The 57,671-nt window shown below is 69.2% G+C and carries 45 protein-coding genes, 1 tRNA gene and 1 riboswitch (1 of these 47 running past the window's edge); of the genes, 37 read left to right on the plus strand and 9 right to left on the minus strand.

Going from position 1 to position 57,671, the window contains the following annotated elements; all coding sequences use genetic code 11:
• From DPQ65_RS05030 to DPQ65_RS05130, 21 genes are all read left to right on the plus strand, one after another.
• Positions 1-634: periplasmic substrate-binding domain-containing protein (locus DPQ65_RS05030; protein ID WP_475120342.1), on the plus strand; the 634-nt coding region annotated here is incomplete at its 5' end.
• 205 nt (positions 635-839) lie between these two features.
• Positions 840-2,357, plus strand: coding sequence for an ABC transporter permease (locus DPQ65_RS05035; protein WP_114906295.1), 1,518 nt, complete (start codon positions 840-842; stop codon positions 2,355-2,357).
• Positions 2,358-2,411: 54 nt separating this feature from the next.
• The gene (locus DPQ65_RS05040; protein WP_114906296.1) at positions 2,412-3,458 is read left to right on the plus strand and encodes an ABC transporter permease; all 1,047 of its coding nucleotides are present in this window, start codon (positions 2,412-2,414) and stop codon (positions 3,456-3,458) included.
• A complete protein-coding gene (locus tag DPQ65_RS05045) occupies positions 3,458-5,206 on the plus strand; it encodes an ABC transporter ATP-binding protein (RefSeq protein ID WP_114906297.1) in 1,749 nt (582 codons plus the stop codon). The genes DPQ65_RS05040 and DPQ65_RS05045 overlap by 1 nt, the downstream gene beginning before the upstream one ends.
• A 19-nt stretch (positions 5,207-5,225) precedes the next feature.
• Positions 5,226-6,191, plus strand: a complete 966-nt coding sequence (fmt, locus tag DPQ65_RS05050) for a methionyl-tRNA formyltransferase (protein ID WP_114906298.1) — start codon at positions 5,226-5,228, stop codon at positions 6,189-6,191.
• Positions 6,184-7,704, plus strand: a complete 1,521-nt coding sequence (locus DPQ65_RS05055; protein WP_238146692.1) for an RsmB/NOP family class I SAM-dependent RNA methyltransferase — start codon at positions 6,184-6,186, stop codon at positions 7,702-7,704. Before fmt ends, DPQ65_RS05055 begins: the two co-directional genes overlap by 8 nt.
• A 9-nt stretch (positions 7,705-7,713) precedes the next feature.
• Positions 7,714-8,376 carry a ribulose-phosphate 3-epimerase gene (gene rpe, locus DPQ65_RS05060; protein ID WP_114906300.1) on the plus strand — a complete coding sequence of 221 codons (663 nt, stop codon included), beginning with the start codon at positions 7,714-7,716 and terminating at the stop codon, positions 8,374-8,376.
• Between the two features lie 92 nt (positions 8,377-8,468).
• A riboswitch (FMN riboswitch) is annotated at positions 8,469-8,599 on the plus strand.
• Between the two features lie 165 nt (positions 8,600-8,764).
• Positions 8,765-9,472 (plus strand): nicotinamide riboside transporter PnuC, encoded by a 708-nt coding sequence (gene pnuC / locus DPQ65_RS05065; RefSeq protein WP_114906301.1) that lies wholly within the window; start codon positions 8,765-8,767, stop codon positions 9,470-9,472.
• Between the two features lie 45 nt (positions 9,473-9,517).
• Positions 9,518-9,949 (plus strand): PH domain-containing protein, encoded by a 432-nt coding sequence (locus tag DPQ65_RS05070; protein WP_114906302.1) that lies wholly within the window; start codon positions 9,518-9,520, stop codon positions 9,947-9,949.
• Between the two features lie 136 nt (positions 9,950-10,085).
• On the plus strand, positions 10,086-11,987 hold the full coding sequence (locus DPQ65_RS05075) for an ABC transporter ATP-binding protein (protein WP_238146693.1): 1,902 nt from the start codon (positions 10,086-10,088) through the stop codon (positions 11,985-11,987).
• Positions 11,984-13,810: an ABC transporter ATP-binding protein gene (locus DPQ65_RS05080; RefSeq protein ID WP_114906303.1), complete on the plus strand. Its 1,827-nt coding sequence runs from the start codon at positions 11,984-11,986 to the stop codon at positions 13,808-13,810. The genes DPQ65_RS05075 and DPQ65_RS05080 overlap by 4 nt, the downstream gene beginning before the upstream one ends.
• Before the next feature lie 47 nt (positions 13,811-13,857).
• Entirely contained in the window at positions 13,858-14,469 is a 612-nt protein-coding gene (locus tag DPQ65_RS05085; RefSeq protein WP_114906304.1) for a Trp biosynthesis-associated membrane protein, read from the plus strand.
• A 99-nt stretch (positions 14,470-14,568) separates the two neighbouring features.
• Complete coding sequence (locus DPQ65_RS05090; protein ID WP_114906305.1) at positions 14,569-14,778, plus strand: DUF6704 family protein; 210 nt, start codon at positions 14,569-14,571, stop codon at positions 14,776-14,778.
• Positions 14,779-14,853: 75 nt separating this feature from the next.
• Positions 14,854-15,669, plus strand: a complete 816-nt coding sequence (gene trpC, locus DPQ65_RS05095; RefSeq protein WP_114906306.1) for an indole-3-glycerol phosphate synthase TrpC — start codon at positions 14,854-14,856, stop codon at positions 15,667-15,669.
• A complete protein-coding gene (gene trpB / locus DPQ65_RS05100; protein WP_114906307.1) occupies positions 15,666-16,955 on the plus strand; it encodes a tryptophan synthase subunit beta in 1,290 nt (429 codons plus the stop codon). Before trpC ends, trpB begins: the two co-directional genes overlap by 4 nt.
• Complete coding sequence (gene trpA / locus DPQ65_RS05105) at positions 16,952-17,749, plus strand: tryptophan synthase subunit alpha (RefSeq protein WP_114906308.1); 798 nt, start codon at positions 16,952-16,954, stop codon at positions 17,747-17,749. Before trpB ends, trpA begins: the two co-directional genes overlap by 4 nt.
• A 22-nt stretch (positions 17,750-17,771) precedes the next feature.
• A complete protein-coding gene (locus DPQ65_RS05110) occupies positions 17,772-18,275 on the plus strand; it encodes a MauE/DoxX family redox-associated membrane protein (protein ID WP_114906309.1) in 504 nt (167 codons plus the stop codon).
• Positions 18,275-19,027, plus strand: coding sequence for a DsbA family protein (locus tag DPQ65_RS05115; protein WP_114906310.1), 753 nt, complete (start codon positions 18,275-18,277; stop codon positions 19,025-19,027). Before DPQ65_RS05110 ends, DPQ65_RS05115 begins: the two co-directional genes overlap by 1 nt.
• Positions 19,028-19,113: 86 nt before the next feature.
• Positions 19,114-20,568, plus strand: a complete 1,455-nt coding sequence (gene pyk / locus DPQ65_RS05120) for a pyruvate kinase (RefSeq protein ID WP_114906311.1) — start codon at positions 19,114-19,116, stop codon at positions 20,566-20,568.
• A 75-nt stretch (positions 20,569-20,643) separates the two neighbouring features.
• A tRNA-Leu gene (locus DPQ65_RS05125) sits at positions 20,644-20,729 on the plus strand.
• Positions 20,730-20,830: 101 nt separating this feature from the next.
• Complete coding sequence (locus DPQ65_RS05130; protein ID WP_114906312.1) at positions 20,831-21,508, plus strand: ANTAR domain-containing response regulator; 678 nt, start codon at positions 20,831-20,833, stop codon at positions 21,506-21,508.
• A gap of 120 nt (positions 21,509-21,628) precedes the next feature.
• On the opposite strand, the gene DPQ65_RS05135 is transcribed toward DPQ65_RS05130, so the two are convergent.
• Together DPQ65_RS05135 and DPQ65_RS05140 are read right to left on the minus strand one after the other, a co-directional pair.
• On the minus strand, positions 21,629-22,432 hold the full coding sequence (locus DPQ65_RS05135; RefSeq protein WP_114906313.1) for a DUF554 domain-containing protein: 804 nt from the start codon (positions 22,430-22,432) through the stop codon (positions 21,629-21,631).
• A gap of 78 nt (positions 22,433-22,510) precedes the next feature.
• Positions 22,511-22,918: a PaaI family thioesterase gene (locus DPQ65_RS05140; protein ID WP_114906314.1), complete on the minus strand. Its 408-nt coding sequence runs from the start codon at positions 22,916-22,918 to the stop codon at positions 22,511-22,513.
• 19 nt (positions 22,919-22,937) lie between these two features.
• Here DPQ65_RS05140 and polA point away from each other — a divergent pair, with 19 nt between their 5' ends.
• From polA to DPQ65_RS05165, 5 genes are all read left to right on the plus strand, one after another.
• Positions 22,938-25,610 carry a DNA polymerase I gene (gene polA / locus DPQ65_RS05145; RefSeq protein ID WP_202863018.1) on the plus strand — a complete coding sequence of 891 codons (2,673 nt, stop codon included), beginning with the start codon at positions 22,938-22,940 and terminating at the stop codon, positions 25,608-25,610.
• Positions 25,611-25,762: 152 nt separating this feature from the next.
• On the plus strand, positions 25,763-27,178 hold the full coding sequence (locus DPQ65_RS05150; protein ID WP_238146694.1) for a branched-chain amino acid ABC transporter permease: 1,416 nt from the start codon (positions 25,763-25,765) through the stop codon (positions 27,176-27,178).
• Between the two features lie 13 nt (positions 27,179-27,191).
• On the plus strand, positions 27,192-28,172 hold the full coding sequence (locus DPQ65_RS05155) for a branched-chain amino acid ABC transporter permease (protein ID WP_114906316.1): 981 nt from the start codon (positions 27,192-27,194) through the stop codon (positions 28,170-28,172).
• Positions 28,162-29,109 carry an ABC transporter ATP-binding protein gene (locus DPQ65_RS05160; RefSeq protein ID WP_114906317.1) on the plus strand — a complete coding sequence of 316 codons (948 nt, stop codon included), beginning with the start codon at positions 28,162-28,164 and terminating at the stop codon, positions 29,107-29,109. Before DPQ65_RS05155 ends, DPQ65_RS05160 begins: the two co-directional genes overlap by 11 nt.
• 161 nt (positions 29,110-29,270) lie before the next feature.
• Positions 29,271-29,993: an ABC transporter ATP-binding protein gene (locus DPQ65_RS05165; RefSeq protein WP_114906458.1), complete on the plus strand. Its 723-nt coding sequence runs from the start codon at positions 29,271-29,273 to the stop codon at positions 29,991-29,993.
• Between the two features lie 85 nt (positions 29,994-30,078).
• Here DPQ65_RS05165 and DPQ65_RS05170 read toward each other — a convergent pair whose 3' ends face one another.
• Together DPQ65_RS05170 and DPQ65_RS05175 are read right to left on the minus strand one after the other, a co-directional pair.
• On the minus strand, positions 30,079-31,455 hold the full coding sequence (locus tag DPQ65_RS05170; RefSeq protein ID WP_114906318.1) for an ABC transporter substrate-binding protein: 1,377 nt from the start codon (positions 31,453-31,455) through the stop codon (positions 30,079-30,081).
• 138 nt (positions 31,456-31,593) lie between these two features.
• On the minus strand, positions 31,594-32,475 hold the full coding sequence (locus DPQ65_RS05175; protein ID WP_114906319.1) for a class I SAM-dependent methyltransferase: 882 nt from the start codon (positions 32,473-32,475) through the stop codon (positions 31,594-31,596).
• Positions 32,476-32,643: 168 nt separating this feature from the next.
• On the opposite strand from DPQ65_RS05175, the gene rpsA reads away from it, so the two are divergent.
• A complete protein-coding gene (gene rpsA, locus DPQ65_RS05180) occupies positions 32,644-34,158 on the plus strand; it encodes a 30S ribosomal protein S1 (protein ID WP_114906320.1) in 1,515 nt (504 codons plus the stop codon).
• 477 nt (positions 34,159-34,635) lie between these two features.
• The gene (locus DPQ65_RS05185; RefSeq protein ID WP_162802022.1) at positions 34,636-35,361 is read left to right on the plus strand and encodes a hypothetical protein; all 726 of its coding nucleotides are present in this window, start codon (positions 34,636-34,638) and stop codon (positions 35,359-35,361) included.
• 144 nt (positions 35,362-35,505) lie between these two features.
• Here the strand turns inward: DPQ65_RS05185 and DPQ65_RS05190 are convergent, their stop codons facing one another.
• Positions 35,506-36,261, minus strand: coding sequence for an SDR family NAD(P)-dependent oxidoreductase (locus DPQ65_RS05190; protein WP_114906459.1), 756 nt, complete (start codon positions 36,259-36,261; stop codon positions 35,506-35,508).
• 36 nt (positions 36,262-36,297) lie between these two features.
• Between DPQ65_RS05190 and coaE the strand changes: the two genes are divergently transcribed.
• The 3 genes from coaE (at position 36,298) to DPQ65_RS05205 (ending at position 40,704) form a co-directional block, all read left to right on the plus strand.
• The gene (gene coaE, locus DPQ65_RS05195; protein WP_114906322.1) at positions 36,298-37,236 is read left to right on the plus strand and encodes a dephospho-CoA kinase; all 939 of its coding nucleotides are present in this window, start codon (positions 36,298-36,300) and stop codon (positions 37,234-37,236) included.
• 9 nt (positions 37,237-37,245) lie between these two features.
• Entirely contained in the window at positions 37,246-39,354 is a 2,109-nt protein-coding gene (gene uvrB / locus DPQ65_RS05200) for an excinuclease ABC subunit UvrB (RefSeq protein WP_114906323.1), read from the plus strand.
• A gap of 279 nt (positions 39,355-39,633) precedes the next feature.
• Positions 39,634-40,704, plus strand: a complete 1,071-nt coding sequence (locus DPQ65_RS05205; RefSeq protein WP_114906324.1) for a TerC family protein — start codon at positions 39,634-39,636, stop codon at positions 40,702-40,704.
• Here DPQ65_RS05205 and DPQ65_RS05210 read toward each other — a convergent pair.
• From DPQ65_RS05210 to gltB, 4 genes are read right to left on the minus strand one after another with little or no spacing between them, the layout of a single operon-like run.
• Positions 40,701-41,585, minus strand: coding sequence for an EamA family transporter (locus DPQ65_RS05210; RefSeq protein ID WP_238146695.1), 885 nt, complete (start codon positions 41,583-41,585; stop codon positions 40,701-40,703). The genes DPQ65_RS05205 and DPQ65_RS05210 overlap by 4 nt on opposite strands.
• Positions 41,582-42,253: an MBL fold metallo-hydrolase gene (locus DPQ65_RS05215; RefSeq protein WP_114906326.1), complete on the minus strand. Its 672-nt coding sequence runs from the start codon at positions 42,251-42,253 to the stop codon at positions 41,582-41,584. Before DPQ65_RS05215 ends, DPQ65_RS05210 begins: the two co-directional genes overlap by 4 nt.
• Positions 42,254-42,275: 22 nt before the next feature.
• On the minus strand, positions 42,276-43,733 hold the full coding sequence (locus DPQ65_RS05220; RefSeq protein ID WP_114906327.1) for a glutamate synthase subunit beta: 1,458 nt from the start codon (positions 43,731-43,733) through the stop codon (positions 42,276-42,278).
• Positions 43,726-48,327, minus strand: a complete 4,602-nt coding sequence (gltB, locus tag DPQ65_RS05225) for a glutamate synthase large subunit (protein ID WP_114906328.1) — start codon at positions 48,325-48,327, stop codon at positions 43,726-43,728. The genes DPQ65_RS05220 and gltB overlap by 8 nt, the downstream gene beginning before the upstream one ends.
• Before the next feature lie 226 nt (positions 48,328-48,553).
• On the opposite strand from gltB, the gene uvrA reads away from it, so the two are divergent.
• The 6 genes from uvrA to gap form a co-directional block, all read left to right on the plus strand.
• Entirely contained in the window at positions 48,554-51,508 is a 2,955-nt protein-coding gene (gene uvrA / locus DPQ65_RS05230) for an excinuclease ABC subunit UvrA (protein ID WP_202863024.1), read from the plus strand.
• Between the two features lie 3 nt (positions 51,509-51,511).
• Complete coding sequence (gene uvrC / locus DPQ65_RS05235) at positions 51,512-53,509, plus strand: excinuclease ABC subunit UvrC (RefSeq protein WP_114906329.1); 1,998 nt, start codon at positions 51,512-51,514, stop codon at positions 53,507-53,509.
• A 12-nt stretch (positions 53,510-53,521) separates the two neighbouring features.
• A complete protein-coding gene (rapZ, locus tag DPQ65_RS05240; protein ID WP_114906330.1) occupies positions 53,522-54,550 on the plus strand; it encodes an RNase adapter RapZ in 1,029 nt (342 codons plus the stop codon).
• Positions 54,547-55,494, plus strand: coding sequence for a gluconeogenesis factor YvcK family protein (locus tag DPQ65_RS05245; RefSeq protein ID WP_114906331.1), 948 nt, complete (start codon positions 54,547-54,549; stop codon positions 55,492-55,494). Before rapZ ends, DPQ65_RS05245 begins: the two co-directional genes overlap by 4 nt.
• 40 nt (positions 55,495-55,534) lie before the next feature.
• The gene (gene whiA, locus DPQ65_RS05250; RefSeq protein WP_114906461.1) at positions 55,535-56,515 is read left to right on the plus strand and encodes a DNA-binding protein WhiA; all 981 of its coding nucleotides are present in this window, start codon (positions 55,535-55,537) and stop codon (positions 56,513-56,515) included.
• Positions 56,516-56,743: 228 nt separating this feature from the next.
• Positions 56,744-57,671, plus strand: the 5' portion of a protein-coding gene (gap, locus tag DPQ65_RS05255) for a type I glyceraldehyde-3-phosphate dehydrogenase (protein ID WP_114906332.1). It continues 77 nt past the right edge of the window; only the first 928 of its 1,005 coding nucleotides appear in the window; it begins with the start codon at positions 56,744-56,746; its stop codon lies off the right edge, out of view.

Genomic DNA, 57,671 nt, shown 5'->3' on the forward strand with positions numbered 1-57,671 from the left:
GCCGATCAGTGATGACGCGGTGGTCATGAACTCCCGTGAGGTCTTCCCGTTCCAGGAGGGCTATGAGGAGCACGTCGACGCGATCTATGACGGTCGTTACGACACGGTGGACCTGGAGCTGGCGCAGCAGAAGTTCGAGGAGTCCGGTCTGGAAGAGGGCACCGAGATCCGCATCGGCTACGGCGCGGGCAACCAGCGTCGGGTCAACGAGGTCGCGCTGATCAAGGCCTCCTGTGACCAGGTCGGCTTCAACATCGTGGATGCCTCGGCTCCGGGGCTGGGCGATGTGCTGTCCTCGGGTGACTGGGAGATCGCGCTGTTCGCCTGGGCCGGTTCCGGCACGGTGACTGGCTCGGCGTTCTGGTACGAGATCGACGGCCCCGGCAACTACGGCCAGTGGGTCAACGAGGCCGCGGACCAGGCGTGGCAGACCATCTCCACGAGCCTGGACGAGGACGTGCAGGCTGAGCAGCTGGCCATCATCGAGACCGAGGCCTGGAACGACCTGCACAGCATCCCGGTCTTCGCCCACCCGGGCATCGTCGCCCACGACGCGACGATCGACAATGTCATCCACAACGCGAGCCAGACCGGTGTGCCGTGGAACGCGGAGCAGTGGGTCCGCGGCGAGTGATCGCGGCTGACCCCCGACCGGCACGCGCCGGTCACCTCTGCTAACACACCGCTGTAGCGCACCGCCGGTGGGGCGGGACCCAGGTCCCGCCCCACCGGTCCGTCCGGACCCAGGTGGGGACGGCGTGACAGGCCGTGGTTGGAGCGTTACGCTCACACGACCCGAGGCCGCCGCGGCACACTCCAGTTCTTGAAGGGAAAACCCCGTGCTCCGATTTATCTTGCGCAGGTTAGGCGTCTCGGCGCTCATCCTCGTGCTGGGATCAGTCTTCCTGTTCTTCATCACCGTCTTCTCCGGTGATCCCTTGGAGGACCTCCGCGAGAGCCGCGACCGCAACCGGGAGCAGCTGATCGCGGCCCGCGAGCGGAACATGAACCTCAACGAGCCATGGTACGCCCGCTATTGGATCTGGGCGGTGGGCGTCGGCAAGTGCGTGACCCTCAACTGCGATCTGGGCACTGACTCCCGCGGGGCCGACATCGGCACGGCCCTGATGAACGCGGCCGGCAGCACGCTGCGGCTGGTCACCCTGGCCACCGCCCTGGCCATCATCATCGGCATCACGATGGGCATCCTCGCCGCGATCCGGCAGTACTCCGGCTTCGACTACATCGTCACCTTCGCCGCCTTCCTGTTCTTCTCCCTCCCGGTCTTCTGGGTCGCGGTGCTCCTGAAGGAGTACGGCGCGATCCGGTTCAACAACTGGATGGCTGATCCATCGATCTCATTAACAGCGGGCATCGTGATCGGGGTGCTGTTCGGTCTGGTGATCGCCTCTCTGCTCGGCGGTGACCTGCGTCGCAAACTGATCACCTTCGCCGTGTCGGCGCTGGTCGCCTTCGGTGCGGTCACCTACTTCGACTCGGTCGAGTGGTGGAGGCAACCCGCCCTGGGCCTGGGTCTGATCATCCTCATCGCCCTCGGTGCGGCTGTGTTGCTGACCTACCTGGCCGTCGGACGGTCGAACCTGAAGATCCTCTATGCCGGGCTGACCACGATCGCCGCGGGGGTCGTGGGAACCTTCGTCTTCGGTGGCTGGATCGAGTCGCCGACCTACCCGCTGCTGCTGCTGATGCTGGCCATCAGCGTCGTTGCCGCGATCGTCATCGGCTGGTTCTGGGGTGGTTGGGACAAGCGGATCGCCATCTGGGTCTCGGTCGGCACCGCCGTGGCCTTCGCCGGCGCCACCGCCCTGGACCAGTTGCTGCGCAACTGGGGTCCGTTCCTGGACCGCAAACCTCGGCCCATCTCCACCATCGGCAGTGGCTCACCGAACTTCGACGGGCCGTTCTGGACCGGTGTCTGGGACTGGGGGGTCCAGCTGATCCTGCCGACCATCGTGCTCACCGTCATCTCGCTGGCGAGCTACAGCCGCTACACCAGGGCCTCGATGCTGGAGACCATTCGCCAGGACTATGTCCGCACCGCCCGGTCCAAGGGACTCTCGGAGCGGGTGGTCATCACCAAGCACGCACTGCGCAACGCGCTGATCCCGATCACCACCATCGTGGCCTTCGACTTCGCCGGCCTGATCGGCGGTGCCGTCGTCACCGAGTCGGTCTTCGGCTGGAAGGGCATGGGCGCGATGTTCCAGGAGGGGTTGACCCGGGTCGATCCTGGGCCGGTGATGGCGTTCTATCTGGTCACCGGCACCGCGGCCGTGTTGATGAACATGATCGCCGATATCTCGTACGCCTTCCTCGACCCGCGGATCCGGACGTGAGCTGGTGGAGCACCGTGACCAACCAGCCCGCCCCAACTCCATCCGGAGGATGCCATGAGTGAAGACAACGACAAGCCCGAGGCCCCGGGCAGCGGTCGGGAACACATCTCCCCGATCCCCGAACAGAAGGACCCCGGCTCACTGCAGCACCGGGAGATCGTCGTCAGTGACGAGCTCTCGGTCGAGAAGCAGATCGACCTGACCCAGAAGTCCTACTCCCAGGGCGAGCTGATTCGCCGGCGGTTCTTCCGCCACAAGGGCGCGATGGCCTCCTTGGCCTTCCTGGTCTTCATCACCCTGATGGCCGTCAGCTCCATCGGCTACGGGATCATCCCCGGCTGGTGGGACAAGGACTACTACTCCGCCGCCTTCGTGGAGAATGGTGGACGCCCCACGCTGAGTCTCTTCCCCCCGGTCTGGGGCGAGTACCCGTTCGGCCAGGAGGACGCCGGCAAGGACTACTTCGCACTGACCATGCGCGGGACGCAACGATCGCTGATCATCGCCTTCACCGTCGGCATCATGTCCACGCTCGTCGGCACGCTGATCGGTGCCATCGCCGGCTACTTCCGGGGCTGGATCGAGGCCATCCTCATGCGGATCACCGACCTGTTCATCGTCATCCCGCTGCTGGTCATGGCCGCAGTCCTGGGGCAGGTCAGTGGCGGTGGCATCTGGCCGCTGGCGATCATGCTCAGCCTGGTGACCTGGACCGGCCTGGCCCGGCTGGTGCGAGGGGAGGTCCTCTCCCTCCGGGAGCGTGACTTCGTCATGGCAGCCGAGGCCGTCGGCACCTCCTCCAGGCGGATCATCTTCAAGCACATCCTGCCCAACACGATCGGCACGATCATCGTCAGCGCGACGCTGTCCATCGCCGCGGTGATCCTGCTGGAGAGCGCGTTGAGCTTCCTGGGCTTCGGTGTCAAGGCACCGGACACCTCCCTGGGCCAGCTGATCTCGATCTACCAGAACAGCTTCACGGTGCGTCCGTGGCTCTTCTGGTGGCCGGGCATGATCATCCTCGGCATCGCGCTGTCGGTGAACTTCCTCGGCGACGGCCTCCGTGACGCCTTCGACCCCCGCCAGAGCAGGAGCGACTGATGACGACGACCACTGACAACACCTCCGGTGCCGTCCTCGACTTCACCGACGTCGACGTCCGGTTCTCCACCGAGTTCGGCTCGGTCCACGCGGTCAAGGGCGTGTCGCTGCACGTGCAGCCCGGCGAGGTCGTCGCCCTGGTCGGGGAGTCCGGCTCCGGCAAGTCGGTCACCTCGATGACCGCCATGCGGCTGCTGCCCGGCAATGCCCGGATCGGTGGCGAGATCACCGTCAACGGCCAGGGCATCCGCACGTTGTCCGAAGGCGCCATGCGGCGCCTGCGCGGCAACGACATCGCGATGGTCTTCCAGGAGCCGATGACGGCTCTGAACCCCGTGCTGACGATCGGCACCCAGATGACCGAGGCCCTCGAGCTGCACGGCATCGCCTCTGGCAAGGCCGCGGTCCAGCGCGCCATCGAGCTGTTGGACATGGTGGGGATCCCGGACCCGGAGCGTCGGGTCAAGCAGTATCCCCACGAGCTCTCCGGCGGCCAGCGGCAACGCGTGGTGATCGCCATCGCGATCAGCTGTGACCCCAAGGTCATCATTGCCGACGAGCCCACGACGGCCCTGGACGTCACGGTGCAGGCCGACATCCTGGACCTGCTGCGGTCACTGAAGGACAAGCTCAACACCGGCATCCTCCTGATCACGCACAACATGGGCGTGGTCGCCGACATGGCCGACCGCGTCGCGGTGATGTTCAAGGGTGACCTGGTCGAGACCGGGACCGCTGATGAGGTGCTGCTCAACCCGCAGCACGACTACACCAAGATGCTCCTGTCGGCGGTGCCCAGGTTGGGAGCCGGCCGCGCGCAGATGGGCATCAATATCAGCGAGGACTCGGTCGATGAGTCCGCCGACCTGGCGATCGACCTGGAGAACCTGGTGATCGAGTACCAGCGGCTGGGCAAGGCGCCGTTCCGGGCGGTCGACGACGTCAGCTTCCAGGTGCGACAGGGTGAGATCGTCGGCCTGGTCGGTGAGTCGGGCTCGGGCAAGTCGACGATCGGTCGGTGCGCCCTCGGCCTGATCCCCGCCGCCGGCGGATCGTTCCGTCTGCTCGGTGAGGACATCACCGGCATGAACCGCAAGCAGCTCAAGTCGATCCGGCGGCGGATCGGCGTGATCTTCCAGGACCCGGCGGCCTCGCTCAACCCGCGACTGCCGATCGGCGAGTGCATCAGCGAGCCGCTGGTCGTGCACAAGGTCGGCAACCGCAAGAGCCAGGAGCAGAAGGTCTATGAGCTCCTGGATGCGGTCGAGCTGCCGCGGGAGGTCTTCAACCGCTATCCGCACGAGGTGTCCGGCGGGCAGCGCCAGCGCATCTCCATCGCGCGCGCGCTGACCCTGGACCCTGAGCTGCTCGTGGCGGACGAGCCGACGTCCGCCCTGGATGTGTCGGTGCAGGCGAAGGTGCTCAACATCTTCAGCGACCTGCAGGCCCGCTACAAGTTCGCCTGCCTGTTCATCAGCCACGATCTGGCGGTCATCGACCTGCTGGCCCACCAGGTCGTCGTGCTGCAGAGCGGGAAGGTCGTGGAGGCCGGACCGCGTGAGCAGGTGCTGATGGACCCCCAGGAGGAGTACACCCAGCGGCTGCTTGCTGCCGCGCCCGTCCCGCACCCGGGGGAGCAGCGGACGCGCCGCGAGGAGCGGCACGCACTTCTGCGACAGCTCGGGGACGAGATCGCGGAGATCAAGGGCGGCGGTCAGGAGTTCCACGACAAGGCCGGGGGAGTCTGAGGCAGAGGCACCCGCGCCCGTGAGAATTGTCTTTGCCGGCACGCCTGAGGCGGCGGTGCCCTCGTTGCACGCGCTGCTCGTCTCGCAGCACGATGTCAGCGCTGTGGTGACCCGTCCGGATGCTCGCTCAGGCCGGGGCCGCACGCTGGTGCAGTCGCCGGTTCGTCGTGTCGCACAGGAGGCCGGGGTCGAGGTGCTGACTCCGACCTCTGCCCGGGACCCGGAGTTCGCCTCCCGTCTCGCTGACCTGGCTCCGGACGCGTGCCCGGTCGTGGCCTACGGCGGGCTGATCCCGGCCACGCTCCTGACGGTCCCGCGGCACGGGTGGGTCAACCTGCACTTCTCGCTGCTGCCGGCCTGGAGGGGTGCGGCGCCGGTGCAGCATGCGCTCATGGCCGGCGACCAGATCACGGGTGCTTCGACGTTCCTGCTGGAGGAGGGGCTGGACACCGGCCCGGTGCTGGGGACGCTGACAGAACGCATCCGTGACACGGACACCTCGGGTGACCTGCTGGAACGGCTCGCCTCGGCCGGTGCAGAACTGCTCGTCGCCACGCTCGACGGCCTGGAGGAGGGCAGCCTGACCCCGCTTCCACAACCGCAGGACGGCATCTCGCACGCCCCCAAGCTCACCGTGGAGGACGCCCGGATCGACTGGAGCCGACCCGCGTATGCCGTGGACCGGCAGGTCCGCGGCTGCACCCCGGCTCCCGGTGCCTGGACCACCTTCCGGGGAGAGCGTCTGAAGGTGCAGCCCGTGCAGCGCCCCGCCCCCGGTGTGCCGTCCGGCACCGAGGAGCACGATGTCCGCGAGGCCCAGGTGGTCCCCGGCGAGCTGCTCGTGACGCGGCGCCAGATCCTCGTGGGGACCGCGGACCAGCCCGTGGTGCTGGGGCTGGTGCAACCCCACGGCAAGAAGGCCATGCCCGCCACCGACTGGGCCCGGGGAGCGCGGATCAGCGCTGGTGAGGTGCTCGGTGGCTGATCGACGAGGTCCGCGCCGTCGGAGCGCCCAGACGCCCGCCCAGCGTGCTCGCCGGGGTGACCCGGCGCGCGATGCCGCCTACGAGGTGATGCGGGCAGTGGCCGACGGCGGCTATGCGAACCTGGTCCTTCCCAAGGTTCTGCGGGCGGCCCGACTGCACGGACGGGACGCCGGGTTCGCCACCGAGCTCACCTACGGAACCCTGCGGATGCAGGGACTGTACGACGCCATCATCGACGCCTCCTTCGACCGCCCGGGACGGGCGATCGACCCGGCGGTGCGGGACATCGTGCGGCTCGGTGCCCATCAGCTCCTGGCCATGCGCGTCCCCGACCATGCGGCCGTCAGCGCCACGGTGGCACTGGCCCGCCAGCACGTGGGACAAGGGGCCGGAGGCTTCGTCAACGCCGTGCTGCGCAGGGTCTCCGAGCGCACCCGTCCGCAGTGGCTGGAGCAGGTGGCCGGCAGCATCGCCGATCCGGTGGAGCGACTCGCCGTGGAGCACTCGCACCCGGCGTGGGTCGTGCGGGCACTGCGAGCAGCGCTGCTCGGTCACGGTGCCAGCGACAGTGCGACCGTCGAGGCCGATCTGGCGACGCTGCTGGAGGCGCACAACACCCCGGCGCTCCCCACGCTGGTCGCTCGTCCCGGTCTGGGGGCGGAGGATGAGCTGACAGCCTCCGGAGGGGAGCCGAACGACACGGCGCCGACCGCCTGGACCATGCCGGGCGGGGACCCGGGGGAGCTGGCAGCGGTCCGCGAGGGTCGGGCCGCTGTCCAGGACGCCGGCTCCCAGCTGCTGGCGCTGGCCCTGGCCGCCGCCGACGTCCAGGGCAGTGGTGGGACGAGTGACCCGACCAACGGTGCGAGTGAACAGTGGCTGGACGTCTGTGCCGGCCCGGGCGGCAAGGCCGGCCTGCTCGCCGCGCTGGCAGCGCAACGCGGCGCCCGGCTGCGGGCCAACGAGGTGCAGCCGCACCGGGCCGACCTGGTGCGCAACACCTTGCGCGCCATCCGGCACATCCACCCCGAGAGCGTCCACGTGACCGTTGACGACGGTCGCGAGATCGGTGAGTCCGACCCCGGGCGCTACGACCGGGTGCTCGTCGATGCTCCCTGCACCGGCCTCGGGGCACTGCGCCGTCGTCCGGAAGCACGGTGGCGCCGCACGCCCAAGGACCTGGCCGAGCTGGGGCCGCTGCAGCGTGAGCTGTTGGCCTCGGCCATCGAGGCCACGCGGCCCGGGGGAGTCGTGCTCTACTCCACCTGCTCCCCGCACCTCGCCGAGACCGAGTTCGTGCTCAAGGACGTGCTCAAGGCGTTCCCGTCGGTGACCGCGCAGGACGTGCGGCCGTTGCTGGTCGATCGCGCGGGGCAGGTGCTGCCGGACACCGGACCAGGCCCCTTCGCCCAGCTGTGGCCGCACCGCCACGGCACGGACGGCATGTTCGTGGCGCTGCTGCAGGTGGCGCCCGACCGGCCACAGCATCCTGCCCCCACCGCAGCCCAGTAGGCTGGCCGCGTGCTCCAGATCAGCCCCAGCATCCTGTCTGCCGACTTCGCCAACCTTGAGTCCGAGCTGGCGAGGATCTCCACGGCCGACTGGGCCCACGTCGACGTGATGGACGGTCACTTCGTGCCGAACCTGACGCTCGGGCTGCCGGTCATCGAGGCGCTGAAGCGAGTCAGCCCCGTCCCGCTGGACTGCCACCTGATGATCGAGGACCCCGACCGGTGGGCACCGCAGTATGCCGAGGCCGGAGGTGCCTCGGTGACCTTCCACATCGAGGCAGCGAACGACCCGGTCGCGACGGCGCGTGCCATTCGGAGTGCGGGTGCCCGGGCCGCCTTCGCCGTCAAACCCGGCACGCCGTTCACTCCCTACGCCGACCTGTTGGCCGAGGTCGACATGGTGCTGGTCATGACCGTCGAGCCGGGGTTCGGTGGCCAGTCCTTCATGGCCGACCAGATGGCCAAGGTCGCCGAGGTCCGTGAGGCGGTGCGCAGACACGGAGGGGAGATCTGGGTGCAGGTCGACGGCGGCGTCTCCCAGGACACCATCGGGCAGTGTGTCGAGGCCGGTGCGGACGTCTTCGTGGCGGGGTCCGCGGTCTACGGCGCCGACGACGTCCCCGCGCGCGTCAGCGACCTACGCGCCCTGGCAGCCGAGCACGCCCCGCACTGACCCGGGCCGACCGGCCGCGAGGAGTTCGCCCGTGAGGGCCCCGGCGGGAGTCTGAGCGGATCGCGCCGTCAAGACGTTACGATAGGCGGGCAACACGTGCTCCGGGGTCGGTGAAATTCCGAGCCGGCGGTGAGAGTCCGCGACCCGGCCGCAGCCAGCGGCCGGCTGACCTGGTGAAACTCCGGGACCGACGGTGAAAGTCCGGATGGGAGGCAGCACGCACGTCGCCGCAGTGACGGGACTGCACGGAGAAGGTGCCGGCAACGGCATACCGGACAGGCTCAGCCGCACGACACGCAACGCTTTCATGCACACCCCCGGCGCCCACACCGTTCGTGGCCGGGGGTGATCTCGTTCCCGGCCACCCGATCCGCAAAGGACGCATGTCGTGGACGTCTGGAACGACCTGTTCACCGCCGAGCTCCAACTCGGCCAGCACGCCATCCTCTGGCGAGAGGTCATTGGCAACCTGTTCGGCATCGGCTCGGCGATCCTCGGCATGCGCCGCTTCGTCTGGGCCTGGCCGGTGGGGATCATCGGCAATGTCTTCCTCTTCACCGTGTTCATGGGGGTGTGGTTCGCCACACCCCAGGAGCACAGCCTGTTCGGGCAGGCCGCCCGCCAGGTCTTCTTCATCATCACCAGCGTCTACGGCTGGTGGGCCTGGAACGAGTCCCGCCGGACCCGCGGCAAGGGAGAGCCGGCGATCACGCCGCGGTGGGCCACGGCACGCGAGCGGGTGGCCTACCTGCTCGCCGCCGCCGGGCTCGTCGTGCTCTGCCAGTGGCTCTTCCAGGTGGTGGGCGTCGGCTGGCCGGCGCCGGGCTGGTACTACTGGACCGACGCCTGGATCTTCGTCGGCTCCATCCTGGCCACCTACGCCATGGCGCGCGGGTGGGTCGACTTCTGGCTCGTCTGGATCGCGGTGGACCTGATCGGAGTGCCTCTGCTGTGGCACTCGGGCTACTACCCCTCAGCCATCATGTATGCCGTGTACGGCGCCTTCGTCCTGTGGGGCTTCTTCGTGTGGCGTCGCGCCGCTCGGGACGAGAACCCGCAGCCGAGCCGGGCGCAGGCCGAGGCCCCTGTCGGCTGACCGCTGGCGGGTCACCCGGCTGGTCCGGTGAACTAGGCTGAGCGGGTGAGTAGCAAGGACCCGTATGCCGTGTTCCGGCCCCGGCGCGGATCTCTCGTGGCGTGGGGTTGTGCTCTCGCGGTCCTGGTGGTGTTCGGCGGGCTGGCAGCCCTCGCCCCGGGCGGGTGGACGCTTCCGGACCGGCTCCTGCTCGGGTTCTTCGCCGTGGTCGTGGCGGCCGGGCTGCTCCGGTTCGGGCTGGTGCGGGCCGTGCCCAGCCCGGAGGGCCTCACGGTGATCAACCTGGTGCACCGCCGAGAGGTGGAGTGGGCCCAGATCGTGCGAGTGGGGACCTTTGCCGCTGGCAGTCCCTGGCTGGTCCTCGAGCTCTCGGACACCGAGGAGCTGTCGGTGATGGGGATCCAGCGGGCGGACGGTGAGTTTGCCCGCGGCGAGGCGGCACGGCTGGCCGCGCTGGTGGAGCACCACAGCAGGTAGGTGACCGAACTCGGCAGTTCGGCCGCTGTCGAGTTATCCGGTTCGGAAACACCAACCACTCGTGCGAAGATGGCGGGTGCGCCAACCGGGTGGGTCCGGTCCGCGCCCACCCCTCGTGCTGAAGGAGCCGTCCGACGTGACCTCTGCGACCAGACCGGTCGACCGCCCCCGCCCCTCGCCCGCCATCCTGCGCCAGGGGCTGCGCGTCCTGTGGACGGGCATCCGACAGCAGAAGAAGGTCTTCTCCGTCGCGGTCGGCGGGGCCGCGCTCTGGGCCCTGGCGACCGTCGCGACCGCCTGGGCGATCGGCTACGTCACCGAGCACGCGGTGACGCCTGCCGTGGAGTCGGGCGAGGTCACCAGCGGCGGGCTGTGGATGATCTTCCTGGTGCTCTTCGGGGTGTTGCTGTTCAACATGGCGGGCGTGGTGCTGCGGCGGGTCGCGGCCTCCATCGCCGGGTTCAACCTGCAGGCGCTGTACCGCCGGCGCGTGACGCGGCAGTACCTGCGGCTCCCGCTGAGCTGGCACCACTCCCACCCCTCCGGTCAGCTGCTGTCCAACGCGCACGCCGACATCGAGGCCGCCTGGCAGATCTTCAACCCGCTGCCCATGGCCATCGGTGTGCTGGTGATGCTGGTCATCGCGGGCACCCAGATGGTGGTGGTGGATCCCTTCCTGGCCCTCATCGGTTTCCTGGTCTTCCCCGGCCTGTTCGCCGCCAACCTGGTCTTCCAGAGGGTCATGTCGCCGCGGATCACCCGGGCCCAGCAGTTGCGGGCCGAGGTGGCCGAGGTGGCCCACGAGTCCTTCGAGGCGGGCATGCTCGTCAAGGCCATGGGCCGCGAGCAGGAGGAGACCACCCGGTTCGGTGGTGTCACCAACGACCTGCGCAACTCGCTGATCAATGTCGGCCGCACCCGCGGCATGTTCGAGCCGGTCATCGAGGCGATCCCCGTGCTGGGCACCCTGGCGGTGCTGGCCGTCGGCACCGCGCGCGTCGCCTCCGGTGACCTGAGTGCCGCGGACGTCGTGGAGATCGCCTACCTGTTCTCCATCCTGGCCTTCCCGGTGCGCGCCCTGGGCTGGGTGCTCGCCGAGATCCCGCGCTCGGTGGTCGGCTTCAGACGGGTCGACTCGGTGCTGCAGGCCAAGGGATCCATGGAGTTCGGCGAGGGCGACCTGCCGCGTGAGGGTGCAGCGCACTCCCGCTCGGTCGGCGTCTCCTATGCCTTCGCCGAGCCCGCGGAGCGCGCCGTCCTGGGCGCCGAGGATCCGCTGGAGGACCCGGGGCCCAGCGTGCCGGTGGGCCCGCAGCGCGCGATGGCCATCCGGGACGTCACCCTCGATGTGCCCGCGGGCCGGACCGTCGCGCTGGTGGGGCCGACCGGCTCCGGGAAGTCCACGCTCACCAGCCTGGTCCTGCGACTGATCGACCCGGACAGCGGCACGGTGACGCTGGATGGCATCGACCTGCGCAGTGTGCGCAAGGGCGAGGTGCCAGAGGTCGGGACCCTGGTCGCGCAGCAGACCTTCATGTTCGATGACCCGGTGCGCGACAACGTCACGCTCGGTGCGGAGCTGCCCGACGACGTGGTCTGGGAGGCCCTGCGCACGGCGCGGGCCGACGGGTTCGTCAGCGGCATGCCGGGAGCCCTGGACGCGGTGATCGGTGAGCGCGGTGGCAACCTCTCCGGGGGGCAGCGCCAGCGGATCGCGCTGGCCCGGGCGATCGTGCGCAGGCCCCGGCTGCTCGTCCTCGACGACGCCACCAGCGCCGTGGACCCCTCGATCGAGCAGGCGATCCTGGGCGGGCTCCGAGAGACCGGCGACGGCATGACCGTGCTCGTGGTCGCTTACCGGATGGCCACCATCCAGCTCGCCGACCACATCGTCTATCTGGAGCAGGGCCAGGTGGTGGACCAGGGCACCCACGCCGAGCTCCTCGTGAGCTGTGAGGGCTACGGCGACCTGGTCAACGCCTATGCGCGAGAGGCCGCAGAACGAGCCGCGGTGGCGGCGGACGAGGAGACGGTGTGACGACCACGACACCCACTGCCCACGACGATGAGCACGAGGCAATCAACAGCGAGATCGGCGGCTCCCACGAGCTCAGCACCTGGGCCACGCTGAAGCGGGGCCTGGAGCTCTCGCCGGAGCTGGTCCGCGGCCTGTGGGTCACCGTGCTCCTGGCGCTCTTCGCCACTCTGGGCAAGGTCCTGATCCCCTTCGTCGTGCAGCAGGCGACGGACAACGGCATCCTCGCCGACGGCGGCCCCGACGTCGACTTCGTGCTGCGGGCGGTCCTGCTCGCGGCGGGGGCGATCATCTTCACCGGATTCGCGCAGTATGTCGTGAACGTCCGGTTGTTCAAGGCCGCCGAGTCCGGTCTGGCGACCCTGCGGATCAGGGCGTTCCGGCACATCCACGACCTGTCGGTGCTGACCCAGAGCACCGAGCGCCGGGGCGGACTGGTCGCCCGCGTCACCAACGACGTGGACACCATCTCGATGTTCGTCCAGTTCGGCGGCATCATGCTGCTGGTCTCGACCGCGCAGATGCTGGTCGCCACGGTGCTGATGGTGATCTACAGCCCGATCCTGGCTGGCGTCGTGTACCTGTGTGTGATCCCGCTGGTGGTCCTGGTCACCAAGTTCCAGCCGATGCTCGGGCGGGCCTACGGCGCCGTGCGGTTGCGGGTCGGTGATCTGCTGGGGGCGGTCTCGGAGTCGATCGTCGGGGCGGTGACCATCCGGGCCTACGGGGTCGAGGAACGCACCGAGGCCCGCATCGACGGGGCCATCGAGCGCCACCGCGCGGCGGCCATCAAGGCCCAGATCCGCTCGGTCATCGCGTTCACCTCGGGCCAGGCCTTCGGCGGCATCACGACCGCCATCGTGCTGGTGGTCGGCACCGTGCTGGCCGCGAACGACCAGATGACCCTTGGTCAGCTGCTGGCCTTCCTGTTCCTGGTCAACCTGTTCACCCAACCGGTGCAACAGGCCACGGAGATCTTCAACGAGCTGCAGAACGCCGTCGCCGGCTGGCGTCGGGTGATCGGCGTGATCGACACGCCCGCGGACGTCTCGGACCCGGGCACGGACGGCGTCCGCCTGCCCCGTGGGCCGATCACGGTCGAGTTCGAGGACATCGCCTTCTCCTACCCCGGGGGTGACCGGGTGCTGCAGGACGTCAACCTGACCTTCGAGCCGAGGACGCGGATCGCGGTGGTCGGCGAGACGGGCTCGGGCAAGACCACGCTGGCCAAACTGCTCACCCGACTGATGGACCCCAGCGAGGGCCGGGTGCTGATCGATGGCGTGGACCTGCGCGACATTGCCTTCGACAGCCTGCGCCGCCGCATCGTCATGGTGCCCCAGGAAGGCTTCCTGTTCGATGAGTCCCTGATGGAGAACATCCGGTTCGGACGCCCGGAGGCGGCCGATGAGGACATCGAGCTGGCGATGACCGAGCTGGGCCTCGACCCCTGGCTCTCCGGTCTGCCGTTGGGCCTGGCCACCCAGGTCGGGCAGCGTGGGGAGTCGCTGTCGGCGGGTGAGCGTCAGCTCGTTGCGATCGCCCGGGCCTACCTGGCCGACCCGGACCTGCTCGTGCTCGACGAGGCCACCAGCGCCGTCGACCCGGCCACGGAGGTGCGCATCCAGCGCGCCCTGGAGGGGCTGACCCGTGGACGCACGTCGGTGGCGATCGCGCACCGGCTGTCCACCGCCGAGGCCGCCGACGTGGTCGTCGTGGTCGACCGGGGCCACATCGTCGCGGTCGGACCGCACGAGGAGCTGGTCGACGCCGGTGGCGTCTACACCAGGATGCACGCCTCCTGGGCCGCCCAGCAGCAGGGCTGAGCCACCAGGGGCGATGATGGGCACATGAGGCAGATCGCGATGGGCACGTGAGGCGCTGGTGGCTCTGGGCGGCGCTCGGCACCGCCCTGTTGCTGGTGGCCTCCCAACAGACCTGGGCCTGCGGGTCGTGGCAGGACCCGGTCCTCGGCTCGACGCGGGTCGAGGCGAGCGGCACCCAGGTCGCCGGCACGCTCACCGCCGGTGCGCTCCTGGCCGGGGCGGCCCTGCTGGCAGGGCTGGTGGGCTCGCGACCGGTGCGTCTGGCGGCGGCTGTCTGTCTCGCCGCAGGGGCAGTCCTGGCCGGGATTCCGACGGTGCTGACCCTGCTGGGCCCCGGGAGCGCGGTCGAGGAGGTCGCCCGCCAGCGCCCTGGCGCCACGACCGTGAGCGTGCAGATCGAGGCCGCCACGACCTCGCTGTGGCCGTGGGTGGGCCTGGTGGCAGCGGCCCTGGTCCTCACCAGCGCCCTGCTGTGCCTGCTCCACTGGCTCCACCCGACCGGCCCGCGGAGCGCCGGTGTGCCCGGGGCGAGCTCAGGGGTGGGTCCGGAAGGGGCCGACGAGACCTCGCAGGGGGCGTCCACGGCGCGCCGGCGGAGCCGTCCGCGCGATCCGTGGGACGACCTGACCCAGGGCCACGACCCGACCGTCGAGGACTGAGCGCGCACTGGCGTGGCCCTGGCTGACGATAGAGTCCGACCTGGCACAATGGGCCTCCGAGCAGGCCCCCGACAGCACACCCGACACAGGAGTTTGACGATGCAAGATGAGCCCGGACACGGAAACAGCGTGGCGGCCTGGACCGGTGTGCTGCTCCTCCTGCTCGCCAGCCTGCTGCTCTCCCTCGGCGTATTCTTCGGCTGGGGATGGGCCAACTGGAGCGGCGTGGCCGTGGCCGTGATCGGGATCGGCGCCTGGTGGGGGCTCAACGCCGCCGGTTACAACGAGGAGCACTGGGAGAACCGCTGAGCGCGGTCCACGAGGTGACCGACGCCACCCTGCCCGGGGGACAGGTCCGCTGGTCAGCAGGACTACGCTGACAGGGTGCCCACCGTCCTCGATCAGATCATCAGCGGTGTCCGTGAGGACCTGACCGCCCGACGTGCCGTCACCCCGCTCGAGCAGCTCCGCGACCGGGTGGCCACGCAGCCCACGGCCCCCGATGCCCTGGCGGCGCTGAGCACGCCGGGCGGCGTGCACCTGATCGCCGAGGTGAAGCGGGCCAGCCCGTCCAAGGGGGCCCTGGCCGACATCCCGGACCCGGCAGTCCTGGCAGCGGAGTATGCCGAGGGCGGGGCGAGCGTGGTCAGCGTCCTGACCGAGCAGCGCCGTTTCGGGGGCAGCATCGCCGACCTGGACGCCGTCCGCGCCGCCGTGCCGGTCCCGGTGCTCCGCAAGGACTTCATCGTCGACCCCTACCAGGTCTGGGAGTCCCGGGCCCACGGCGCCAGCCTGGTCCTCCTCATGGCCTCGGCCCTGGAGCAGGAACAGCTCATCGACCTCCTCGGGCTGGTGGAGGAGCTCGGCATGCACGCCCTGCTCGAGGCCCACGACGAGGACGAGCTCGATCGCTGCCTGCAGGCGGGTGGCCGCATCGTGGGGGTCAACGCCCGCAACCTGAAGACCTTGGAGGTCGACCCGCTCACCGTGACCCGGCTGCTCCCGGGTCTGCCGCAGTCGGTGGTGGGTGTTGCGGAGTCGGGGGTCACCGGGCCGGACAGCGTCCGCACGTATGTTGCCGCCGGAGCCAGGGCGGTCCTGGTCGGTGAGGCCCTGGTCATCGGGTCCGATCCCCGGTCCGCGGTCCGGGAACTCCTGGCCGCGGGTGGACGTCGAGTGGATGTGGAGGAGGGGTCATGACGCAGACCGAACCGGGCGTGCAGCTCGGTCGCTTCGGTGACTTCGGCGGGCGGTTCGTCCCGGAGGCGCTGATCGCTGCCCTGGACGAGCTGGACGCGGCCCGCACGGCGGCCACGGCGGACCCCGAGTTCTCCCGGGAGCTCGCCCGGCTGCACCGGGACTACACCGGCCGCCCGACACCGCTGACCGAGGTGCCCCGCTTCGCCGAGCACGCAGGGGGTGCCCGGGTCTTCCTCAAGCGTGAGGACCTGACGCACACCGGCTCCCACAAGATCAACAACGTCCTCGGCCAGGCGCTGCTCACCGTGCGCATGGGCAAGAAGCGGGTGATCGCCGAGACCGGCGCCGGCCAGCACGGGGTCGCCACCGCCACCGCCGCCGCCCTGATGGGGTTGGACTGCACGGTCTACATGGGGGAGAAGGACACCCGCCGACAGTCGCTCAATGTGGCCCGCATGCGGCTGCTCGGCGCGGAGGTCGTGCCGGTCAGCCACGGCAGCTCCACGCTCAAGGACGCCATCAACGAGGCCTTGCGCGACTGGGTGACCAATGTCGAGGACACCCACTACCTCCTGGGCACCGTCACCGGGCCGCATCCCTTCCCCACCATGGTCCGCGACTTCCACCGCATCATCGGCGACGAGGCGCACGACCAGCTCAGGGAACTGACCGGCGGTCTGCCGGACATCGTCTGTGCCTGTGTGGGCGGCGGCTCCAACGCGATGGGCATCTTCCAGCGGTTCCGGGACGAACCCGGCGTGCGCCTGGTCGGCTTCGAGGCCGGCGGTGAAGGGGTGGCCACCGGGCGGCACGCCGCCCGCTTCAGCAGCGGCGAGCCGGGCGTGCTGCACGGCGCCGCCACCTACGTCCTGCAGGACGAGGACGGGCAGACCCTGGAGTCCCACTCGGTCTCGGCCGGGCTGGACTATCCGTCGGTCGGCCCGGAGCACGCCTATCTGCGCGCGAGTGGTCGGGCGGAGTATCAGCCGGTCAACGACGACGAGGCGATGGAGGCCTTCGCGCTGTTGTGCCGGACCGAGGGCATCCTCCCGGCGATCGAGTCGGCCCACGCGCTGGCGGGCGCCCTCAGGATGGGCAAGGAGGCCGAGCCCGGCACCGTCATCCTGGTCAACCTCTCCGGCCGGGGTGACAAGGACGTGGAGACCGCTGCGACCTGGTTCGGACTGACCGGGGAGGACGCTGTCCGGGCCGAGGCGCCTGGTGACGCCAGCGACGGCCCGCCGACGGACCCACCGCACGCGCCGAGTGAGGGGATCGAGTCGTGAGCGCACTGGACGCTGTCTTCGCCTCGTGCCGCGACCAGGGCCGGGCCGCTCTCGTGGCCTACCTGCCAGCCGGCTTCCCGGACGCTGCATCCTCCCGCGAGGCGATGGTCGCGCTGGTCGAGGCAGGAGCCGACATCGTCGAGGTCGGCGTGCCCTACACCGACCCGCTCATGGACGGGCCGGTGATCCAGGACGCGGCCGACCGGGCCCTCGCAGGGGGGTTCCGGGTGCGTGACCTGCTCGGCAACGTCGAGGCAGTCGCCGCGGCCGGCGGTTCGGCTGTTGTGATGAGCTACTGGAACCCGATCCTGCGCTATGGCCCCGACGACTTCGCCCGGGACCTGGCCGCCGCCGGCGGAGCCGGGCTGATCACCCCGGACCTCATCCCAGACGAGGCCGCCGACTGGCGCGCAGCGGCGCAGGCCCACGGGGTGGCCCCGATCTTCCTGGTCGCCCCGAGCTCGACCGATGCCCGACTCGCGATGACCACCAGTGCCTGCCGTGGCTTCGTCTATGCCGCGTCCACGATGGGGGTCACGGGCACCCGGGCCAGCGTCGGCGGTGGTGCGGCCGACCTCGTGGCACGCACCCGGGCGGTGACCGACCTGCCCATCAGCGTCGGGCTGGGAGTGTCCACCCGCGAGCAGGCCGCCGAGGTCGCCTCGTTCGCGGACGGCGTCATCGTCGGGTCCGCGCTGGTCCGGGCACTGGGTGAAGGCACCGCCTCCGGGGCGGGCCTCGACCCGTTGCGCACCCTGACCGCCGATCTGGCCGAGGGAGTCCGCCAGCGATGATCGGCCCACGCCGGGCCCGTCCATGACCAGGACCAGGTGGGCCGACCTGGTCGGGCTCCTCGCGCGCCTCGCCCTCGGCGGGGTGCTGGTGACCGCCGGGGGGCTCAAGGTCGATGATCCGACCGGGGCCATCCAGTCGGTGGTCGCCTACCGGCTGTTCGACTACCAGGTGGCCGAGATGATCGGCCTGATGCTGCCGGTCGTGGAACTCGCCCTGGGCATCCTGCTGGTCCTGGGCCTGCTCACCCGATGGAGCGCAGTGGCCGGCACGCTGCTGATGCTGGTGTTCATCGCCGGCATCGCCTCCGCATGGGCCCGCGGCCTGAGCATCGACTGCGGCTGCTTTGGCGCCGGCGGGCCGGTCGCACCCTCGGATACCAGTTACCTCACGGAGATCCTGCGCGACGTCGGCCTGGCCGTCGCCGGGCTCTGGCTCGTCGTGCGACCCCGGTCGCTGCTGGCCCTCGACGCGATCATCTTCGCTGCCCCTCGGCATACCATCCACCCCGTCACGAAAGGCTCCTGATGCCCCGTCCGCCCGCTCACGTCCCGCCACCCCCGCAGAGTGGCCCGCCCGTCGCCCTGGTCGCGGGCGTGCTGGCCGTCGCTGTGGCGATCGCCGCGGTCGTGGTCTATCTGGTGATGCGACCGGACCCGGTGGACCCGGGGGCGGGCGAGGACGGCGCGGCCATCACGGGGGTCGGCAGCTCACCCAACGCGCTGCCGAACGCCGGGGGCATTCGAGTGGGCGACGCCGGCGACGCGCCGCAGGTGCACATCTACCAGGACTACCAGTGCCCGTGGTGTGGGCTGCTGGAGGAGGTGTCCGGGCCGGCGTTCACCGAGGCGGCCCTCTCCGGTGACATCCAGCTGACCTACACCCTGATGACCTTCCTGGACGGCAACCTGGACACAGACCACTCGGTGCGCGCCGCCAACGCCGCCCTGTGCGCCGACGACCAGGGGGCCTTCGTGGAGTTCAACGCGGCCGTGTTCGCCGGCCAGCCCGACGAGGAGGGCCAGGGCTGGACCGACGAGCAGCTGGTCGGCTTCGCCGAGGACTCCGGCGTGGAGGACCTCGAGACGTTCACCGCGTGCCTCGCCGAGGGCACCCACACCGACTACGTCCGCGACATGCAGACCCGGTCCAACCAGGACGGCGTCTCCGGCAGCCCGCGCGTCTTCATCGACGGCACCGAGCTGGACAACGACCAGATGGCGACCTTGCTGGAGGACCCCAACTCCTTCCCCGCGATCCTCGAGGAGGTCGCGGGCTGAGCCCGGTTCCGCCCACCGATTCAGCCCACCGCGGACCGACGCCGGGTCCGAGAGCCGGCCCCTCGGCATACACATAGGCTGGGGCCATGCGCCGAGCCAAGATTGTCTGCACGCTGGGACCCGCCACCGAGAGCTACGAGGAGATCCGGGCCCTCGTCGGCGCCGGCATGGACGTGGCCCGGATGAATATGTCCCACGGCAACCACGAGGACCACGACCGCCGCTACCACCTGGTGCGCCAGGCCGGTGACGAGATGAAGCACGCCGTCGCGGTGCTGGCCGACCTGCAGGGGCCCAAGATCCGCACCGGCACCTTCGCCGGTGGCCCGGTCGAGCTGGCGCCGGGGGAGACCTTCACCATCACGGTGCGGGACGTCCCGGGTGACCAGCACGTCGTCGGCACCACCTATGAGGGGCTGGCCGGCGACGTGCAGGTCGGTGACGACCTGCTCATCGACGACGGCAAGATCCAGCTCAAGGTCACCGAGGTCACCGACACCGACGTGGTGACCACCGTGGTGATCGGGGGGCAGGTCTCCGACAACAAGGGCATCAACCTGCCGGGAACGGCGGTCTCGGTCCCGGCCATGAGCGAGAAGGACGTCGAGGATCTGCGGTGGGCCCTGCGCACCCGGGTCGATGTCATCGCACTGTCCTTCGTCCGCAGCGGGAAGGACATCGAGGATGTCCACCGGATCATGGACGAGGAGGGCGTGCGGCTGCCCGTCATCGCCAAGATCGAGAAGCCGCAGGCGGTCGAGAACCTCAGCGACATCATCGCGGCGTTCGACGGCATCATGGTGGCCCGGGGTGACCTGGGCGTCGAGCTGCCGCTGGAGGAGGTCCCGCTGGTCCAGAAGCGTGCCATCGAGGTGGCCCGCCGCAACGCCAAGCCGGTGATCGTGGCCACCCAGGTGCTGGAGTCGATGATCACCAACCCCCGACCGACGCGCGCCGAGGCCAGCGACTGTGCCAACGCGGTGCTGGACGGGGCCGACGCCATCATGCTGTCCGGTGAGACCAGCGTGGGGGCGTGGCCGATCAAGGCGGTGGAGACGATGGCCACGATCATCGAGAACACCGAGGAGCACGGCATGGAGCGGATCCGTCCGCTCGGCACGAAGCCCCGGACCACCGGTGGTGCCGTGACCAAGGCTGCGGCGGAGATCGCCGAGCTGCTCGACATCCGATTCATGGTCACCTTCACCCAGACCGGTGACTCTGCCCGGAGGATGGCCCGACTGCGCAACGCCACCCCCGTCCTGGCCTTCACGCCGGTGCCGGCCACCCGCTCCCAGCTCGCCCTGACCTGGGGCGTGGAGACCTTCCTCAGCGAGACGGTCGAGCACACCGACGAGATGGTGATGCAGGTCGATGAGCTGCTCCTGGAGCAGAACCGCTGCTCCGAGGGCGAGATGATCGTCATCGTCGCCGGCTCGCCACCCGGCACCCCCGGCTCCACCAACGCCCTGCGTCTGCACCGGGTCGGGGACGCTGTCCACGGTCGGGCACCGGCCTACGAACGGTTGCTCAACCGCTAACGGTGAGCCCTTGAGCGGGACGCCTGTGCCTGCTCACCCTGGGCCGCAGGACCGGTATGCTGTCCCGGTCACCTTGCCGGGGTGGTGGAATGGCAGACACGGAGCACTCAAAATGCTCTGCTCGAAAGGGCGTGCGGGTTCGAGTCCCGCTCCCGGCACCAGCACGGCGGCCCACCCATCGTGAGATAACTCTCGGTCCCCGGTGTGCTGCACTCGGTCCGGTCTCAGCAAACTCTCAAGGACCACAGGTTATTCTGCAAGGGTGACCACCTCAGAGCGCCCCGTCCCGCGCCCGCCGAAGCAGTCGGATCCGGACTCGACCTCACCTGCCGAGCAGGCTGAGACCACCGAGCCGGCCGAGGCGAGCGCCGTCCGCATCCTGGTGGCTGAGGACGAGGCGCTGATCCGCCTCGATCTGGCCGAGATGCTCGAGGAGGCTGGCTACGACGTCGTGGGACAGGCCGCCGACGGCGAGCAGGCGCTCGAGCAGGCACGCGAGCTCCGCCCGGATCTCGTGGTGATGGACGTCAAGATGCCTCGGATGGATGGCATCAGCGCGGCCGAGATCCTGGGCAAGGAGGGCATCGCCCCCGTCGTCATGCTGACGGCCTTCAGCGACCGTGCTCTCGTCGAGCGGGCTCGCGATGCTGGTGTGATGGCCTATGTTGTCAAGCCGTTCACGGCCAACGACGTGCTCCCGGCGATCGACATCGCCCGCTCCCGCTGGCAGGAGCGGCAGGCCCTAGAGGCCGAGGTGGCCGACCTGGCCGAGCGGTTCGAGACCCGCAAGCGGCTGGACCGGGCCAAGGGCCTGCTGCAGCAGCAGCTCAAGTTGTCCGAGGCCGAGTCCTTCCGCTGGATCCAGAAGGCTGCCATGGACCGCCGCCTGTCGATGCGCGAGGTCGCCGATGCGGTGATCTCCGGGATGCCGGCCAAGTAGCAGGACCCCATTCGCTCGGTCGCTCTGTGGGCCGGGCGCCCATGCGCTCGGTCGGTTCGTGGACCGGGCGCCCGCGCGCTCGGTCGGTCTGTGGGCCGGGCGCCCATGCGCTCGGTCGGTCTAGGTGAGGGCGCCGACCAGGTAGGTCAGGACGGGCGCCACCGCCAGGGCCGGCAGCAGGTCGCCCACCGGGATGTCCCGGATCCGCAGCAGTCGCAGCGCGATGCCGATCAGCAGCAGCCCACCGACCACGGTGAGGGCCGCGATGTGCGCATCTGGCACGAGGGAGCCCAGCAGCACCCCGACAATGGTCAGCGCGCCCTGCACCACGAGCACCGAGACCGCGGAGAAGGCGACCCCCAGGCCGAAGGATGAGGCGAACGCCAGCGCGGCGAAACCGTCCAGCACGGACTTCAGGGCCAGCTCCTCGATGCCGCGTCCGAGCCCGTCGTTGAGGGAGCCCAGGATCGTCAACGGACCCACGCAGAACAGCAGTGAGGCGGTCAACCAGCCCTCGATGAACCGCTCGCGCGCCGAGGCGTGCCCGGGGACGTCACCGGCCTCCTCGGTCGAGTCCAGGGCCGCCACGGACGGGCTGCGTCGGGCGACGAACGCCTGGATGGTGCCGGCCAGGGCCTCCACGCGTGCCTCGATGCGCAGCAGCGACCCGAGGATGCCACCGATCAGCATTGCTCCCAGGACGATCATCACGGGGGCGCCCGCGCCCACATGCTCCACGAGTGCGGGCGATGAGATCTCCAGCAGCGACACCACGGCCATCAGCACGACGACCAGACCCAGACAGTCGGTGACCACCGAGCGGGTGTGCTCGGAGAGCCGGTGACCGAACACCATACCGAGCACCGACCCGACCAGGATGGTCAGGACGTTGAGGGCCGTGCCGGCGCCGGGGAAGAGGTCCACGAGGGGGAGCGTATGCCGAGGCGAACCGACCCGGGGAGTCGGGGGCTCACCGGATGGTTGGGTGTGCTTCGGGGCGGCTCAGCCGCCCGGCGGCCGGTCGCGCAACTGGCAGGTCAGACGGGCAGAGGCACACCGTTGTCCCGAGTCGTCGGTGATCACGATCTCGTAGGCGGCGACCGAGCGTCCGCGGCTCAGGGGAGTGGCGACCCCGGTGACGAAGCCGCCGCGCACGGCGCGGTGGTGGGTGATGTTGAGGTCGACGCCGACGGCGATGCGGCCCGCTCCGGCGTGATGGGCCGCGCCGACCGAGCCCAGGGTCTCGGCGAGCACCGCTGAGGCCCCGCCATGCAGCAGACCGTAGGGCTGGGTGTTGCCAGCAACCGGCATCCGGCCGACGGTGCGCTCGGCACCGGCCTCGGTGATCTCGATCTCCATCCGGTCCAGCAGCGTGGCGGCCCCCACGTCGGGGCGAGTGGTGTCGGTCATGGCACCTAGAGTGTCATGCGTGAGTCGACTGCTGCTGCTTGATGGACATTCGCTGGCCTACCGTGCCTTCTTCGCGCTCCCGGTGGAGAACTTCTCCACCAGCACCGGGCAGAGCACCAACGGGGTCTTCGGGTTCACCTCGATGCTGATCAACGTGATGCGCGACGAGGCGCCGACGCACGTCGCCGTCGCCTTCGACGTCTCGCGGCAGACCTTCCGCAGTGAGGAGTATGCCGACTACAAGGCCGGCAGGTCGGTGACCCCTTCGGAGTTCAAGGGACAGATCCCGATCATCCGCGAGGTGCTGGACGCGCTGCGGATCCCGCACCTGGAGCTCGACGGATTCGAGGCAGACGACATCCTCGCCACCCTGACGACGCGGGCACGGGAGCAGGGGATGGAGGTCCTCATCTGCTCCGGTGACCGGGACACCTACCAGCTGGTGGGGGACCGGGTGACCGTGCTCTACCCACGCAAGGGTGTCTCGGACCTGGTGCGGATGACTCCGGTCGCCGTCGAGGAGAAGTACGGCGTCGGACCGGACCGCTACTCCGACCTGGCCGCCCTGGTGGGGGAGTCCTCGGACAACCTCCCCGGGATCCCGGGCGTGGGTCCCAAGACCGCAGCCAAGTGGATCAACCTCTACGGCGACCTCACCGGGGTCGTGACCAACGCCGACCTGATCAAGGGCAAGGCGGGGGAGGCACTGCGAGAGCACCTGGACGGTGTCCTGCGCAACCGGCGGCTCAACCAGCTCGTGGGTGATCTCGAACTCCCGCTGGGGCTGGAGGACCTGGAGCGGCGGGTGTGGGACCGCGAGGAGATCCACACCGTCTTCGACCGGCTGGAGTTCCGGGTCCTGCGGGACCGGCTCTTTGAGTATCTCGACCCGGTGGAGGACGAGGCCGACGAGGGCATCGAGGTGGAGGGTGGCCGCATCGAGCCCGCGGCGCTGCCTGCGTGGCTGGCCGAGCACGCCCCGGCCGGCACCCGCACCGGAGTGCATGTCACCGGCACGTGGGCCCGGGGCCTGGGCGACGCGACGAGCCTGACCCTGGCAACGCCTGGTGCGGCCGGACACCTCACCCTGAGTGACCTGGACGAGACCGCAGAGAGCGCGCTGGCCACCTGGCTGGCCGACTCCACCGTGCCCAAGGTGCTGCACGACGCCAAGGGCCCGCTCCACGCCCTACAATCTCGCGGGCTGCCCCTGGCCGGACTGGTCAGTGACACAGCCCTGGCCGCCTACCTGGTGCGCCCGGACCAGCGCACCTACGACCTGGCTGACCTGGTGCTGCGTTATCTGAAGCGGGAACTGCGGGCCGAGGCGAGCGCACCGGACCAGGGCCTGCTGGAGCTGGATCTGGGCGAGGACGATGCCTCCGTGCAGTCCGCCCTCGTGCACGCCCGGGCGGTCCTGGACCTGGCGGAGGTCCTGGACGGCGAGATCTCCGAGGTCCAGGGCGCGGCGTTGCTGCGGGACATCGAGCTGCCCCTCGTCGGGGTCCTGGGCCGGATGGAGCAGGTCGGCATCGCCGTGGACCTGGAGGCCCTGGAACGGCTCGAGGGTGAGTTTGGCGACGCCATGATGCAGGCCCAGCAGGACGCCTGGGACGCGATCGGCGACGACTCGGTCAACCTGGGTTCACCCAAGCAGCTGCAGACGGTGCTGTTCGACAAGCTCGCACTGCCCAAGACCCGGCGCACCAAGACCGGCTACACCACCGATGCCGACGCGCTGGCCGGGCTCTACGCCCAGACCGAGCACCCGTTCCTGGAGGCCCTGCTGCGGCACCGCGACAAGACCCGGCTCCGGGTCACCGCCGAGGGTCTGCTCAGGTCCGTGGCCGACGACGGCCGCATCCACACCACCTACCAACAGACCATCGCCGCGACCGGACGGCTCAGCTCCACCGACCCCAACCTGCAAAACATCCCGATCCGCACCGAAGAGGGGCGGCGCATCCGCGAGGCCTTCGTCGTCGGATCCGGCTACGACGAGTTGCTGTCCGCGGACTACAGCCAGATCGAGATGCGCATCATGGCGCACCTCTCCCGCGACGAGGGCCTGATCGAGGCCTTCCGGACGGGGGAGGACCTGCACCGGTTCGTCGGGTCCCGGGTCTTCGACGTCGAGCCTGCCGACGTGACCCTCGAGATGAGGGCCAAGGTCAAGGCCATGAGCTACGGCCTGGCCTACGGGTTGTCCGCCTTCGGCCTGTCCAAGCAGCTGGGCATCTCGCGCGAGGAGGCGAGCGGCCTGATGGAGGAGTACTTCGCGCGCTTCGGTGGGGTGCGGGACTACCTGCAGGACGTGGTGGCAGAGGCGCGGGGGACGGGCTTCACCGAGACCATGCTGGGGCGGCGCCGCTATCTGCCCGACCTCACCTCCGACAACCGTCAGCGACGGGAGATGGCCGAGCGGATGGCGCTCAACGCCCCCATCCAGGGGTCGGCGGCCGACATCATCAAGGTCGCCATGCTCCGGGTCGAGGAGGCGCTCTCGCGGGAGGGCCTGGCCTCGCGGATGCTCCTCCAGGTCCACGATGAGCTGGTCCTGGAGGTCCCGACGGCCGAGAAGACCGTGGTCGAGGACCTCGTCCGGCGTGAGATGGGCGCCGCGGTCGAGCTGGACGTCCCGTTGGATGTGAGCCTCGGCTGGGGCCGCACCTGGCACGACGCGGCCCACTGACTCCGCACCTGGCACGACGCGGCCCACTGACTCCGCGGAGGCGCCGCGAATCCACCACTGCCAGGTCACACTTCGGACACGTCTGGCCCGATGTGATTCGCGGGAGGGCAGACATGTGATTAACTCCCGACCAGCGATCCGAAGGAGGACCCGTGCGCGCCCGCGTGACATCCCTGTTCGCGGCGCTGCTCCTGGCTGTGATGCTGGCTCCAGGTGCGGCTGCCGTGGGCGCAATCTCCAGCCCACCGGCGACAGCCGTGGGCAGCATCGCGGTGTCCCAGGGGGACAGCGCCGAGACCACCAGCCCAGCCGACGGAGCCGAGAGCACAGCCGAGCCCGGAGAGTCCGAGGAGGCCGCTGAGACGCTGCGCGGCAGCATCCGCGGTCCGGACCGCGAGCCCGTGCCCGGTCTGACCATCACGGTGACCCAGGACGGCACCGAGGTCGGCACCGGCACCACGAACGACAACGGCCAGTGGGAGGTGCCGCTGCCCGGGCCGGGGACCTACTCCGCCTCCCTGGACCCGGCCGAGCTCCCCGAGGGCGTGGCGCCCAAGGAGGAGGGCGGTGAGGAGGTCACCGGTGTGATCGTCCGCCCCGGCGCCAACCAGGGCGTGATCTTCCAGCTCGCTGCGACCGGTGACGGCGAGGAGGGGAGCGCACCGGCAGCCGGTGGCATCACCTTCCTGGACCGGTTCCTCCAGCTCACGGTCGAGGGCATCAAGTTCGGCGCGATCATCGCCATCACCGCCGTCGGGCTGTCCCTCGTCTTTGGCACCACGCGACTGATCAACTTCGCCCACGGTGAGTTCGTGACCTTCGGCGCGGTCATGGGGTACTTCCTGTCGGTGAGTCCCGTGAACCTGCCCCTGATCGTGGCCGCCGTCCTGGCGATGCTCCTGACGGCTCTGCTGGCCGGCGTCATGGACCTTACGGTTTTCCGACCGATGCGACGCAAGAGCGCCGGGATGATCCAGCAGTTCATCGTCGCCATCGGCCTGGCCCTGGTGATCCGGCACGTGTTGCTGGTCTTCTTCGGCTCCCGGCGCCGGGGCTATGACGAGTACAACCTGCAGACCGCCCTGGACTTCGGACTCTTCCGGATCACCCCACGCGACCTGGTCGTGACCATCCTGGCCTTTGTCATCATGGGCCTGGTCGCCTTCATGCTCCAGCGCACCAGGATCGGCAAGGCCATGCGGGCCGTGAATGACAACGAGGACCTGGCGTCAGCCTCCGGCATCAACGTGCAGCGTGTGGTGCTGACCGTCTGGGTCGTGGGCGGTGCCCTCGCCGGCATCGGCGGCGTCATGTTCGGCCTGACCCAGACGGTCTACACCAATATGGGCTTCCAGCTGTTGCTGCTGATGTTCGCGGCGGTGATCCTCGGCGGTCTCGGCAACGCCTACGGCGCCATGCTGGGCGCCCTGGTGATCGGCCTGGTCTCGCAGTACTCCACGCTGTGGTTCCCCTCGTCCCTGCAGAACATGTGGGCGCTGCTGGTCATGATCCTCGTCCTGCTGTTCCGCCCACAAGGCATCCTCGGCCGCCGCGAGCGAGTGGGCTGAGGGGAGAGAGACCATGGATCTGCTCAGTATTCTCAGCAACTCCTTCCGCGGTGCCCTCGGACCGGAGGCAGCCATCTACGCGCTGGCCGCGGTCGGACTCAACATGCACTTCGGCTACACCGGCCTGCTCAACTTCGGTCAGGTCGGCTTCATGCTCGTGGGCGCCTACGGCACCGCGGTGCCGGTGGTGGCCTGGGGTCTCCCACTGTGGGTCGGCATCCTCATCGGCATCGCCTGTGCGATCGTCCTGGCCCTCCTCCTCGGTGTGCCGACCCTGCGGTTGCGAGGGGACTACCTCGCGATCGCGACGATCGCCGCGGCGGAGGTACTTCGCTACATCTATCGGTCCGAGTGGGCCGAACCGCTGACCGGCGGCGTCTTCGGCATCACCCAGTTCGCCAACGACTTCTACGACCTCAACCCCTACAGCAGTCGACTGGACCTGGGGTGGCTGAGCTTCTCACCGACGGCGTTATGGGTGATGACGGTCGGCTGGGGAGCGACGTTCCTGGCCTGCGGCCTGGTCGCCCTGCTGATCCACTCGCCATGGGGTCGGGTCCTGCGATCCGTCCGGGAGGACGAGCAGGCGGCCCGCAGCCTCGGCAAGAACATCTTCAGCTACAAGATGCAGAGCCTGATCATCGGCGGTGTGCTCGGTGCACTGGCCGGCTCGCTGATGGCGATCAACACCCAGGCCCTCACACCCGATGTCTTCATGCCGATCCTGACCTTCTATCTCTGGACCATCATGATCCTGGGTGGGGCCAGTCGGATCATGGGTCCAGTCGTCGGTGCGATCGTCTTCTGGTTCCTCCTGACCTTCCTCGACTCATTCCTCCGCCAGATCATCGGGGACGGGTTGATCGGGCTGGAGAGCAGTGATGTGGGAGCGATCCGGTTCGCGGCGGTCGGCCTCGGCCTGATGCTGCTGATGATGTTCCGCCCAGCGGGTCTGCTGGGCAACCAGAAGGAGTTGCGCCTCGATGTCCGGTGACCAGGAGCGGCACGAGCTCGAGCCCGATGTGCTGGCCGAGCGCGCCGAGCTCGTCGATGCAGAGCATGACCTGGGAGAGCAGGAGCTCTCCGTCGGGGCCCGCCGTGCGGCGGAGGCCCTCACCGGAGTCGCGCCGGAGCCGGGCGTGGCCAAGCCCGATGCGATCCTGGTCGCGGACGGGGTGGTGCGCCAATTCGGGGGCCTCACCGCCGTCGACGTGGAGCACCTCGAGGTGCAGCGGGGCACGATCACGGCGCTGATCGGCCCCAACGGGGCGGGCAAGTCCACCTTCTTCAACCTGGTCAGTGGCTTTGACAGCCCGACCCGCGGGAAATGGTCCTTCAACGGCACCGACATCACCCAGCTCGCGGCGCACAAGATCGCGCGGCGCGGCATGGTGCGCACCTTCCAGCTGACCAAGGCGCTGATGCGTCTGACGACCCTGGAGAACGTCATGCTCGGCGCCACCGGCCAGGGCGGTGAGAGTCTGTGGCGGGCCCCGCTGCGGTTCCTGTGGCGCGCGCAGGAGCGGGACAACGTCACGCGTGCCGAGGAGCTGTTGGAGCGGTTCAACCTGACCCACATGCGCGATGAGTTCGCCGGCACTATGTCCGGCGGGCAGCGCAAGCTGCTCGAGATGGCCAGGGCGCTCATGGTCCAGCCCGACCTGGTGATGCTGGATGAGCCGATGGCCGGCGTCAACCCGGCCCTGACCCAGTCGCTGCTCGGGCACATCCAGGCACTCCGGGACGAGGGCGTCACGATCGTGCTCGTCGAGCACGATATGGACGTGATCATGTCGATCAGCGACTGGGTGATCTGCTTCGCCGAGGGCCGGGTCATTGCCGAGGGGCGACCGGATGACATCCGGCGCGACCGAGCCGTGATCGATGCCTATCTGGGCGCCCGCCGCAGCCTGAAGGAGGACCCGCAGTGAGCACCGGCACAGAGAACAACGCCCCAGAGAAGAACGGCCCAGAGAACAACGGCCCAGAGAACAACGGCCCAGACGCTGGGAGCACCGACGCCACGAGCCCTCACGGCACGGGCCCTCATGGCACGAGCCCTCATGGGACGAGCACCGGCACCACGGAGCCGCTGCTGTCGTGCACGGACCTGGTGTCCGGCTATATCCCCGAGGTCGACATCCTCACCGGCTGCAGCGTCCACGTCGACCGCGGCGAACTGGTCGGCATCATCGGGCCCAACGGCGCGGGCAAGTCGACCCTGATCAAGACCCTCTTCGGGTTGGTCCCGGTCCGGTCGGGGGTCGTCACGCTGCACCACGAGGACATCACCTCCGCCCCGGCCCACCGGCTGGTGGCCTCGGGCGTGGGCTATGTCCCGCAGAACAACAACGTCTTCCCGTCCCTCACTGTCGAGGAGAACCTCGAGATGGGGATGTTCGTGCGGCCCAAGGACTTCGCGGAGCGCTTCGCCCGCGTGAGCGAACTCTTTGAGCTGCTGGCCGACCGCCGGCGCCAGAAGGCCGGCTCGCTGTCCGGCGGTGAGCGTCAGGTGGTCGCGATGGGCCGCGCCCTGATGACCGACCCCAAGGTGCTCTTCCTGGACGAGCCGTCGGCCGGGCTCTCCCCCCTGATGCAGGACAGCGTCTTCGAGGCGGTCAACACCATCAACGACTCCGGTGTCTCGATCCTGATGGTCGAGCAGAACGCCCGGCAGTGCCTGGACATCTCCGACCGGGCCTACGTGCTCGACCAGGGCAAGGACGCCTACACCGGCACCGGGGAGGAGCTCGCGACCGACCCCAAGGTCATCGAGCTGTATCTCGGCACGCTCGCGCACATCGACGAGCAGTAGAACCAGCAGCACGACGACCGCCGGCCCGGCCCCCTGAGGGGGACCGGGCCGGCGCTGTTATGTGCGGTGGAGCTCCCGCGGTAGGTCAGCCCTCCGGGTTGGACTCGACAGTCTCGAGCGACTCGAACTCGCCGGCGTCGTTGAAGCCGTAGACCTCGATGGTGGCCTTGCCCGGCTCACCCACATCGGTGAAGTCCAGCGGACCACTGGCGCCGTTGTAGTCGATGTCCTCGCCCTCCTCGAGCAGACCCTTGCACTCCTCGTAGGAGGTGCAGGCCGTGCCCTCGATGGTCACGTCGTTCACGGCCTCAGCGACGTCCGCCGGGTCTGCCGACTGGGCAGCCTCCGCGGCCAGCGCGATCGTCACCGCACAGTCATAAACCTGCGGGGCGAACTGGGTGTTGTCACCCAGCGCCGGGTCGAACTCTCCCAGCGACGTCATGAAGTCATCGCTCGCCGCGGAGGCGGGAGCCGTGCCCTTCATGCCGGCCAGGATGGCCGGGTTGCCCTCGTCAACCAGGCTGCCCAACTCGGGGTTGCGCATACCGTCCGCACCGTAGAAGCCATAGTCGGCCGGGGTGATGCCCTGCTCGATCAGGCCCTGGATGATCTGCACGGACTCCTCGAAGCCGACGATGACCACGGCGTCGGGGTTGGCCGAGACGACCGCCTGGACGGTGCCGTCATACTGCTGGGCGACCGGGTCGTAGGTCTCGTTGACCGACACCGTGGCGCCCTGGTTCTCCAGCGCCTCGGCCGTGGCGTTGGCCAGGCCGCGACCGTAGTCGTCGGCGCGGGCCACGATGGCCACGTTGCTCCAGCCGTCGTTGACGATGGTGTTGGCCAGCACCGGCCCCTGGAGCGCGTCCGAGGGAGCGGTGCGGAAGTAGAAGCCGCCGTCGTCATAGTCGGTGAAGGTCGGAGCAGTGTTGGAGCCCGAGCACTGCAGGACGCCGGCACCGGTGATCCGGTCGATGACATCCAGCGAACGGCCGGAGGCTGCGGCACCGACGATGGCCGTCGGGTTCTCGGCGAGGACCCGGTCGGCCGAGGCCTGCACGACGGTGGCCTGGTCGCCCTCGTCACCGCCGATGGCCGCCGGGACCTCGGACCCGAGCACGCCGCCCGCGGCGTTGATGTCCTCGATCGCCATGTTCAGGGCGCTGATCTGGGGCGGGCCCAGGTAGGCGAGGGCGCCGGTCTCGGGGAAGAGATAGCCGAACTTGAACTCCCCGGCCTCACCACCGGTCCCGGGCGCGTCGGTCTCCATGGAGCCGTCGTCGGTGCCGGTCTCGGTGTCCGTGTCCTCGGTCTCGTCCTCGGACTCGGAACCGGTGTCCTCGGTTTCCTCGGCTGCTGGTGCGTCGTCCTCCGGCTCGTCCTCGCCGTTGCCGCCGCACGCGGTCAGCAGGGCGACGGCCGACAGGACGGCTGCCGCCTTGAAGTGTGTCCTTCTACGCATCGGTTCCCTCTCGACGTGTGGCCCGCGTCACGGGCCGGTGATGGCGCCACACTAATGGTGGAAGGGCCTGCTGTGGGGTTCTGTGACCGTACTGTGACCCGCGATCTTCTCCCGTGCCCGACCGCCCAACACGGCCACCTACTGTTTGCGGCACACAAAGATCGCGGTGCCCGGGACCAGTTCGCCCCGCAACCGGCTCCAGCCACCCCACTCATGGTCGGCCTGGTCCGGCCATTCCGGCTCCACGACGTCGAGGAGGGTGAGCCCAGCGCCCACGATCTCGCGGACCCGGTCACCCAGGGTGCGATGGTGCTCGGTGTAGGTGGCGCGTCCCTGCGCGTCCTGCTCGACATAGGGTCGACGGTCGAAGTAGGAGGAACGCACCGTCAGCCCCGCCTCGCCCGGCACATCCGGCAGGGCCCACCGGATCGGGTGGGTGACCGAGAAGACCAGGCGACCGCCTGGCCGCAGCACCCGGGACACCTCGCGGAGCACCTCCGCGGAGTCGGCGACGAACGGCAGCGCCCCGTAGGCCGAGAAGACGACGTCGAAGGCGTCGCCAGCAAAGGGCAGCCGGGCGGCGTCGCACTGGATGTATGCCGAGGGGCCGGGTGCGCCGGCTCCCTCGCCGAGGCGACGGGCAGCATCCACGTGACGCCCCTGGGCCAGCATGCCGGCAGAGATATCGGTGGCGACCGCGCGGGCCCCCTGACCGGCGCACCAGCGACTGCCCTGGGCCGCGCCCGCGCCGAACTCCAGGACGTCGCGCCCCGTGAGATCGCCCAGCAGCCGCAGGTCGGTCTCGTAGACTCCCTCCGGTCCCCACATGAGGGCGGCGTCGCCCAGGACCGTGCGGTGCTCGGCGTAGTAGGAGCTCGCCTCGCCGTCCCACCAGGACCGGTTCGCGGCCGCGCTCTCTGGCTGGCCCACGGACCTCCGCGCCACGGTCTCCGCCGGCCCCACGGCATACGGCGACTCCGGTGGGGGATCTGCGGGACAGGCAGGGGGGGTCGTGCTCATGGGCGCAGTCTGCCGGATTGACCCCCGGTGGCGCGCACGGGTAAGGTGGGTCTGCGCGTCGCGTGCATTCGCGCGTGCCCCAGCACAATATCTGTCCATCTCGGACGGGTCGCCGTCATGGCGCGGCCCCGTCCACACTGCTTGTCCACACTACGGAGCCCCTACTACATGACTGCAACTGCGCCTGAGAAGGCCATCTCCCAGATCGCGATCAACGACATCGGGTCTGAGGAAGAACTCCTCGCAGCGATCGACGCCACGATCAAGAACTTCAACGACGGCGACATCGTCGAGGGTGTCATCGTCAAGGTCGACCGCGACGAGGTCCTGCTCGACATCGGCTACAAGACCGAGGGCGTCATCCCGTCCCGCGAGCTGGCCATCAAGCACGACGTCGACCCTTCCGAGGTTGTCAACGTCGGCGACGAGGTCGAGGCCCTAGTCCTCCAGAAGGAGGACAAGGAAGGCCGCCTGATCCTGTCCAAGAAGCGTGCGCAGTACGAGCGCGCCTGGGGCTCCATCGAGCAGGTCAAGGAAGAGGACGGCGTTGTCACCGGCACCGTTATCGAGGTCGTCAAGGGCGGCCTCATCCTGGACATCGGCCTGCGCGGCTTCCTCCCCGCCTCCCTCGTCGAGATGCGGCGCGTCCGCGACCTGCAGCCCTATGTCGGCCAGCAGATCGAGGCCAAGATCATCGAGCTGGACAAGAACCGCAACAACGTGGTCCTGTCCCGCCGCGCGTGGCTGGAGCAGACCCAGTCCGAGGTCCGCACCACCTTCCTCAAGGAGCTGGCCAAGGGGCAGGTCCGCTCCGGTGTCGTCAGCAGCATCGTCAACTTCGGTGCGTTCGTCGACCTGGGTGGCGGCGTGGACGGCCTGGTGCACGTCTCCGAGCTGTCCTGGAAGCACATCGACAACCCGGGTGAGGTCGTCGAGGTCGGCGACGAGGTTACCGTCGAGGTCCTGGACGTCGACATGGACCGCGAGCGTGTCTCCCTGTCGCTGAAGGCGACCCAGGAGGACCCGTGGCAGCACTTCGCCCGCACCCATGCCATCGGCCAGGTCGTGCCCGGCAAGGTCACCAAGCTGGTGCCCTTCGGCGCGTTCGTGCGTGTCGAGGACGGCATCGAGGGTCTGGTCCACATCTCCGAGCTGGCCGAGCGCCACGTGGAGCTGCCGGAGCAGGTCGTCACCGTGGGCTCCGACATCTTCGTCAAGGTCATCGACATCGACCTGGAGCGTCGTCGCATCTCGCTGTCGCTGAAGCAGGCCAACGAGGCCGTCGCGGCCGAGTTCGACCCGACCCTCTACGGCATGGCAGCCGAGTACGACGAGGAGGGGAACTACAAGTACCCCGAGGGCTTCGACGCCGAGGCGCAGGAGTGGATGGAGGGCTTCGAGGCCCAGCGCGAGAAGTGGGAGAAGGAGTACGCCGACGCCCACGAGCGCTACGAGGCGCACAAGGCGCAGGTCGAGGCCGCTTCGGAGGCCGAGGAGAGCGCCGGGGAGTCCGCGGACACCGCGACCACCTACTCCTCGGGCAGCAGCTCGAGCAGCAGCTCTGAGTCCTCTTCCTCCACCGCCTCATCCTCTGCCGCTCCGTCGGCCCCGGTCGAGGCCCAGGGCACCCTGGCCTCCGACGAGGCTCTCGCCGCACTGCGCGAGAAGCTCACTGGCAACTGATTCACGGCTCCGGTCTGACGGTTGACGTCAGGACGGAGTTTGCCGAACGGCCCGGTTCCCTTCGTGGGAGCCGGGCCGTCGTGTGTTGACATGCTCTTCGTGGCGAATGTGCGCTTCCAGACCGAGGCATTGACGCATCTCGGCTTCTCCCCTAGCGTGCTTCACATCACAGTCGAACATCTTGGGGAGAATCATGAAGACACGATTGATGGGTGGGCTCTGTGCAGCCTTGCTCATAGCTACCCTGTTCCCTGGAGCGGCCCAGGCCGACTCGCGTAGCGGGTCTGTGGTCAACTGCCCGTCAGGATTGCAGGTCAGCGCCTACAGCCGGGCAGATGGTGCGACCTCGCAGAGGCACACGTACTACTCGACCGGCGGCGGGAGCGCCACATACTGGCGGGGGTCTTACATCCACGCATCAGAAAGCCCGTATCAGGGGGCTTCGAACCTGTGGGAAGCCAACGCCACGATCAACGTGTGGAGCAACAGCTGCCTGTGAGGCGGGCCTCAGGGCGCTGGTGTACGAAGTTCGCCACAGCCATCCTGTTCGTCGGGTCACTCGTGGCATGCGCGGGGCCAGCGCAAGAGGCGAAACGTGAGAGCGACATGGTGACGGGCTCTACCCCGACCGGCAATAGCCACAAGTCGCCACCGAGTGAGGTGGTAGGGGGCCTTCCGCCCGGTGTGCCCGCGACGTACTACGCGGACATGGCGGAATGGGCAGAGATCATCAACTTGGACGACCCACCGTCCGTGGAACCGGTTCGTGCCGTCGGCAAGGACGAGATCGACCAGGTCATGGTCGATTGCCTGGTCGAGTTTGGGGTCGACGCACGGTTGGAGCCTAGTGGTGGCTTCAGCGTCCACTCAAGTGACCGGGAGCAGGGCGAGGCGAACGAGCGCCTCGAGTTCATCTGTATGGGTAGATACCCGCTCCATGAGCGTTACCAGCAGTCGTTTGCCTCCGAACAACTAGAGGTCTACTACGAGTGGATGGTGGAGGAGACCATCCCGTGCATGCAGTCTTTGGGCTATCCCACGCCGACACCTCCCTCGAAGGAGACGTTTGTAGCAGCCTACGAGGCCCGGGGCGAGTTGTTCTTCCCGGACACGGAGTTGGATCCGTCCACCATGGCCGGCGATATGGTCACGATTATGGAGCAGTGCGAAGTCATGCCACCCGACGAGGAGCTCTACGGGTAGCGCTGGCGTTCCAGGCGGGGCCCTCGATCGGGCCCAGCCCGGTCCATCGGCGTGTCGCGCACGGTGCCGGCTTCGTTGCGGGCGTCCTGCGCCATGGCACGCACGTCGCAGCGCGGACCCTGCACAGAGAGTCCGGTCCCGTAATCAGCCGCGACCGAGCAGGGTGCCGCCGTTGACCTGCAGGATCTGTCCGGTGGTCCAGGCCGCACCCGGGGAGGCGAGATAGGCCACGGCCGCGGCCACCTCATCCGGCGTGCCGGGTCGCCCCATCGGGATGGATGCCAGTCGCTTGCTGCGGACGGTGGGATCGGCCGCGATGCGCTCCTCCCAGAACGGGGTGCCCGGCACGAAGCCGGGGGCCACGGCATTGACCGTGATGCCGTCGGGCGCCACCTGCTGGGCGAGTGAGAGGACCCAGGCGTTGATGGCGGCCTTCGCCGCGCCATAGGAGCCCGACCCGCGCAGGGCCGCAATGGAGCTCATCGCGATGATCCGCCCGCCGGGTCGGCGGATATGGTCCAGCAGAGCCTGCGTCAGCAACACCGCGGAGAGAACGTTGGCGTCGAAGTCGGCTCGCCAACCTGCCGCCATCGGCGCCAGATCCTCACCGGCACTCACCCCCACATTGCCCCCCGCGTTGCAGACCAGCACATCGACGGCCGGGCCCCGGTGCAGGATCCCGGACAGCCGCTCCACCTCCTCGGGCACGGTCAGGTCGCAGGCCAGCGGGCTGATCTGGACCCCGTCAGGGGCCTGCGTGGCCAGCTCCCGGGCTGCGTCGCGGAGCACCTGCTCGCGGCGGCCGACGATGATGACCTGCGAAGCCTGGGGGAGCAGCGCGGACGCGATGGCCCGGCCGATGCCGGTGCCTCCGCCGGTGACGATGATGCGGGATCCCATGGCGAGAGTCTGCCGCACGGTGGATACGCTGGCCAGATGGCCCTCGAGACACCCTCAGCTGATGCAGAGTCCGGCCACCGGCTGCGGGTCGGCCTGAGCGGCGGCATCGGCTCCGGGAAGTCCACCGTCGCGCAGACCCTGGCCGACCACGGTGCGGTCGTCATCGATGCCGACCGGCTCGCCCGGGAGGTCGTCGAGCCAGGCACCCCCGGACTGGAGGCCATCGCCAGGAGGTTTGGATCCGGCATCCTCACCGCTGACGGGTCGCTGGACCGGCCTGCCCTCGGTCAGGTGGTCTTCGGCGACCCCGCCGCGCGCCGGGACCTGGAGCAGATCACCCACCCGCGGATCGCCGAGCGGACCCGTGAGCTCATCGAGGCAGCTCCACCCAGCAGCATCGTGGTGCACGATGTGCCGCTGCTGGTCGAGGTCGGCTACGCACCGCGCTATCACCTGGTGGTCATCGTCGGCGCCTCCCGGCAGACGCGGCTCGATCGGCTGGTCACCCACCGCGGCATGGATCGTGCCGACGCCGAGCAGCGGGTCGACGCCCAGGCGAGCGACGCGGACCGGCGGGCCGTCGCGGACGTCTGGCTGGACAACGAGGGGAGCGTGGCCGAACTGCGCTCCGCGACCCAGGAGCTGTATGCCGAGCGCCTGGCACCGTTCCTGGCCAACCTGGTGCGAGGGGTAGGGCTGGAGACGCACGAGGTCCCGGGTCCGGTGGAGATGGGGCGGTTGACGGGCCGTCTCGCGCACGTGCTGGGCGAGGACCTGGACGGCCCCCTCGACCTCGATCCGGGGACCGACAGCCTGCTCGTGCCGTTGGCTGCCGGCGTTCCGGCCGAGACGGTGCGTGAGCGCCTGGCCCGGGCCGGTTTCCCTGCCGTGGGAAGGGGCCGACACGCCTCGGCCGATCCGGGGAGGCGGGTCGTCCTGACGCTTCGGGAACACCCTGTCGGTGGCGACGGTTAGCGTTGAGGTATGCGCCCCACGACTGACCTCCAGCGGACTGTCGCGCCGATCCGCGTCGAGTCCGACTTCCAGCCCAGCGGTGACCAGCCGACCGCCATCGCGGATCTGGCCGGCCGGATCAACCGCGGTGAGCAGGACGTCGTGCTGCTCGGCGCCACCGGCACCGGCAAGTCCGCGACCACCGCCTGGCTCCTCGAGCAGGTCCAGCGCCCCACCCTGGTGATGGCCCCCAACAAGACCCTGGCGGCCCAGCTGGCCAACGAGTTCCGCGAGCTGCTGCCCAACAACGCGGTGGAGTACTTCGTCAGCTACTACGACTACTACCAGCCCGAGGCCTATGTGCCGCAGACGGACACCTACATCGAGAAGGACTCCTCGATCAACGACGAGGTCGAGCGGCTGCGCCACTCGGCGACCAACTCGCTGCTGACCCGCCGCGACGTGGTCGTGGTCGCCTCGGTGTCCTGCATCTACGGCCTGGGCACCCCGCAGGAGTATGTCGACCGCATGGTCCAGCTGAAGGTCGGCGACGAGATCGAGCGCGACGACCTGCTGCGCAAGTTCGTGACGATGCAGTACACGCGCAACGACATGGCCTTCACCCGGGGCACCTTCCGGGTGCGAGGTGACACGGTCGAGATCATTCCGCAGTACGAAGAGCTCGCCGTGCGCATCGAGTTCTTCGGCGACGAGATCGACAAGCTCTACACGCTCAACCCGCTCACCGGTGAGGTCGTGCGCGAGGAGCAGGAGATGTATGTCTTCCCGGCCTCGCACTATGTCGCGGGCCCGGAGCGCATGGAGAAGGCCGTGGCCGGCATCGAGGCAGAGCTGGCCGAGCAGCTGGCCACCTTCGAGCGTGAGGGCAAGCTGCTGGAGGCTCAACGCCTGCGGATGCGGACGACCTATGACATCGAGATGATGCGTCAGGTCGGGTCCTGCTCCGGCATCGAGAACTACTCGCTCCACATCGACGGACGCGAGCGCGGCTCCGCCCCCAACTGCCTCCTGGACTACTTCCCGGAGGACTTCCTGCTGGTGATCGATGAGTCCCATGTCACCGTCCCGCAGATCGGGGCGATGTATGAGGGTGACATGTCACGCAAGCGCACCCTGGTGGACCACGGCTTCCGCCTGCCCAGCGCGATGGACAACCGGCCGCTGAAGTGGGAGGAGTTCCTGGAGCGGATCGGACAGACGGTCTACCTGTCGGCGACACCGGGGGACTACGAGGTGGCCAAGTCCGACGGGGTGGTCGAGCAGATCATCCGGCCCACCGGACTGGTCGACCCCGAGGTCGTGCTCAAGCCCACGAAGGGTCAGATCGATGACCTGCTGCACGAGATCGGTGAGCGCACGGCCAAGAACGAGCGGGTGCTGGTCACGACCCTCACCAAGAAGATGGCCGAGGACCTCACCGACTACCTCCTCGACAAGGGGGTGCGGGTCCGCTATCTGCACTCCGAGGTCGACACCCTGCGCCGGGTGGAGCTGCTCCGCGAGCTGCGGCTGGGGGAGTACGACGTGCTGGTCGGCATCAACCTCCTGCGGGAGGGACTGGACCTGCCCGAGGTCTCCCTGGTCAGCATCCTGGACGCCGACAAGGAGGGTTTCCTCCGCTCCGCCCGGTCCCTGATCCAGACGATCGGCCGGGCCGCGCGCAACGTGTCGGGTCAGGTGCACATGTATGCCGACAAGATGACGCCCTCCATGGAGCAGGCTATTGACGAGACCAACCGGCGGCGCGAGAAGCAACTGGCCTACAACGCCGAGCACGGCATCGATCCCACGCCGCTGCGCAAGAAGATCGCTGACATCACCGACCTGCTGGAGCGCGAGGACGCCGACACCGAGGCGCTGATGGGCAGCGGGCGAGCCCAGTCGCGCGGCAAGCGGGGCCGCCCCAACGCTGGTGCCGTCGCCGCGGACGCCGGCGTGGCGCTGGGGGGCCGGCGGGAGAACCTCGCGGCGAGTGAGCTCGCCCAGCTCATCCAGGAACTGACCGGGCAGATGCACCAGGCAGCGACAGACCTGCACTTCGAGCTGGCCGCCCGGTTGCGCGACGAGATCGGCGACCTCAAGAAGGAGCTTCGCCAGATGCGGGAGCACGCTGGCTGACCAGCTGTTGGTTCTCTGCTCATCCTTCCTGCCTGCGATTGTGGCCGACGAGCCAGTGCACAGTGGCACGTGTCGTCCCCTGTGCTGTGAGAGAATCGGGCCGTGCGGAGGGGAGTATCCCCATCTCGTTAGTCGTCCGTCATCACGGCACCCGACAGGTGCCCGGGCCGCTGGCCGGTCACGCTGACCGGTGGGAGAGACCTCCGGTCAGTCGTGATCCCCTCACCGAAAGGCCTCCGCGTCTTGTTTGACAATGCGTTCGTTCCCGCGAGCACCGCCATGATCTTTGTCGGTGCCATGATCGTGGTGCTCCTGTTTGACGTGATCGTCCTGGGGCGCCGCCCGCACGTGCCCAGCAACCGGGAGACAGGCACCGCGCTCGGCCTGTATGTCGGGCTGGCCATCGCGTTTGGCATCTACGTGTGGGTGGTCGGTGGCCACCAGCTCGGGGGCGAGTTCTTCGCCGGGTGGTTGACCGAGTACTCCCTGTCGGTCGACAACCTGTTCATCTTCATCATCATCATGGCGAACCTCAAGGTGCCGCGGATGTACCAGCAGTACGCACTGCTCATCGGCATCGTCATCGCCCTCATCCTGCGGGCCATCTTCATCATGCTCGGCGCGCAGGCGATCGAGGCCTGGTCCTGGGTGTTCTACATCTTCGGCGCCTTCCTGATCTACACCGCAATCAAGCTGGCCATGGAGAATCTGGGCAGCGACAGCGAAGAGGACGAGGGCGAGAGCAAGCTGATCACGTTCGCGCGGCGGGTGCTGCCGTTCACCGACTCCTGGGACCACGGCAAGAAGCTCAGCGTCATGGAGAACGGCAAGCGGGTCCTCACGCCCATGTTGCTGGTCATCCTGGCGCTGGGCATGACCGACCTGCTCTTTGCTCTTGACTCCATCCCTGCGATCTTCGGCCTCACCCAGGACCCGTTCCTGGTGCTCATGGCCAATATCTTCGCCCTGATGGGACTGCGTCAGCTCTACTTCCTGATCGGCAACCTGCTGCAGCGCCTGGTCTACCTGGGCATCGGGCTCGCGGTCCTGCTGGCGTTCATCGGTCTGAAGCTGGTCTTCCACGCCATGCACGTCAACGAACTGTCGTTCATCAACAACGGTGAGCCGTTCCTGTGGGCACCGGAGATCCCGATCTGGTTGTCCCTGACGATGATCGTCGGGATCCTGGGCATCACCACCGTCGCGAGTCTGATCAAGAGTGGGCGGGACGCGCGACGCGCAGAGCGCGACCAGCTGGAGCTGGACGAGGTCTCGGCCCGTGGCTTCTATGGCACGGACGACGACGCCTCACCCGGCGACGGCCCGCGGGACCCGTCCGGACGCGCCTAAACGCCGCGGCCACGCCGGCCGAGGACGGCGATGCTGGCCGCGACCACCATGGCCATCCCGGCCACCTGCAGGGGCGCCATCGTCTGGGAGAGCACCAAGAGCCCGGCGAGGGCGGCCGCTGCCGGCTCCAGGCTGAGCAGCACGCCGAACACGCCGGCCGACAGCCGGCGCAGGGCCAGCAGCTCGAGGGAGTACGGGATGGCCGAGGAGAGCAGCGCGATGCCCAGCCCGCGCAGCAGCACCTCCCCACTCAGCAGGCTGGACCCGGCGCCCAGCACTCCAAGAGGCAGCAGCGCAACGGCGCCGATCGTGAGGGCGATCGCCATGCCGTCCAGCCCCTCGAAGCGCGCGCCGGTCCGGCCGCTCAGCAGGATGTAGGCCGCCCAGAAGCCGCCCGCCGCGGCCGCGAGGGCGATGCCGATCAGGTCCATGTCAGCCCAGGGCACCGTGAGAACCTCGGAGATGAGCAGGACACCGAGGAGGGCGAGCACCACGGCCAGCGCGTCCCGGCCGCGTCGGGAGGTCACCGCGGCGAGCAGCAGCGGGCCGAGAAACTCGATGGTGACGGCTACGCCGATGGGCAGCCGCTCCAGTGAGGCGTAGAAGCAGAGGTTCATCGAGGTCAGGGCCGCGGCAAAGCCGGTCACCGTCAACCAGTCCGCTCGGGTCCGACCTCGCCAGCTGGGCCGCACGAGCGCCAGGAGGAGCACAGCGGCCAGGAGGATGCGCAGCAGGACCGAGCCGAGCACGCCGACGATCGGCAGCAGGGTTGCGGCCAGTGCACCACCGAACTGGACCGACAGCACCGCCACCAGGACCAGCAGGACCGGGTGACCCTGCAGGGTTGTGGTGAGGCCGTTGCCCCTCGTGCGTCCGGTCACCAACCCCGTGCGCGCCATTCGGCCAGGTGCGGACGCTGCGCCCCCAATGTGGTGCTGTCACCGTGGCCCGGGTGGACCACCGTGGCATCGGGGTAGACGTCGAAGACCCGCGCCTCGAGGTCATCCATCAGGGACGTGAACGCGGATGCGTCCGGCGTCTTTCCTGGCCCGCCAGGGAAGAGACTGTCGCCGGTGAACAGCCGGGCCCTGCCTGCCCCGTCCGTCAGGGCGAGCGCGATCGAGCCGGGGGTGTGGCCCCGCAGCGCGATCACGTCGAGCACGAGCTCACCCACGGTGATCCGGTCACCGTGCGTCAGCTCGACGTCGGGGAGGACCGGCAGGGCGGATGCGTCCGGCGCGCCCGCAGCGGTGCGTGGCGCATAGGTGTCCACGAGGGCACCCAGCGCACGGTGGTGGTCCCAGTGCTGGTGGGTGGTCACCACCGTGGTGAGCTGGCCGGATCCGGCGTTCACCAGGTCCCGGAGTCGCTCGGCATCCGCGGCAGCGTCGATCAGGAGTTGTGCCCCGGTCTGGTGGCAGGTGACCAGATAGCAGTTGTTGTCCATCTCGGACACACTCGCCTTGCGCACCTGGGCGGTCCCCAGGTCCTCCAGCCAGGCGACACCGCCCGGCTCGACGTGGGCGGGGTCGGGAGTCGTGTCAGCCATCCCTTGAGTGTATTCGCCGTGCTCAGATGCTGACCGGCGCGTCGGTCGGCCGCACCGGTGCGGGCAGCGAGGTGTTCCCCGTGAGGTAGCGGTCGACCTCGGCAGCGCACGCCCGTCCCTCCGCAATGGCCCAGACGATGAGCGACTGGCCACGGCCGGCGTCTCCTGCCACGAAGACCCCGGGCACGTCGGTGGCATAGTGCTCGTCCCGGTCGAAGAGTCCCCGCGGCGTGGTGGCGAGCTCGGTGCCGGTGGCCACCACCGGGTCCGGGCCGGTGAAGCCGAGCGCCACCAGCACCAGGTCTGCCGGGATGGTCCGCTCGGTCCCGGCGTGGGCATCAAAACGACCGTCGGTCCGCTCCCCGTCGACGATGTGCACGCCGCTGGCCGCGCCATCGGTGGTGACGACCTCCAGGGTGTTGACCCCAAACACGCGCTCACCGCCCTCCTCGTGCGACTCACCCACGCGGTGGATCAGCGGGTACATCGGCCACGGGTGGTGCTCCGGGCGCTCGGTCGGTGGTTCGGGGCGGATGTCGAGCTGGGTGACGCTGGCCGCGCCCTGCCGGATGGCCGTGCCGTAGCAGTCGGCGCCCGTGTCGCCGCCACCGACGATCACCACGTGCTTGCCCTCGGCGTCGATGCCGCGCTCACTGCCCAGGGCCTCACGGTTGGCGGGCACCAGGAAGTCCATGGCGGGGTGGACGCCCGACACATCGTGCCCGGAGACACCGAGCGGGCGGGGCACGGTGGAGCCGACAGCGAGCACGACGGCGTCGAAGCGCTCGGAGAGCTCGGCCAGACTCAGGTCACCGGGGGCCTGGCCCCCGATCGTGACTCCGGTCCGGAACCGGATCCCCTCAGAACGCAGCTGGACGAGCCGACGGTCCAGCACCGCCTTCTCCATCTTGAACTCCGGGATGCCGTAGCGCAGGAGCCCTCCGATCGCGTCGTCCCGCTCGTGGACGACGACCGTGTGACCCGCGCGCCCCAGTTGCTGGGCTGCCGCGAGGCCGGCGGGACCCGACCCGACCACGGCGATGGTTCGACCGCTGAGCCACTCGGGCTCCTGCGCGGTGACCATGCCGTTGTCGAAGGCTCGGTCGATGATCGAGACCTCCACCTGCTTGATGGTGACGGCTGGCTGACTGATGCTCAGCACGCATGCCGTCTCGCAGGGCGCCGGGCAGAGCCGCCCGGTGAACTCCGGGAAGTTGTTCGTGGCGTGCAGCCGCTCGATCGCCTCGCGGAAGTTGCCACGTCGGGCCAGGTCGTTCCACTCTGGGATCAGGTTGCCCAGCGGGCACCCCTGGTGACAGAACGGGATGCCACAGTCCATGCACCGGCCGGCCTGGCGGCGGAGCACGCCGTCCTCCTGGGCGGTGTGCACCTCCTTCCAGTCCATGATGCGCACCGGCACCGGCCGGCTGGGCTGGGGCTCGCGGTCACGGTGGTTCAGGAAGCCATGTGGGTCAGCCACGGGAGTCCTCCAGGATGAGTTGCCAGGCGTGGGGTCCGTCGGGGTCCTCGCCCCGGGCGGCGACCTCCTCGCGGATCCGCAGCACCCCGGCATACTGCCGTGGTGTGATCCGGGTGAACCGCGTGGGCCAGTCGGGGGCGTCCAGGATCTGCCGGGCCACCGTCGAGCCGGTGAGGTCGATGTGCTCGGTGAGCAGCTCGTGCAGCACCCCTGCCGTCGGACCGTCGGCCTCGACCGGGTCGAGGATCAGGTCACCGGCGGAGACTGCGGCACTGTTCATCCGGGCCGGTGCCAGGTCCAGGACGTAGGCAGTGCCGCCGGACATCCCGGCACCCAGGTTGCGTCCTGTCGGGCCGAGGATCAGCACGGTGCCGCCGGTCATGTACTCCAGTGCATGGTCACCGACGCCCTCCACCACGGCAATGGCGCCGGAGTTGCGGACACAGAAGCGTTCCCCGACCAGACCCCGGAGGTTGAGCTGTCCGGAGGTGGCTCCGTAGGCGATCACGTTGCCCGCGATGACCTGGTCGGCGGCCGTGAAAGGGGCCGACTCAGGTGGGCGCACTACGAGCTGGCCACCGGACAGGCCCTTGCCGACGTAGTCATTGGCGTCGCCGACCAGGCGGAGCGTGACACCCCGGGGCAGGAAGGCGCCGAAGGACTGGCCGGCGGACCCGGTGAGACTGAAGTCGATGGTGCCGTCGGGTAGGCCGTCCGCCCCGTGTCGACGGGTCACCTCGTGGCCGAGCATGGTGCCGAGGGTGCGATTGACGTTGCGCACCGCGAAGTGCCCCGTGACGCGGCCCCGGTGCTCCAGGGCAGGGGCCGCCGCCTCGATGAGCCGGTGGTCCAGCGCCCGCTCCAACCCGTGGTCCTGGGCGCTGGTGCGACGCAGGGCCGCACCCTCGGGCACCTCCTCAGGGTGCAGCAGCGGCGCCAGGTCGAGGCCGTCCGCCTTCCAGTGGGCCGTGGCCGCCTCGGTGTCGAGCAGGTCGACGCGGCCGATCACCTCATCCAGGGTCCGATAGCCCAGGGCGGCGAGATGCTCGCGGACCTGCTCGGCGATGAACTGGAAGAAGGTGATGACGTGCTCGGCCTGCCCGGTGTAGCGCTCCCGCAGCTCCGGGTTCTGCGTCGCGACACCCACCGGGCAGGTGTCGAGGTGGCAGACCCGCATCATGACGCAGCCGGAGACCACCAGCGGCGCGGTGGCGAAGCCGAACTCCTCGGCACCCAGCAGAGCCGCGATGACCACGTCCCGGCCGGTCTTGAGCTGGCCGTCGACCTGGACGGTGATCCGGTCCCGGAGCCCGTTGCGCAGCAGCGTCTGCTGCGTCTCGGCCAGCCCCAGCTCCCACGGCGTCCCCGCGTGCTTGAGCGAGGTCAGCGGGCTCGCGCCGGTGCCCCCGTCGAATCCGGAGATGAGCACCACGTCGGCGTGCGCCTTCGAGACACCGGCCGCCACGGTGCCGACACCCACCTGGCTGACCAGTTTGACGTGGACGCGCGCCCGCGGATTGGCGTTCTTGAGGTCGTGGATCAGTTGGGCCAGGTCCTCGATGGAGTAGATGTCGTGGTGTGGCGGAGGGGAGATCAGACCGACGCCCGGAGTGGAGTGCCGGGTGGCGGCCACCCACGGATAGACCTTGCCGGGCGGCAGCTGGCCGCCCTCACCGGGCTTGGCGCCCTGGGCCACCTTGATCTGGATATCGTCCGCGCTGACCAGGTAGGCACTGGTGACCCCGAACCGGCCCGAGGCGACCTGCTTGATCGCTGAGCGACGCTCCGGGTCGGTCAGGCGATCCGGCTCCTCGCCGCCCTCGCCGCTGTTGGATCGGCCACCGAGCCGGTTCATCGCGATGGCCAGGGTCTCGTGGGCCTCCCTGGAGATCGACCCGTAGCTCATCGCCCCGGTCGCGAACCGCTTCACGATCTCGCTCACCGGCTCGACCTCCTCCAGTGGCACTGGATCGCGGTCACCGCTGAGCCGCATGAGCCCCCGGAGGGTCATCAGATGCTCCGACTGGTCGTCCACCAGATCGGTGTACTGACGGAAGATGTCATAGCGCCCGGAGCGGGTCGCGTGCTGCAGACGGAAGACGGTCTCCGGGTTGAACAGGTGCGGCGGGCCCTCCCGGCGCCACTGGTACTCACCACCGATCTCGAGCTTGCGGTGATAGGGCGGGATGCCGCTGAGCGGGTAGGCCACACTGTGTCGGCGGGCCACCTCCTCGGCGATCACGTCCAGGCCGACCCCATCCAGCTGGCTGGTGGTGCCGGTGAACCACTGGTCGACCAGCTCGCGGGAGAGACCGAGGGCCTCGAAGGTCTGGGCCCCGCGGTAGGACGACACGGTGGAGATGCCCATCTTGCTCATCACCTTCAGCACGCCCTTGCCGAGCGCTCTGATCAGGTTGGCGATCGCCACCTCCGGGTCGAGGCCGTCCAGTTGGTGGCCAGCGCGGCAGAGGTCCTCGACCGACTCCATGGCCAGGTAGGGGTTGACCGCGGCCGCCCCGTAGGCGACGAGGAGCGCCACGTGATGCACCTCACGGACATCCCCTGCCTCCACCAGCAGCCCGACCCTCGTGCGGGTGTGCTCGCGCACCAGGTGGTGGTGGACGGCACTGGTCAGCAGCAGCGACGGGATCGGTGCGTGTTCCCGGTCCGCGTGCCGGTCGGACAGCACGACGAAGAAGGCTCCCCGCGCGACCGCCTCTGACACCTGGCGACAGATCTCCTCCAGTCGCTCCTGGAGCGCCGCACCTCCACCATCGACGCGATACAGACCGCGCACCACGACGGGCGCGAAGTCCGGGTGGAGGCCCTCCAGGTTGATGTGGCGCAGGCTCGCGAGCTCGTCGTTGTCGATGACCGGGAAGTCCAGCTCCACCTGCCGGGCGTGCGCCGGGCTCTCCTCGAGCAGGTTGGCCTCGGGTCCGGTCGAGGTGGACAGCGAGGTGACGACCTCCTCCCGGATGGCGTCCAGGGGTGGGTTGGTGACCTGCGCGAAGGCGCCGACAAAGTAGTCGAAGAGCAGCCGGGGACGGTCCGAGAGCACGGCGACGGGCGTGTCCGAGCCCATGGCGCCCAACGGCTCTGCGCCGGTCTGCGCCATGGGGGAGAGCAGGATCCGCAGCTCCTCCTCGGTGTAACCGAAGATCTGCTGTCGTCGGGTGACCGATGCGTGCGTGTGCCGGACGTGCACGCGCTCGGGCAGCTGTTCCAGGCGCACCAGATTGTCCCGCAGCCACTGGCGGTAGGGCTGACGTGCCGCCAGCTCGTGCTTCAGGGCGCGGTCGTCGACGATCTCGCCGGCCGCGGTGTCCACCAGGAACATGCGTCCCGGCTCGACCCGGCCCTTGCGGACCACGGTCGCCTCCGGGATCGGCAGCACCCCGGACTCGCTGCCCAGCACGACCAGGCCGTCGTCGGTCACCCAGTAGCGAGAGGGTCGCAGGCCGTTGCGGTCCAGGACACCCCCGACCTGGGTCCCGTCGGTGAAGACCAGGTTCATGGGGCCGTCCCAGGGCTCCATGACCATGGAGTGGAACTCGTAGAAGGCCCGGACGTCATCGGGGAGCTCGGCGTTGTTCTCCCAGGCCTCGGGCACCATCATCAGCACTGCGTGCGGCAGCGAGCGGCCGCCGAGGTGCAGCAGCTCGAGGACCTCATCGAAGGTCGCCGAGTCGCTCCCACCGGGTGTGCAGATCGGCAGGACATCGGCCAGGTCACCGGGGAACACGGAGGTGTCCAGGTTGCTCTCCCGGGCGTTCATCCAGTTGCGGTTGCCACGCACTGTGTTGATCTCGCCGTTGTGCGCGATGACCCGGTAGGGATGGGCCAGCGGCCAGGACGGGAAGGTGTTGGTCGAGAAGCGCGAGTGGACCACGGCCAGCTGCGACTCGTAGCGCTCGTCGGTGAGGTCGGGGAAGAACTCGGCGAGCTGCGTCGTGGTGAGCATGCCCTTGTAGCCCAGGGTGCGGGTGGACAGCGACACCGGGTAGACGTCGGTGCGCCGCTCGATGAGCCGACGGGCGAGCCAGGCGCGCCGCTCGAGGTCCAGACCGGTCTCACCGGTCCGCGAGGCGACGACCAGCTGCCGCATGACCGGCATGGTGGACCGGGCCATCGGCCCCACGATCTCCGGGCGGGTCGGCACCTCGCGCCACGTCAGCAGCTGCAGGCCGGCCCCGTCGAGGAGCTCCTCGACCGCCGTGGCCGCCCCCTCGGGGTCCGCCGCTGGCAGGAAGAGCAGCCCCACGGCATACGACCCGGGACCCGGGAGGTCAACGTCCAGCACGTCGCGCAGGAAACGGTCCGGGACCTGCGTGAGGATCCCCGCGCCGTCGCCGGAGTCCGGCTCAGCCCCCACGGCACCACGGTGATCCAGGTTGTGGAGCGCAGTGACCGCGTGAGCCACGATGTCGTGACCGGGGTAGCCCCGGAGGGTGGCGACGAAGGCCACGCCGCAGGCGTCGTGCTCGTGAGCAGCGTCATAGAGGCCGGGAGCGCGGCCGGAGTGGTCACTGCTGGGAGGCCGACCGGCCGGGGCAACGGAAAAGGGGGTCACAAAAGGGGGGCTCTGGTTCATGGCACCGTCTCGAGGGGCGGGCAGCCTGTAGCCGCGTGGATATCTGACCTGGGACGTCACTGTCCCGCTGTGGCACAGCACCTCCGGCATCGCTGGAAAGGTGCTGCGCTGACTGTAGGGGGTGCGAGCCCGGTTGCCGAAGCAAGCGTGTCACACCTCACATAACTATGCAGGGGTCAGCATAACTTGTCATCGGAGGCGGTGACTGTCACCGGCACGATCTAACATCGAGAGCGTGCCATCCACGACTCCCACCACCATCCCGCACCGGCACGACCAGTTGGTCGTCCGCGGTGCCCGCGAGCACAACCTCAAGGACGTCTCGGTCGAGATCCCGCGCGACTCCCTGGTCGTCTTCACCGGGCTGAGTGGCTCGGGCAAGTCCTCGCTCGCCTTCGACACGATCTTCGCCGAGGGGCAGCGGCGCTATGTCGAGTCGCTGTCCGCCTACGCGCGGCAGTTCCTCGGGCAGATGGACAAGCCGGACGTGGACTTCATCGAGGGGCTGTCCCCGGCGGTCTCGATCGACCAGAAGTCCACCAACCGCAACCCGCGCTCGACGGTCGGCACCATCACCGAGGTCTATGACTACCTCCGCCTCCTGTATGCCCGGGTGGGCCACCCGCACTGCCCGGTCTGCGGCGAGGCGATCGCCCGGCAGACCCCCCAGCAGATCGTGGACCGGCTCCTGGAGCTGCCGGAGGGCACCCGCTTCCAGGTGCTCGCTCCGGTCGTGCGCTCCCGCAAGGGTGAGTATGTCGACCTGTTCAGTGAGCTGCAGGGCAAGGGCTTCTCCCGTGCCCGGGTGGACGGTGAGGTCGTCTCGCTGAGCGAGCCGCCCGTGCTGGAGAAACAGAAGAAGCACACCATCGAGGTGGTTGTGGACCGCCTGGTGGCCAAGGGACAGGAGAGCAAGGCCAAGCAACGGCTGACCGACTCCGTCGAGACGGCGCTGGGTCTGGCCGGCGGACTGCTCCTGGTGGAGTTCGTGGACATCGCGGACGACGACCCCGAGGGCCGGCCACGCGAGCGCCGGTTCTCCGAGCGGATGGCCTGCCCCAACGACCATCCGCTCGCGATCGACGAGGTCGAGCCGCGCTCGTTCTCCTTCAACAGCCCGTTCGGCGCATGCCCGTCCTGCACCGGCATCGGGGTGGAGCTGGAGGTCGACCCCGAGCTGGTGATCCGGGACGAGGACGCCTCGATCATGGAGGGAGCCATCACCCCCTGGTCGACGGCGCACGGCATCAGTGACTACTTCATCCGGGTGCTGGGCGGTCTCGGGGAGGACCTCAAGTTCGATCTGGAGACGCCCTGGCGGGCTCTGCCCGGACGGGCGCGGGACGCGATCCTGCACGGCTACAAGCACAAGGTGCACGTGCGCTACCGCAACCGGTTCGGGCGGGAGCGCGCCTACAGCACGGGGTTTGAGGGCGTCATCCCCTACGTCAAGCGCAAGCACGCCGAAACGGACTCGGACACCAGCCGTGAGCGCTACGAGTCCTACATGCGTGAGGTGCCGTGCCCGGTGTGCCACGGGAGCCGGCTCAAGCCGGAGATCCTCGCGGTGACCATCGGCGGCCGGAACATCTCCGAGGTGTGTGCGTTGCCCATCGACCAGTGCGCCGAGTTCGTGCGGTCGCTGGACTTCACCGAGCGGGAGGCGCAGATCGCCGAGCGGGTGCTCGTGGAGGTGATGTCGCGGCTGGGCTTCCTGCTGGACGTCGGGCTCGACTACATCTCCCTCGACCGGCCCGCGGCCACTCTCTCCGGCGGCGAGGCCCAGCGGATCCGGCTGGCGACCCAGATCGGCTCCGGCCTGGTGGGGGTGCTCTATGTCCTGGACGAGCCGTCGATCGGGCTGCACCAGCGCGACAACCACCGCCTGATCGAGACGCTCACGCGGCTGCGCGACCTCGGGAACACCCTGATCGTGGTGGAGCACGACGAGGACACCATCCAGGCCGCCGACTGGGTGGTTGACATCGGCCCAGGAGCCGGGGAGCACGGTGGGCAGGTGGTCCACTCCGGATCGGTGACCGACCTGCTGGGCCATGAGACCTCCCTCACCGGTGCCTACCTGGCCGGCCGCCGGGAGATCGCCCTGCCGGCGCAGCGCCGGCCCCAGGACGGCCGCTACGTCAAGGTCGTCGGAGCCAACGAGCACAACCTGCAGGGTGTCGACGTGCGGTTCCCGCTCGGCAACCTGGTGGCGATCACCGGCGTCTCCGGCTCGGGCAAGTCCACCCTGGTCAACGACATCCTCTACAAGGTGATGGCCAACCGCCTCAACGGCGCACGTCAGGTGCCCGGCCGGCACAAGCGGGTCGACGGCCTGGAGGAGCTGGACAAGGTGGTGCACGTCGACCAGGGGCCGATCGGCCGCACCCCCAGGAGCAACCCGGCGACCTACACCGGCGTGTTCGACCACGTGCGCAAGTTGTTCGCCGAGACGACCGAGGCCAAGGTCCGCGGCTATCTGCCCGGCCGGTTCTCGTTCAACGTCAAGGGTGGTCGCTGTGAGGCGTGCTCCGGTGACGGCACGCTCAAGATCGAGATGAACTTCCTCCCGGACGTCTATGTCCCCTGCGAGGTCTGTCACGGCGCCCGCTACAACCGGGAGACCCTCGAGGTCCACTTCAAGGGCAAGACCATCTCGGACGTGCTCGACATGCCGATCGAGGAGGCTGCCGACTTCTTCGCCGCCGTCCCAGCCATCTCCCGGCACCTGAAGACCCTGGTCGAGGTCGGTCTGGGTTATGTGCGCCTCGGACAGCCGGCGCCGACCCTGTCCGGGGGTGAGGCGCAGCGCGTCAAGCTCGCCGCCGAGCTCCAGAAGCGGTCGACCGGACGCACCGTCTATGTGCTCGACGAGCCGACGACCGGGCTGCACTTCGAGGACATCCGCAAACTGCTCGGGGTGCTCCAGGGGCTGGTGGACAAGGGCAACACCGTGCTGGTGATCGAGCACAACCTCGACGTGATCAAGAGTGCTGACTGGGTCGTCGACCTGGGCCCCGAGGGAGGCAGGGGAGGTGGCACGGTCGTGGCCCAGGGCAGCCCCGAGACGATCGCCGCGGCGACGTCGAGCCACACCGGGCGGTTCCTGGCACCACTGTTGGAGCGGGGACGCTCGGCCAGGTCCAGCGCCCGTGCCAAGCCCCGTGGGCGGTCTGCCTGACTCATGGCCGACCCCTCCAGCTACCGCCCCCGACCCGGTGAGATCCCGGCGGAACCGGGTGTCTACCGCTTCCGCGACCAGCACGGCCGGGTCATCTATGTCGGCAAAGCGGTCTCGCTGCGGTCGCGGCTCAGCTCCTACTTCCAGGACATCTCGGCCCTGCATCCACGCACCCGGACCATGGTGCAGACCGGTGCCAGCGTCGAGTGGACAGTCGTGCGCAACGAGGTTGAGGCACTCCAGCTGGAGTATGCCTGGATCAAGGAGTACGACCCGCGCTTCAACGTCAAGTACCGCGACGACAAGTCCTACCCCTACCTGGCTGTGACCATGGGGGAGGACTTCCCCCGGGCCCAGGTGATGCGTGGCGCCAAGAAGCCCGGGACGCGCTACTTCGGTCCCTACGCCCACGCCTGGGCGATCCGGGAGACGCTCGACCAGCTGCTGCGGGTCTTCCCGATGCGCACCTGCAGCAAGGGAGTGTTCAAGCGGGCCGCTCAGGTGGGCCGTCCCTGCCTGCTGGGATACATCGACAAGTGCTCGGCACCGTGTGTCGATCGCGTCTCCGCGCAGGAGCACCGCGACATCGCCGAGGACTTCTGCGACTTCATGGCAGGCAACACCGGCCGCTTCGTCAAGGACCTCCAGAAGCGGATGAAGGAGGCCAGCACCGAGTTGGACTTCGAGACGGCAGCACGGCTGCGAGACGACATCGTGGCCCTGCAGCGCGCGTTGGAGAAGTCGGCGGTCGTGCTGCCGGATGCCACCGATGCGGACGTCTTCGCCCTGGCCGACGACGAGCTCGAGGTGGCCTTCCAGGTCTTCCACGTGCGAGGTGGCCGGGTGCGTGGTCAGCGTGGTTGGGTGAGCGAGAAGGGCGCTGAGGACCTCGCCGAGATCGTGGAGCACCTGTTGCAACAGGTCTATGGCGGGGAATCGCCCGAAGCCGTGCCGCGCGAGGTGCTGGTGCCGGTGTCTCCGACGGGGCGGGGAAACCTGGAGGAGTGGCTCAGCGGGCTGCGGGGAGCCCGGGTGCAGATCCGGGTCCCGCAGCGTGGCGACAAGCGTTCCCTCCTGGAGACTGTCGGGCGCAATGCCCAGCAGTCGCTCGCCCGCCACAAGGTGGCCCGCTCGGGCGACCTGACCGCCCGCAGCCAGGCGCTCCAGGAGCTGCAGGAGATCCTGGAGCTCGACGAGGCACCGTTGCGGGTGGAGTCCTTCGACATCAGCCATGTGCAGGGGACAGACGTGGTCGGCTCCATGGTCGTCTTCGAGGACGGGCTGCCGCGCAAGAGTGAGTACCGTCGCTTCATCGTGCGGGAGGGCACCGCCGACGACACGGCAGCCATGCACGAGGTGCTCACCAGGCGCTTCCGGCACCTGCTGACCGCACCTGGTGCGGCCGCAGAACCGGCGGACGACGCGGTGGACCTGGCGGGTGGGCCGGTGCCCGCCGCTGCTGGCGTGACGGCCGGCCAGCCAGTCACTCCGGAGGGTCGTCCCGCACGCTTCGCCTACCCACCCAACCTGGTGGTCGTGGACGGGGGCCTGCCGCAGGTCAATGCGGCGGCTGCCGCGCTGAGCGAGGTGGGGGTCAACGACGTGTCGGTGATCGGGCTGGCCAAGCGACTCGAGGAGATCTGGGTGCCCGGCCAGGACTACCCGGTGATCCTGCCGCGGAGCAGCGAGGGCCTCTACCTCTTGCAGCGCGTCCGGGACGAGGCGCACCGTTTCGCCAATACCTTCCACCGGCAGCGTCGCTCCAAGTCGATGACCGTCTCCCGGCTCGACGGCATCCCCGGCCTCGGCCCGGCACGCCAGAAGGCCCTGCTGCGGGCATTCGGTTCGGTGCGGCGCATCGAACAGGCCTCCGTGGAGGAGCTGACGACCGTGTCCGGGATCGGGCCCGGGCTGGCCGCGATGGTGCATGAACGGTTGACGGGAGAAGCGGCCCAGAGCACCCCGGGCGTTAACCTGGCCACTGGTGAAGTTCTGGATTGAGGGAGACCCACGATGACCGATCTCGACGCTGACGCGGCGGCGTCCCGGGCCACTGAGGTGACCGCGGACCAGGACGAGCACCAGGAGGGCACCGCGCAGCCGGACGGCGTGCCCGAGGATGCGACGGCCGGAGCCGGTGGACCGGAGTCCGCCGCCGTTGGCGAGGAGCCCACCGCGACGGACCCCCGCGAGCTCGTCCTGATCACCGGCATGAGCGGTGCGGGGCGCTCCACGGCCGCCAAGGTCCTGGAGGACCGGGGGTGGTATGTCGTGGACAACCTGCCCCCGAGGATGCTGGCCGACCTGGTGGAGGTCGTCTCCGAAGGGGAGCGCCCACCGAAGATCGCGGCGGTGATTGACGTCCGCAGCCGGGACTTCATGACCGAGCTGAGCAAGGGGGTCGAGGCCCTTGAGGATCGAGGCTGCCGTCCCCGCACCATCTTCGTGGACTCCAGTGACGAGGCCCTGGTGCGTCGCTTCGAGAGCGTGCGGCGGCCCCACCCGCTGCAGGGGGAGGGCCTGCTGCTCGACGGGATCCACAAGGAGCGCCGGATGCTGGGTGACACCCGGTCCGGTGCGGACGTCGTCATCGACACCACCGGCTACAACGTGCACCAACTCGGCCTGGCGGTGGACGAGCTCCTCAACACGGACGTGACGGTCCGGCTGCGCCTGGCAGTCCTCTCCTTCGGCTTCAAGTACGGCATCCCACTGGACGCCGATGTCGTCCTGGACCTTCGCTTCCTGGTCAACCCCTACTGGCAACCGGAGCTGCGCCCCTACACGGGACGCGACGTGCAGGTCCGGGACTTCGTGCTGGGACAGCAGGGCGTCGACGCCTACCTGGAGGCCGTCACCGCCATGCTGAACGTGGCCATCGACGGCTACCTCTCCGAGGGGCGGCGGTATGTCACGGTCGCCGTGGGCTGCACCGGCGGCAAGCACCGCTCGGTCGCCGTCACCGAGGAGCTCGTCAAGCGCCTCGAGGGCCGGTCCGGAGTGGCCATCACCACCTTCCACCGAGACCTGGGGCGCGAGTGAACGCCCCCCGCGTCGTCGCCCTCGGCGGCGGGCACGGTCTCGCGGCGTCGCTGCAGTCGCTGCGACACCTCACCGAGGAGATCACCGCCATCGTGACCGTCGCCGACGACGGCGGCTCCAGCGGACGCCTCCGGCACGAGTTCGGCATCCTGCCACCGGGCGATCTGCGGATGGCGTTGGCAGCCCTGTGTGAGGACACCGCGTGGGGGCATCAGTGGAGTGCCGTCCTGCAGCACCGCCTGAGTGGTGACGGTGAGCTCGCGGGCCACGCCCTCGGCAACCTGTTGATCATGAGTCTGTGGGAGCTGCTGGACAGCCCCGTCGGCGGCCTGGACCTGGTGGGCAAGCTGCTCAACACGCGCGGGCGGGTCCTGCCGATGTGTGAGGTGCCGCTGGACATCGAGGCGACCGTGGTGGGTGCCGACCCGGCCGCTCCGGACGAGATCACGGTCGTCCGGGGACAGTCGGCGGTCGCCAAGACCCCCGGGCGTGTCGTCAACGTGCGCATCGTGCCCGAGGCACCGGCCGCGTCGCATCCGGCGATCGAGTCGATCAAGCTGGCTGACTGGGTGATCCTGGGCCCCGGCTCGTGGTTCACCTCGGTCATGCCCCACCTGTTGGTGCCCGACCTGCAGGAGGCACTCGTGCACACCCCGGCGCGTCGGATCCTCACTCTCAACGTCGGGCTCGATGACGACGAGACCCAGGGCTTCTCCCCGGCCGAGCACCTTGAGGTGCTCTCGGCACACGCGCCGGAGCTCACCCTCGACTATGTGATCGCCGATCCAGCGGTGGTCCGGAGCGAGGAAAGGGCACTGCGCGAGGTGGCCCAGGGCGTCGGGGCCGAGCTCGTGGTCTCACCAGTGCGTAAGATGCGGAGACCGCGGGAGCACGACACCCTGCGACTAGCTGCTGCCTATCGGGATGTGATCATCGGTGGCTGAACAGGCACGACGGACGACCCGGACCTCAAAGGGGGGCACCATGGCGATGACCGCCCGAGTGAAGGACGAGCTGAGCAGACTGCCCGTCACCAAGACCTGCTGCAAGAAGGCAGAGGTCTCCACGATGCTGCGCTTCGCCGGCGGGCTGCACATCATCGGTGGCCGCATCGTGATCGAGGCGGAGGTGGACACCGCGCAGGTCGCACGCCGGTTGCGGGCGTTCATGGCCGAGGTCTACGGCTCCAGCAGCGAGATGGTGGTGATGGGCCCCGGAGGGCTCCGCAAGGGCACCCGCTACGTCGTGCGCGCCACGACCGACGGTGAGTCCCTGGCGCGGCAGACGGGCCTCATCGACCACCGCGGACGACCGGTCCGGGGTCTCCCGCCACGGATTGTCGGTGCATCCGTCTGTGACGCCGAGGCCGCCTGGCGTGGAGCTTTCCTGGCGCACGGCTCGATCACCGAGCCGGGGCGCTCCTCGGCGATGGAGGTCACCTGCCCCGGCCCGGAGGCTGCGTTGGCCCTGGTCGGTGCCGGTCGGCGGATGGCGATCCAGGCCAAGGCGCGGGAGGTGCGCGGCGTGGATCGCGTGGTGCTGCGCGACGGGGACGCCATCGGGGCCATGCTGACCCGCCTGGGCGCTCATGAGGCCGTGCTGGCCTGGGAGGAGCGTCGGATGCGCCGGGAGGTGCGGGCGACCGCCAACCGACTGGCCAACTTCGATGACGCCAACCTGCGTCGCTCCGCCCGGGCCGCGGTCGCCGCAGGTGCGCGCGTCGAGCGGGCCCTAGAGATTCTTGGCGAGGAGGCGCCCGAGCACCTGCGCGTGGCCGGTCTCCTGCGGGTCAAGCACAAGGAGGCTTCGCTGGAGGAGCTGGGTCAGGTGGCCGATCCGCCCATGACCAAGGACGCCGTCGCCGGGCGCATCCGGCGACTGCTCGCGATGGCCGACAAGCGGGCCGAGGACCAGGGCATCGAGGGCACCGAGGCCGGCCTCACCGCCGAGATGCTCGAGGACTGACTCTCCCGGCCCGGGCGTCCTCGGGTGTACGTATCCACCCGACCCCAGCGTGCGCCGGTCATGCACACCCACCGAGACCCACGGCATACCGGGATCGCCTGGGACCACCCCCGAGGGTGCCGGTCCCGGTTGCCGCCCGGGGTGCCCCATCCCATAGGTTGGGGGTGAGAGGTTTCACCGTTCACAAGCCCCGGCCCACGCGCCGGATGAGATTGGGAGGCTGGTCACGTGACCGTTCGCGTAGGCATCAATGGCTTTGGCCGCATCGGCCGCAACTTCGCTCGCGCGGTCATCGCGTCGGGTGCTGACATCGAGATCGTGGGTGTCAACGACCTGACCGACAACGAGACCCTGGCGCACCTGCTGAAGTACGACTCGATCCTGGGCCGGCTGGGCGAGGAGGTCACCTCCACCGAGGCCGACATCACGGTCGGTGGCAAGAGCATCAAGGCCTTCGCCGAGAAGGACCCGGCCGCTCTTCCGTGGGGGGACCTGGGCGCGGACATCGTCATCGAGTCGACCGGCATCTTCACCGACGCGACCAAGGCCAAGGCCCACCTCGACGGTGGCGCCAAGAAGGTCATCATCTCCGCGCCGGGCAAGAACGAGGACTTCACCGTCGTGCTGGGCGTGAACGATGGTGACTACGACCCGGCGAACCACCACATCATCTCCAACGCCTCCTGCACGACGAACTGCCTGGGCCCGATGGCCAAGGTGATGCATGAGGAGTTCGGCATCGTCAAGGGCCTGATGACCACGATCCACGCCTACACCGCCGACCAGAACCTGCAGGACGGCCCGCACAAGGACCTTCGTCGCGCCCGCGCTGCGGCGCTCAACATCGTGCCGACGTCGACCGGTGCCGCCAAGGCCATCGGCCTGGTGCTCCCCGAGTTGCAGGGCAAGCTGGACGGCTTCGCGCTGCGGGTGCCCACCCCGACCGGCTCCGCCACCGACCTGACCTTCGAGGCCGGCCGCGAGGTCAGCGTCGAGGAGGTCAACGCCGCCGTCAAGAAGCACGCCGAGGGCGCGCTCAAGGGCATCCTGCGCTACACCGAGGACCCGATCGTGTCCAAGGACATCGAGGGCGACCCGGCCTCCTGCATCTTCGACGCCGGCCTGACCCGGGTCATCGGCGACCAGGTCAAGATCG

It is taken from the genome of Ornithinimicrobium murale, from assembly GCF_003352835.1.
Classification (GTDB): Bacteria; Actinomycetota; Actinomycetes; order Actinomycetales; family Dermatophilaceae; genus Ornithinicoccus; species Ornithinicoccus muralis.

Excerpts from the sequence above, each read along its gene's own strand:
- DPQ65_RS05040 (WP_114906296.1), top strand. The coding sequence starts at position 2,412 with ATGAGTGAAGACAACGACAAGCCCGAGGCCCCGGGCAGCGGTCGGGAA.
- DPQ65_RS05045 (WP_114906297.1), top strand. The coding sequence starts at position 3,458 with ATGACGACGACCACTGACAACACCTCCGGTGCCGTCCTCGACTTCACC.
- DPQ65_RS05090 (WP_114906305.1), top strand. The coding sequence starts at position 14,569 with ATGCAAGATGAGCCCGGACACGGAAACAGCGTGGCGGCCTGGACCGGT.
- trpB (WP_114906307.1), top strand. The coding sequence starts at position 15,666 with ATGACGCAGACCGAACCGGGCGTGCAGCTCGGTCGCTTCGGTGACTTC.
- DPQ65_RS05110 (WP_114906309.1), top strand. The coding sequence starts at position 17,772 with ATGACCAGGACCAGGTGGGCCGACCTGGTCGGGCTCCTCGCGCGCCTC.
- DPQ65_RS05115 (WP_114906310.1), top strand. The coding sequence starts at position 18,275 with ATGCCCCGTCCGCCCGCTCACGTCCCGCCACCCCCGCAGAGTGGCCCG.
- pyk (WP_114906311.1), top strand. The coding sequence starts at position 19,114 with ATGCGCCGAGCCAAGATTGTCTGCACGCTGGGACCCGCCACCGAGAGC.
- DPQ65_RS05140 (WP_114906314.1), bottom strand. The coding sequence starts at position 22,918 with ATGACCGACACCACTCGCCCCGACGTGGGGGCCGCCACGCTGCTGGAC.
- DPQ65_RS05155 (WP_114906316.1), top strand. The coding sequence starts at position 27,192 with ATGGATCTGCTCAGTATTCTCAGCAACTCCTTCCGCGGTGCCCTCGGA.
- DPQ65_RS05160 (WP_114906317.1), top strand. The coding sequence starts at position 28,162 with ATGTCCGGTGACCAGGAGCGGCACGAGCTCGAGCCCGATGTGCTGGCC.
- DPQ65_RS05170 (WP_114906318.1), bottom strand. The coding sequence starts at position 31,455 with ATGCGTAGAAGGACACACTTCAAGGCGGCAGCCGTCCTGTCGGCCGTC.
- DPQ65_RS05175 (WP_114906319.1), bottom strand. The coding sequence starts at position 32,475 with ATGAGCACGACCCCCCCTGCCTGTCCCGCAGATCCCCCACCGGAGTCG.
- rpsA (WP_114906320.1), top strand. The coding sequence starts at position 32,644 with ATGACTGCAACTGCGCCTGAGAAGGCCATCTCCCAGATCGCGATCAAC.
- DPQ65_RS05190 (WP_114906459.1), bottom strand. The coding sequence starts at position 36,261 with ATGGGATCCCGCATCATCGTCACCGGCGGAGGCACCGGCATCGGCCGG.
- coaE (WP_114906322.1), top strand. The coding sequence starts at position 36,298 with ATGGCCCTCGAGACACCCTCAGCTGATGCAGAGTCCGGCCACCGGCTG.
- uvrB (WP_114906323.1), top strand. The coding sequence starts at position 37,246 with ATGCGCCCCACGACTGACCTCCAGCGGACTGTCGCGCCGATCCGCGTC.
- DPQ65_RS05205 (WP_114906324.1), top strand. The coding sequence starts at position 39,634 with ATGATCTTTGTCGGTGCCATGATCGTGGTGCTCCTGTTTGACGTGATC.
- DPQ65_RS05215 (WP_114906326.1), bottom strand. The coding sequence starts at position 42,253 with ATGGCTGACACGACTCCCGACCCCGCCCACGTCGAGCCGGGCGGTGTC.
- gltB (WP_114906328.1), bottom strand. The coding sequence starts at position 48,327 with ATGAACCAGAGCCCCCCTTTTGTGACCCCCTTTTCCGTTGCCCCGGCC.
- uvrC (WP_114906329.1), top strand. The coding sequence starts at position 51,512 with ATGGCCGACCCCTCCAGCTACCGCCCCCGACCCGGTGAGATCCCGGCG.
- rapZ (WP_114906330.1), top strand. The coding sequence starts at position 53,522 with ATGACCGATCTCGACGCTGACGCGGCGGCGTCCCGGGCCACTGAGGTG.
- whiA (WP_114906461.1), top strand. The coding sequence starts at position 55,535 with ATGGCGATGACCGCCCGAGTGAAGGACGAGCTGAGCAGACTGCCCGTC.